Genomic DNA, 53,794 nt, shown 5'->3' on the forward strand with positions numbered 1-53,794 from the left:
CGGCGAAGGTGACACCGCCGACCGGCGGGCTCGGCGGCAACACGGCGATCGGCGACGGGTACGACATCGCGTGGAAGCCAAGGCCGCCTGCTTGAGGTTGCCCTTGACCTGCTCACCCCGGCCCTCGGCCTCCAGGTCGGGATCGTCGGTCGCACGACCGGCCGCTTCCTTCGCCTTGCCCTTGAGTTCGTCGGCCTTGGCGTCGAACTTGTCGTCGATACCCATGACACCCGGATACCCCCTCCAGGACCGCGGAAACCGGCCGACGATCGCGGATCATCGCGTGGGGGCGGGCTCGACGGTGTGAACCGCAGGCGCGCCACCAGTGGGGCCGGTCACGGTCAGGCGGCCGAACCTGACGCCGTCCCGGTCGCGGCCGGTGGCTGGGGCCTGGCTCCTCGTCCTGGGCGCGGCCTGTGGCGTGGGTAGGCGGGTGGTTGGTCGCGGGCCTCCTTGTTTTCAACCGACGTTTGAGCCCAATGATAACGGCGTATTATTTGAGACTCGCCGGCAAGACCACCCGATCGTGGAGCTGGTGATCAGCAAAGGTGCTGGTCAGGGCGTGAGGAAGAGTCGGTCAGCGGTGAGGCGTCGTCACCGGACCCCGGCGGGGTGGGTCCGGTGACGAGGCGGCGCGCGGCTATGGATGGGTGAGGTTTGCCCATCAGCGGGTCCACGAAGTGGTCGATGTCGGCGATCAGGCACGGAGGCTGGGCGTGCTTGCCCGTGCAGCCCTCCGCCCACCCGCTGCCGTCGCCGTCGTCGACGAACGTGTACGGGATGCCGGCGGCGACCTGTACATCGCGACACCCCTGCCGCGCAGTGAACCGACGTGCTGCGCGGGGCTCTCCCGGTTCCACCCGCCGTCCAGCGGCCAGATCGGCGGACCGAAGACGGACTCCACCGGAACGGTCGGCGTGCCGCCGCCCGGCAGATGCGTGGACGCGATGACGGCCACGCCCCGGCAGGCACGGGATCGTCACTCCGCGCCACCTGATCGACACGACCGGCTCGTCAAGTTACCCGGTGGTACCGTCACGCCGGGGAGCTTGATCGTCGAAGCGCGGATCCGCTGTCGCCGCAAGGCGTGCGCCGGTTCCGGCGGCTCGGCGGAGGTTCGCGCGCCAGGTGCGACGGGGGTCGGGATGAAGGCGTTCCAAGCGGTGCTGGTGGTGCTCGGGCTGTTCGTCGCGGGCACCGGATTGCTGGAGGTCGTGCTGGGGCCGACCGTGCTGCTGCCGGGCAGCCCGCGGCCGGAGCCGACGCTGGACAGCAACTACCGGTTCTTCTCCGCGATGTGGCTCGCGATCGGGGTCGCGATGCTGTCCGTCGTGCCGCGCGTCCGGGAGGCCACCGCGGTGCTGCGTTTCGTCAGCGCGGCCGTGTTCGTCGGCGGTCTGGCGCGGATCGTGTCGTGGCTGGCGGTCGGTCAGCCGCACGCGATGATGCTGGTCCTGCTGGCGATCGAGCTCATCGTGCCGCCGGTCCTGGTGCTGTGGCAGCGCCGTCTGGCCGCATGACCACCACGTCGGGCGCGACCTCCTGCTCGCAGCAGTCGCAGACCATCCGCGTGTGGACGAGGCCGGCGCAGCCCGCGTGCTCGGCCAGCGCGGGCGGTCCGGTCTCCTCGGGCATGTGGCGGTCGCCCCACGCCATGAGCGACAGGAGCACCGGCGTCAGCTCACGTCCCTTGGCGGTGAGCCGGTACTCGTGGCGCGGCGGCCGGTCCTGGTAGAGCACGCGTTCCAGCACGCCGTACTGGACCAGGCCGTTGAGGCGGTCGCTGAGCACGTTGCGCGCGATCGGCATGCGCTGCAGGAACCCGTCGAAGCGGGTGACCCCGGCCATCGCGTCCCGCACGATCAGCAGCGTCCAGCGCTCGCCGACGACCTCGAGGGCGCGCGCGATGGAGCAGACCTGGTCGTCGTATGTGCGTCGGAGCATCCGCGCATGATAGCCACGGCATTCGTCACGGATCCCGTTCGTCGGAGCGCCGGTCGGCGAAGACGGCCCGCCGGGGCATCGGGATGCCGCAGCGGGCCGCACGCGCTCACGGTCGTGGCGGCTCCACGTCCGGCACGCGGTCCGCTTCGTCCGGCCGGTCCGGGACGGCGGGCTGCGGCGCGGAACCCCGGTCGATGACCTCGCCCAGGTAACGCAGGACGACCGCCACGGCGGCCACGACCGGCACCGCGAGGAACGCGCCCGCGATGCCGTAGAGGGTGCTGCCCGCCGTCACGGCCAGCAGCACGACGGCGGCGTGCAGGCGCAGGCTCCGCGACTGGAGCACCGGCTGGAGCACGTTGCCCTCCACCTGCTGCACCACGACGACGATGACCAGCATGATCAGCGCGGTCGTCGGGCCGTTGCTGACCAACGCGACCAGGACGGCCAGCGCGCCCGCGATGAACGCGCCGACGATCGGCACGAAACCGCCGAGGAACGTCAACGCCGCCAACGGCACGGCCAGCGGCACGCCGAGCACCACCAGGCCGAGGCCGATCAGCACCGCGTCCACCAGGCTCACGACCGCCTGGGTGCGGATGAAGTCGCCCAACGTCGTCCAGACCCGCTCCAGCACGACGGTCACGTGCCCGCCGGCGCGCTCGCCGATCACGCCGCGCAGCCACGGCGTGAACCGCGGCCCGTCCTTGACGAACAGGAACGCCAGCAGCAGCGCGACGATGCCGGTGACCAGGCCGGAGGTCACCGTGCCGACCCCGGTGAGCAGGCTGTTCGCGATCGACCCGACGCTGGACCGCAACTGGTCGATGCCCTGCTGCAGCAGCTGGTCGAGCTGGCCCTCGCCGATGTTGAGCGGCGGACCCGCGGCCCAGTCGAGGGCCTGTTGCAGGGCCCGGGTCGCGCTGTCGGCGATCTCGGGCACGCCGGACGCGATCGACGTCGTGATCAACGCCACCACGCCGCCGAGCACGATCAGCCCGGCGAGCAGCACGATCGTCGCGGCCAACGCGGCGGGCACGCCGCGCGAGCGCAGCCACCGGGCGGGCGGCCACAGCACGGTCGTGATCAGCAGGCCGAGCAGGACCGGCATCACCACGACCCACAGCCTGCCGATCAGCGTCCACAGCAGCCAGAAGCCGATCGCGACCAGCGCCAGGCGGGCGCTCCACCGCGCCAGCCAGGTCACCCCGTGCCCGACGGCCTGACCGCGATCGGTCCAGCGGCGGTCTTCAGCGCTCACGTCTCCCCATCCCTCCACCGCGTCGCGCCCTGCGGCGCCTGTGCGGCAGCCTGCCAGAACCGGCCGCGCCGAGCGTGCCGCCCCACCCCGTGTCAAGACCCGCACCAGGACAAAACCTGTCCGGTCGATGACCTTGACCAGTCTCTCGCCGGGCGCTGACGATGGCGGTCCCAGTCATCCGGCGCGACCAGCATCGGGAGTTGACAACGATGTCATCGCTTCGCCACGTCATCACGGTGCGGCTCTTGGCCCTGTTCGCCGTCCTCGGTTCGGTCCTCGTGCCGGTCACGCCCGCGTCGGCGGCGCCCGCCGAGTGGCTGATCACCGCGCCCGGCTCCGCCGCCGTGGCCGCGCACGTGACCCTCGACCCCGCCACCGGCGGCCTGGCGTTCGCCGTCTCCCGGCAGGGCCGCACGGTGCTCGCGCCGTCGCCGATCGGGTTGCGCACCAGCGAAGCCGACCTGACCAGGGATCTGCGGGCGGTCGGCCGCGCGGACCGGCTCGTGACCGAGCGGTACTCCATGACCACCGGCAAGCGGCTGCAGCGGCAGGCCCGGATGACCGAAACCGTGCTGACGTTCGCGGGTCCCGCAGGGGCGCGGCTGGACCTGGTGGTGCGGGTCGCGCCGGACGGCGTGGCCTACCGGTACGTCGTGCCGGACGCCGTCACGGTGACCGGCGAGGCGTCGTCGTTCCGGCTGCCGGCGGACGCCCCGGCCTGGCTGCTGCCCTACAACGCCTGGTACGAGGCCAACCGCGTGCGCACGACGGCTGCGGGCGCGGCGGAGGGCGAGTACGGCTACCCCTCGCTGTTCCGGGTGGGCGACGACTACGCCCTGCTCACCGAGTCCGATGTGGACGGCCGGTACCCGGGCAGCAGGCTGCGGCACGCCGCCGGGTCGGCCGACTACCGGGTCGTGCTCGCGGACGAGCGGGTCGCGGACGTCTCGCGCACGCCCTGGCGCACCGCGATCGTGGGTTCCCTCGCCACCATCGGCGAGTCGACCCTGGTGGACGACCTCGCCTCGCCCTCCAGGATCACCGACACCTCGTGGGTCCGGCCGGGCAAGGTCGCGTGGTCGTGGCTGAGCGAGCACTCCAGCACCGGCGACTTCGAGCGGCAGAAGCGGTACGTGGACTTCGCCGCCCGCCACGGCTGGGAGTACGTGCTGGTGGACGAGGGGTGGCGCGACACGTGGGTGCCGGAGCTGGTCCGGTATGCCCGCGCCAAGGGCGTCGAGGTGCTGCTGTGGTTCCACTGGACCGCCCTGGACACGGAGGCCGAGCGCGACACCGTGCTGCCCAGGGTGCGTCAGTGGGGTGTGCGCGGCGTGAAGCTCGACTTCATGGAGTCCGACTCCCGGGCCCGCTACCAGTGGTACGACGCGGTGCTGGCGAAGACCGCCGAGCTGCGCCTGATGGTGAACTTCCACGGCTCGACCATCCCGCACGGCCTGGCCCGGACGTGGCCGCACGTGATGACGATGGAGGCCGTGCGCGGCGCGGAGAACTTCCCGCCGGCGGCTGCCAACCCGGTGCAGTTCTTCACCCGGAACGTGGTCGGGTCGATGGACTACACGCCGGTGTCGTTGGAGGTCGGCACGAAGGAGGCCTCGGTCGCGCACGAGGTCGCGCTGCCGGTGCTGTACGAGTCGGGGTGGACGCACTTCGCCGACAGGCCCGAGGCCTACGAGCGGTTCCCGGAGGCGTTGCGGTACCTGAGCCAGGTGCCGACGGTGTGGGACGAGACCCGCGTGCTGGGCGGCGACCCGTCCGATCACGCGGTGGTGGCGCGGCGGTCCGGCGACCGCTGGTTCGTCGGCGCGGTGGCGGCCGGTGATCCGCGCGCGCTGCGGGCGTCGCTGGGGTTCCTGGGCGGCGGGCAGTGGCTGGTCGAGGTGGTGCGGGACGGCGAGGGTCGCGGTGACGTGCGGCGGGACGCCCGGATCGCGCGGTCGTCGGCGGCGCTGGAGGTCGCGGTGCCGCGCAACGGCGGCTTCGCGGCGGTGATCTGCCCGTACCTGCCGGGGATGCTGACGTGCGACCGGCCGGTCGTGCCCGTGCCCGCCACCACGCTCGCGGTCACGCCTCCGGAGGTCGTGGACGCGGTGTCGGGGTCGACGTTCGAGGTCACGGGGAGCTTCACGGCCGAGGCCGCCATCGAGGACGTCGTGCTGACGGCGGCGGCGCCCGAGGGCTGGACGGTGACCGGCGCGCCGGTCGAGCGACGTGCCCTGCGGCCGGGCGAGGCGCTCACCGGTCGGTGGACCGTGCGGGTGGGTGACGACAGCCCGGTCGGCGCGGTGGACGTGCCGGTGTTCGCGGAGTTCCGCGCGCCGGGGCACCCGCGGGTGCACGTGGAGCGGGCGGTGCGCGTGTTCGTGCCGCCGCCCGCGCCGACCGGCGAGCCGTACGTGAGCGACCTGCCGTTCATGAGCGAGAGCAACGGCTGGGGCCCGGCGGAGCGGGACCGGTCCAACGGCGAGAACGCGGGCGGTGACGGCAGCCCGTTGACCATCGGGGGTGTCGTGTACGGGAAGGGCGTCGGCGTGCACGCGCCGTCCGAGCTGTCGGTCTACCTGGGCGGTGGGTGCCGGGCGTTGACCGCCGTGATCGGCTTGGACGACGAGACCACGTCGCCGGGCTCGGTGGTGTTCCAGGTCTACGGCGACGGCAGGCTGCTGCACGACAGCGGCGTGCTGCGCGGCGCCGACCCGGCCCGGCCGATCACGGTGGACACCACCGGCGTCCGGATGGTCGACCTCCGCGTGACCGACGGCGGCGACGGCCGCAACTTCGACCACGCCGACTGGGCCGACGCCCGGCTGGCCTGCGCGTGAGAGGGGTTCCGGGCATGCGGATCAACCGTCGCCAGTTGCTGCGGGCGGTGGGTGTCGGCGGCGCGTTGGCGCTGGCGCCCCGGCTCGCGTTCGCCGGGTCCCCGGTCGACGCGGACCCGGTGGCGCGGCTGTACCTCGAGGTGTTGTCGCGCCACACGAGGTGGGCCGAGCAGCAGTACGACCCGGTGGCGGGCCGGTACCGGCGGGCGGACTTCGGGTTCGCCGTCGTCCTCGGCAACGCGGTCCTGCTGACCAGGGGCGACTACGACGCCGAGCTCACCGGCGTGGCCAAGTCGGTGCTGCACGCGCACACCGTGGACACGATCCGGCACTTCGCCGCGAGCAACGTGCTGGCGGGCGGCGCGGAGTGGGGCAAGACGTTGTTCTGGGACACCACGTTCCAGTCGTACTTCGTGCTCGCCGCGCGCCTGCTGTGGGCCGACCTCGGCCCGGCGACGCGTGCCGCCGTCGACGTGATCGCCCGCGGTCAGGCCGCCTACACCGCCGCGCTCGGCACGGGGAACGACCCGCGTTCCGGCGGGTGGACGCCCAACGGGCTCACCGGCGGGTACCGCGGCGACACGAAGCTCGAGGAGATGGGCGTCTACACGCAGGCCCTCGCACCGGGGCTGGCGTGGGCGGCCGACGACCCGGACGCGCGCGCGTGGCGCGAGGCGTTCGGCCGGTGGAGCCGCAACGAGGCCGGGGTGCCGGCCGCCGACCTGGCCAACCCGTCGGTGGTGGACGGGGCGCCGGTCTCGGCCAACACCGCGGCGAACGCGCACGACACGTTCATCGTGGAGAACCACGGCTCGTACGGGCCGCACTACCAGGAAGAGCTGTGGCGCACGTCCGGCCGCAACGCGGTGCACTTCCTGCTGGCCGGCACGCCGTTGCCGGAGGTGCTGACCGCGCAGCCCAACGGCGAGCGGCTGTGGCGCACGATCCTGGCCACGATGAGCGACGCGGGCGAGCCGCTGATGCCGATGGTGGACGACCGGGAGCACCTCTACGGCCGTGACGTGATCCCGCTGGCGTTCCGCTCGCAGGTGTTGGGCGACCGGCTGGCGGCCCGCGCGGAGGCGGCGTTGGCGTCACGGCTGGCGGCGTACCAGGCCTACCCGCCGGTGCACCGGCTGGCGAAGTTCTCCGGTGAGGCGAAGTACGAGCCGGAGGCGCGGGCGGAACTCGCGATCAGCTACCTGCTGCACGAGTGGCGAGCCCGCACCGGGCCGGTGGTGGAGCCGGTGTCGGAGGAGGAGTTCTTCGCCGCGGCGGCCGGCGTCGCGGACCACGGCGTCGAGCCGGGGCTGGTGGCGCACCAGTCGGCCCGCGCGTGGGCGGGGACCGTGACCAAGGCGGGGTACGCGAAGTTCGCCTGGCAGCCGGGGCACGACGACTGGCTGTTCGTGGTCAGCGGCGACACGCCGATGCTCGTGCCGTCGACGTCGTTGGCCGTCCTCGGGCGTTCCGCCGCGGTGTACCAACGGGTTCGCGACGGGTTCGACGGCACGGCGACCCTGCTGGCGTTCGCCGGTGGTCACGTCGGCACGGCGACCCTGCCCACCGGCACGGTGGTCTACGCGACGTCGGGCCTGGCGGCCGGCGAAGGCCGCGTGGACGTGCACAACCTGACCATGCCGGGCGTGCCGGGTCTCGACGGTTCCCGCACGTACCGGGCGGCCGAGGGCGTCGTCACGGTGGCGTCCGCGGATTCGCTCGCGGCCGGTGTCGCGCGGGTGGACGACCTGGCGTTCGGCACGGTGACCGCACGGCACGTGCGCATGGTCGGCGTCTCGCCTCATCCGACTTACGGGTACTCGCTGTTCACGCTGGAGGTGCGGGCCGGGGAGGGGCCGGACCTGGCGCGCGGCCGGGCCACCACGGCGTCGTCCTGGGACACCGGTCGTGAGCCCGGGTCGGCCACGGACGGCAGTCACACCACGCGGTGGGCGGTGTCGCGGGCGGATCGGGGTCGGGCCGACAGCTGGCTCGCGGTGGACCTCGGCGGTCAGGTGGAGCTGGACCGGGTGCGGCTGTACTGGGAAGCGGCGGCCGGGCGGGCGTACCGGGTGCAGACGTCACCGGACGGCGTGACGTGGTCGACGGCGGTGGAGTACCCGAAGCCGGACCTGCGCAGCACGGGCGGCTGGCTGGACGTGGACGGGCGCGCGGGTTTCGTCGTGCACGGGTCGCCGAACCCGATCACGGTCACCGGTGACACCGTGGTGCTGTCCGACGGGCCGGCCGCCGGCATGGTGGTCGAGGGCTACGTCCGACCGCCCGACCTGCCCGGGTCGGCCGCGGCGGGCGCTCCGGTCTGCTCCCCCGCCACCGTTCGCGCCAGTGCGGCCGACGGCTACCTGAGCCTGTTCAACCTCTCCGGCGCACCGGCTGCCGGCACGGTGTCCCTCCGCCAGGACCGCGGCGCGCTCCGCCTCTACGCCGGTCACCAGGTCGTGACACCGACCGGCACCGACTACGACCTGCGACTGGATCCCGCGACCGCCCGCGTCGAACCGCCCCGGTTCACCCTGGAGGGCGACGTGCCGATCGGCGTGACCGCCGTCGTGCACCACGGCGCGCAGGTCACCCTGACCGGCTCCGGCCGGGTCGCCCGCCTGACCGTGGTGTCCGCCGACGGCCGCCGCGTCCCGGTCACCTTGCCACCGCGCGTGCGGCGTGACGTCACCATGCCGCACACCCGCCCGTACCCCCTCGCCGACCTGGCCCTGGGCCGGACCACCTACCCCACCTCTCCCCTGCCACCGGGCATGTCCGACCCGGCCGCCGCCGTGGACGACGACCCCGACACCGCCTGGACACCGGGACCGGCGGGCCGGATGGTGGTGGACCTCGGCGCTGCCCACCACATCGCCGGGATCGACCTGACGTGGACCGCCGGCCAGGTCCCCGCCTGCACCGTCACCACCAGCACCGACGGCCGGACCTACAGCCAACCGACCCCGGTCCCCCGCCGCCACCGCGCCCACCTGACCCTCGACACCGCGGCCCGGTACGTCGCCGTGGCGACCCCCGACTGGCACGCGGGCCAAGCCGCGCTCACCGCCCTCACGGTCCACCCCGCGTGAGAGGCCGGGAACGTGGTGGAGACGTAGGCTCGGGAAGGTGAGTGAGACTTCGGTTGCCGGCGGGAACCCCGAGCACCAGCGGGGTGGGACGTACTCCGTCAAGGGGAAGGAGTACACCCGCGACACGCGGTACATCACCACGCGGATCACCGCGGACGGGCGGGACGGGTTCCCGGTCGTCGGTGGGCGGTACCGGTTGGTGGCGGCGCGGGCATGTCCCTGGGCCAACCGGTCGATCATCGTGCGGCGGTTGTTGGGGTTGGAGGACGCGCTCTCGCTCGGGATGCCCGGACCCACGCACGACGAGCGGTCGTGGACGTTCGACCTCGATCCCGGTGGGCGGGACCCCGTGTTGGGGATCGAGCGGTTGCAGGAGGCCTACTTCAAGCGGGACCCCGAGTACCCCCGCGGGATCACGGTGCCGGCGATCGTCGACACGACGACCGGCGCGGTGGTGACCAACGACTTCGCGCAGATCACGCTCGACCTGTCCACCGAGTGGCGCGAGCACCACCGCGACGGTGCGCCCGACCTGCTGCCGCAGCGGCGCCGCGACGAGATCGAGGCGGTCGACGAGCGGGTCTTCGCCGACGTCAACAACGGCGTCTACCGGTGCGGTTTCGCGGGCACGCAGGAGGCCTACGACGAGGCCTGCACACGCCTGTGGAACGCCTTGGACTGGTTGGAGGACCGGCTGCGCGACCGGCGCTACCTCGTCGGCGACACGATCACCGAAGCCGACGTCCGCCTGTTCACCACGCTCGCGCGCTTCGACCCCGTCTACCACGGCCACTTCAAGTGCAACCGGAACAAGCTGGCCGAGATGCCGGCGCTGTGGGCCTACGCCCGCGACCTGTTCCAGACGCCCGGCTTCGGCGACACGATCGACTTCGCCCAGATCAAGCAGCACTACTACGTCGTGCACAAGGACATCAACCCGAGCGGGATCGTGCCCGCCGGGCCGGACCTCTCCGGCTGGGTCACGCCGCACGGCCGCGAGGCGCTCGGCGGGCGGCCGTTCGGCGACGGCACGCCGCCGGGACCCGTCCGCGACGGCGAACGGGTCGACCCGGCGCACACGCCACTGCGCTGACCGCTGCGACCACGGACGTCACGTACACGTTGGAGACCTCGCTGGTCGAGGTCTTCGCACCGGACTACGCCGCTCGCCTGGAGGCGGCCCGAGCGCGGCTGCCGAGTTCCCTCGGGCCGGCCGACGTCGGTGGTCGCGGACCAGCGGTCACCGTGCCCGGGGCGGGCAGGTGCTCTCCCGCACCACGAGTTCCGTGGCGAGGTCTATGCGCTCGTTCGGCGGACGCTCGCCGCGCGCCAGGCTGAACACCATCTGCGCGGCCGTGGTCGCCATCTCCCGCAGCGGCTGCCGCACGGTGGTCAGCGGAGGCCCTATCCACTCGGTCACGGAGAGGTCGTCGTAGCCGACGATCGACAGGTCGTCCGGCACGGACAGCCCGAGCTCCCGCGCCGCCCGCATCACGCCCAGCGCCTGGAAGTCCGAGCCCGCGAAGATCGCGGTCGGCGGGTCGGGCCTGCTGAGCAGCTCCATGCCGTGCCCGTACCCGCCCTGGACGTAGAAGTCGCCGTACCGCACGAAATCGTGGTCCACGACGACGTTCGCGTCCTCCAGCGCGCTGCGGTAGCCGTCGACGCGCGCTCGGCTGCACAGCATGGTCGTCGGCCCCGAGATGACCGCGATCCGGCGGTGGCCGAGCCCGAGCAGGTGCCGGGTCGCGGCCAGGCCGCCGGCCCAGTTCGCCGACCCCACCGTCGGCACGCCGGGCGGCGGCTCACCCGCGGTGTCCACGAAGACGAACGGGATGTTGCGCGTCGTGAGCTGGCGGCGCTGCTCGTCGTCCAACCCCGCCAGCACCAGGATCACGCCGAGCGGCCGGCGGGCCAGCAGGTCGTCGAACCACTCGCGGCGCGGCCGGTGCTCGCCGCCGAGCTCGGACAGCACCACGGCGGCGCGCTCGTTCGCCGCGGCCAGCTCCACGCCGCGGATGATCTCGGTCGACCACGCCGAGTGCATCTCGTGGAACACCAGGTCGATGAGCGCCGGCCGGGACGACTGGCGCGCTCGTCGTCGCCGGTACCGGTGCTGTTCGATGATGCTCTCCACGCGGGCGCGCGTGTCCGGCGCGACGTCGGGCCGTCCGTTGAGGACCTTCGAGACGGTCGGGATCGACACCCCCGCCTCGGCCGCGATGGACGAGATCGACGCCGCGCCCTTCACCGTCTTCTCCGGCACGACGCCGGCGGCGTCCCGCTCGGTCGACGAACTCATGCTGCCCCCTGTCCGCGTCGCGGTCCGCGCACCGCACCGGATCTAAAGTTTCGACGGCCGAGCGTAAAGGTTCGACCTTCCGATCACCAGCATGACAGCTATCGGCGTACTTTCTTGACGTGATCGGTCCAGTAAACCGGGCGGATCTCCGCACCGGTTCATACCTGTGAACTGCGAAGACACAGGAAGGACACGGACTGTTGACGTCTTGGGGAGATCCTCCTACGGTCTCCCCACCAGATCGGCGTGTCGGAAAGTACTTCGATAGTTTCGGTCTTCACGAGGACGTGAGCGGGGGTACCTGGTCGATGATGAACAGGACGACGGAAGTCGCGACGACGCCGGCAGGCGACGCCGTCCCGACTGCCGCCGACCGGCCGAGCGCGGCGTGGCGGGACACCTCCCGGCCCGTCGCCGAACGGGTGGACGCGCTCGTCGACGCGATGACGCTCGACGAGAAGCTGGCCCAGCTCGTCGGTGTCTGGGTCGGCGCGGACCCCTCCGGTGCCGGCGTCGCACCGCACCAGCACGACCTGACCAGCGACCCGGTGGTCTGGGCGGACGTCATCGCGCACGGCCTCGGCCAGCTCACCCGCCCGTTCGGCACCCGGCCGGTCGACCCGGTGGCGGGCGCCCGCTCGCTCGCCGCGTCGCAGCGGCAGGTGGCCGAGGCCAACCGGTTCGGCATCCCGGCGCTGGTGCACGAGGAGTGCCTCACCGGCTTCGCCGCGTGGCAGGCGACCGCCTACCCCGCGCCGCTCGCCTGGGGCGCGTCGTTCGACCCCGACCTGGTGGCCGAGATGTCCGGCCTGATCGGCGCCTCGATGCGCGCGGCCGGCGTGCACCAGGGGTTGGCGCCGGTCCTGGACGTCACCCGCGACTACCGCTGGGGCCGCACCGAAGAGACCATCGGCGAGGACCCGTACCTCGTGGGCACGGTTGCCACGGCGTACGTGCGCGGCCTGGAACAGTCGGGGATCGTGGCCACGCTCAAGCACTTCGCCGGCTACTCGGCCTCCCGCGCCGGGCGCAACCTCGCGCCGGTGGCCGTCGGCCCGCGCGAGTTCGCCGACGTGATCCTGCCGCCGTTCGAGATGGCGGTGCGCGACGGCGGCGTCCGGTCGGTCATGCAGTCCTACACCGAGATCGACGGCCTGCCGTCCGCGGCCGACGCCGGCCTGCTCACCACGCTGCTGCGCGACACCTGGGGCTTCGACGGCACGGTGGTCGCCGACTACTTCGCGGTCAAGTTCCTCCAGACCCTGCACGGCGTGGCCGAGGACGAGGCGCACGCCGCCGCGCTGGCCCTCGCCGCCGGTGTGGACGTCGAGCTGCCGACCGTGCGCTGCTACGGCACGCCGTTGCGCGACGCGGTCGAGCGCGGCGACGTGGACGAGGGCCTGGTGGACCGGGCGTTGCGCCGGGTGCTGCGCCAGAAGGTCGAGCTCGGCCTGCTCGACCCGGACTGGTCGGCGCTGCCGGCGAACGTCGACGACCTGCGGCTGGATTCACCGCAAGCCCAGGACGTCACGCTCCGCCTCGCCCGGGAATCCGTGGTGCTGCTGGCCAACGACGGCGTCCTGCCGCTGCGGCCGGACGTCCGGCTCGCGGTGGTCGGCCCGCTCGCCGACGACCCGATGGCGATGCTCGGCTGCTACTCGTTCCCCGCGCACATCGGCGTGCACCACCCGGACGCCGGGCTGGGCCTGGAGATCCCGACCGTGCTGTCCTCGCTGCGCGACGCGGTGGGCGGCGACATCGCCCACGCGAAGGGCTGCGAGGTCTCCGCCGAGCCCGACGCGGACGACATCGCCGCCGCGGTGGCGGCCGCCAGGGACGCGGACGTGTGCGTCGTCGCCGTCGGCGACCGGGCGGGCCTGTTCGGGCGCGGCACCTCGGGCGAGGGGTGCGACGCGACCGACCTGCGGCTGCCCGGCGCGCAGACCGACCTGGTCCGCGCCGTCCTCGCCACCGGCACGCCGGTCGTGCTGCTGCTGATCACCGGACGGCCCTACGCGATCGGCGACCTGGCCGACGGCGCGGCGGCGGTCGTGCAGGCCTTCTTCCCCGGACAGCTCGGCGGGCGTGCCCTCGCGGACGTCCTGACCGGCGTGGTCGCGCCGTCGGGCCGGCTGCCCGTCGGCATCCCGAACGACCCGTCCGGCCAGCCCGGCACCTACCTGTCCGCGCCGCTCGGCCGGCGCACCGAGGTGTCCAACGTCGACCCGACGCACGCCTTCCCGTTCGGCCACGGCCTCGGCTACGACACGTTCACCTGGTCGCCCGTGCGCCTGGTGTCCGGCGACGGGCCGTGGCCCACCGACGGCGAGGTCGAGGTCGAACTCGACGTGCGCAACCCCGGCACGCGCTCCGGCGCGGACGTGGTGCAGCTGTACCTGCACGACCCCGTCGCGCAGGTGACCCGCCCGGTCGTGCGGCTCATCGGCTACGCGCGGGTGGAGTTGGACGGTGGCGCGTCGGCACGCGTCACGTTCCGCGTGCCGGCCGACGTCACGTCGTTCACCGGCCGGGACGGCAAGCGCGTGGTGGAACCGGGCGCGGTGCAGCTGCGCGTGTCCCGGTCGAGCGCGGACGCGCACGAAGCGGTGGACCTGAGGCTCGTCGGCCCGCTGCGCGAAGTCGACCACACGCGGCGTTGGCTCACCGCCGTGTCGGTCACCCACGAGGAGGTGGAACGAGCATGACCACCCAGATCAGCGAACCGGCGGCCGAGGCGACGCCGGACCGGACCCGGAAACCGCCCCGGACACCCAAGACGCCCCGGTACAAGACCACCTGGCGCAAGGCTTGGAAGCGGGACTGGCAGCTCTACACGCTCGTCATCGTCCCGCTGCTGTTCTTCCTGATCTTCCGCTACGCGCCGATGCTCGGCAACGTCATCGCGTTCCGCAAGTTCGTGCCGGGCGGCAGCATCTACGGCGAGACGTGGGTCGGCCTGCGCTACGTCAAGATGTTCATCAACGACCCGAACTTCTGGGAAGTCTTCGGCAACACGATGGTGCTCGGCGCGCTGTCGCTGTTCTTCGCCTTCCCGCTGCCGATCGTGCTGGCGCTGCTGCTCAACGAGGTCCGCTCGCGGTACTTCAAGCGGTTCGTGCAGACGGTGTCCTACCTGCCGCACTTCCTGTCGATCGTGATCGTGGCCGGCATGGTCATGCAGCTGGTGTCGTTGGAGGGCACGGTCAACCAGGTCGTCCGCGCGTTCGGCGGCGAGGCGGTGTCCTACATCCAGGACCCGAGCTGGTTCCGCACGATCTACGTCTCCTCGGAGGTCTGGCAGACCGTCGGCTGGGGCACGATCCTCTACCTGGCCGCGCTGACAACGATCGACTCGCAGCTCTACGAGGCGGCCCGGATCGACGGCGCGAACCGCTGGCAGCAGACGTGGCACGTGACGCTGCCCGGCATCCGCCCGACGATGATCACGCTGCTGATCCTCAACATCGGCACGTTCATGGCGGTCGGGTTCGAGAAGGTCCTGCTGCTGTACAACCCGCTGACCTATCCCACCGCGGACGTCGTGTCGACCTACCTCTACCGCGTCGGCCTGGTGTCCAACAACTTCAGCTACGCCGCCGCGATCGGCCTGTTCGAGTCGATCATCGGTCTGACGCTGATCCTGTCCGCCAACGCGATCTCGCGACGAGCAGTGGGGACGAGCCTGTGGTGACCACCGACCCGACGCGCCTCGCGGACCGGCTGGACAAGCCCGCCGGGCCCCGCCGCACCTCGCTGGACGACTCGCGCGGCTACCGGATCTTCCGCGTCGTCAACGTCGTGCTGCTGCTCGGCGTGGTCGCGGTGACGCTGTACCCGTTCGTCAACATCGTGGCGCAGTCGTTCAGCAGCGAGGTCTACATCCGCACCGGCCAGGTCAACCTGGTGCCGCGCGGTTTCAACCTCGACACCTACAAGCTCGTCGCGTCCGACCCGGCGTTCTGGAACAGCTACCTGAACACCGTCGTCTACACCGTGACGGCCACCGCGATCTCGATCGTGCTCACCACGATCTACGCGTACGTGCTGTCGAAGCACCGGCTCAAGGGCCGGGGCCTGCTGGTCGGCGTCGCGGTGTTCACCATGTTCTTCAACGGCGGCCTGATCCCGAACTACGTGCTGGTCAACGGGCTCGGGATGACCAACACGATCTGGGCGATCGTGCTGCCGAACGCGATCAGCGTGTTCAACCTGCTGGTGATGAAGGCGTTCTTCGAGAGCCTGCCGACGGAACTGGAGGAGGCCGCCGCGATCGACGGCCTGAACACCTACGGCATCCTGCTGCGGATCGTGCTGCCGCTGTCGAAGGCCGTGCTCGCCACGATGATCCTGTTCTACGCGGTGGCGAACTGGAACTCGTGGTTCCAGGCCTTCCTCTACCTCGACCGCTCGGACCTGTTCCCGGTCACCGTGTACCTGCGGAACATGATCGCCGGCGCCACCTCGGCGACGTCGGTCGGCGCGGTCGAGACCAACGCGGTGGCCATCTCCGCGAACATCAAGGCCGTGACGATGGTGCTGACCGTGCTGCCCATCGTCGCCGTGTACCCGTTCATCCAGCGCTATTTCGTGTCGGGCGTGATGCTCGGCGCGGTCAAGCAGTAGCGCATCCGCTCCAGTTGACGACGGCGTCAATCACCTGAGGAGACAGCACGATGCGAACCAAATGGAAGCGAACGCTTCTGACTGCCGTCGCCGGCAGCCTCGTGGTCAGCCTGGCCGCGTGCAGCGAGGAAGGCGCGGACGCGGGAGGCGGCGTCAACCTCGACGGCAAGAAGACCGCGTCGATGGCCGACTACAAGGCGGGCGCGCAGTTCAAGGCCACCGAGCCGGTCGACGTGAGCCTGCTCTACCTCGACCAGTCGCACTACCCGATCAAGGACGACTGGCTGCTGTGGAAGGAGATCACCCAGCGGACCAACGTCACGATCAAGCCGACGGTCGTGCCCTACAGCGACTACGACCAGAAGCGCGGTCTGCTGATCAGCTCGGGTGACGCCCCGACGATCATCTCCAAGACCTACCCGGGTCAGGAGGAGCAGTTCGTGTCCTCCGGCGCGATCCTCCCCGTGAGCGACTACATCGACCTGATGCCGCACTTCAAGGACAAGGTCGAGAGGTGGAAGCTCCAGCCGGAGCTGAACACGCTGCGCCAGGAGGACGGCAAGTTCTACGTGCTGCCCGGCATGCACGAGAAGGTGTGGCAGGACTACACGCTGGCGTTCCGCACCGACGAGCTCAAGCGCCTGAACCTGCAGGCCCCGAAGAACTGGGACGAGGTCTACACCGTCCTCAAGGCGATCAAGGCCGCGAACCCGGACAGCTACCCGCTGTCGGACCGCTTCGAGGCCAAGTCGATCCTCAACTACGCGGGCCAGACCTTCGGCACCCAGGCCGGGTGGGGCTACGTCAAGAACACGATCTGGAACGAGTCCGCGCAGAAGTACGAGCTCACCGGCGCGACCCCGGAGTACAAGCAGCTGATCGAGTACTTCCACAAGCTCGTCGCCGAAGGTCTGATGGACCCGGAGAGCTTCACGCAGAAGGACGACGCGGCGATCCAGAAGTTCGCGAGCGGCAAGTCGTTCGCGATCAGCAGCAACGCGCAGAACATCGTCAACGACTACCGGCCGAACGTCTCCAAGATCCCCGGCGCGACCGTGGCGAAGATCCCGCTGCCCGCCGGGCCCAAGGGCAACGTCATCCGCGGCACGCGCCTGGAGAGCGGCCTGATGGTGTCGGCGAAGGCGGTCGAGAGCGACAAGTTCGTGGCGACGATGCAGTTCATCGACTGGCTCTGGTACTCCGACGAGGCGCAGGAGTTCACCAAGTGGGGCGTCAAGGGCACGACCTACGACAAGGACGCCTCGGGTAAGCGGACGCTCAAGCCCGAGGTGGCGTTCGGCGGCATGAACGTCGGCGCGCCGAAGAACCTCCAGCGCGACTTCGGCTTCCAGGGCGGTGTCTTCTACTACGGCGGCGCCACCGAGCTGCTGCAGTCGATGTTCACCGAGGAGGAGATCGCCTTCCAGAAGACGATGGCCGACAAGAAGGTCGAGCCGCTGGCCCCGCCCGCGCCGCTGAACGAGGACGAGCGCGAGCGCGCCGCGCTGCTGGAGAGCCCGCTCAAGGACTTCGTCACGCAGTCGACGTTGCAGTTCATCCTCGGCCAGCGCGACCTCTCCACGTGGGACGCCTACGTCAAGGAGTTGGAGGCCAAGGGCTCGAACGACCTCGTCGAGCTCGTCAACGGCGCCTACAAGCGCTACAAGGAGAAGAACGGGTGAGTGCTCGCGGTCCGGTCGCGGTGTCGCGCCGTGACCGGACCGCGTCGGTGTTCGACCGCCGTCGCACCGCGAGCGGCGGGCCGTTCGGTTGTGGAGGGGTTTTGAACCGCGTTACCGTCCCCGGCGAGCCGATCGGCCGCCTGTCCGAGTCGTGGCGCCACTGCGTCGGCACCGGCCGGCTCAACCTCGCGCTGCGCGCCGACTACCAGGAGTCCCTGGCCCGGGTGCAACGCGACATCGGTTTCCGCCACATCCGCGGCCACGGCCTGCTGTCCGACGACATGGGCGTGCACCGCCGGTCCGGCGACGGGGTGACCCGGTACTCGTTCACGTACGTCGACCAGGTCTTCGACCGGTTCCTGGAGCTGGGCATCCGGCCGTTCGTCGAGCTGGGGTTCATGCCGACCGCGCTCGCCTCCGGCGACGACACGGTGTTCTGGTGGAAGGGCAACATCACCCCGCCGAACGACTGGGACGAGTGGGCGGCGCTGGTCCGCGCCGTAGTCCGGCACCTGGTCGACCGCTACGGCCTGGCCGAGGTGCGCACCTGGCCGATCGAGGTGTGGAACGAGCCGAACCTGGTCAACTTCTGGAAGGGCGCCGACCAGGCCGCCTACTTCCGCCTCTACGAGCTCACCGCCCGGACCGTCAAGGACGTCGACGCCGGGCTCCAAGTGGGCGGCCCGGCGATCTCGCCCGGCTCGGACGAGTGGTGGGAGCCGTTCGCCGAGTTCGTCACCCGCCGCGACGTGCCCATCGACTTCGTCAGCAGGCACGCCTACACCTCCGGCCCGGCGCAGCACGTCCCGTTCGGCACGTACCAGACGCTCGCCGCGCCCGGCACGCTGCTGGACCAGTTCGACGCGCCGCGCAAGCACCTGGCGGGCACGGCGCTGGCCGGGCTGCCGGTGCACATCACCGAGTTCAACAGCTCCTACCGGCCGGACAACCCGATCCACGACACGGCCTACCACGCCGCGTACCTGGCCCCGGTGCTCGCCGGCGGCACGGACCTGGTGGACTCGTACTCCTACTGGACGTTCTGCGACGTCTTCGAGGAGGAGAACGTGCCGACCTCGTTGTTCCACGGCGGTTTCGGCCTGCTCACGCACCGGCAGGTGCCGAAGCCGACCTACCACCTCTACACGTTCATGGCCCGGATGGGCTCCCACGTGCTGGCGCGCGGCGCGGACCACCTGGTGTGCGCGACCGACGACGGCCGGATCACCGTGCTGGCCTGGCAGCCGGTCGGCGGCACCGACGGTCCGGACGCGCCCGCCCGGCACGAGGTGCGGCTGTCGGTCCCGCTGACGGGTCCGCGCGCGTTCGTCCGCCGGGAGCGGGTCAACGAGCACGACGGCAACGCGTTCGGCGCGTGGCGCGAGCTGGGGCGTCCGCGCTCGCCCGACCTCCGCACGCTCGACGTGCTGCGCGACTGCGCACGTCCCGCCCTGGAGCACCGGTCGGCCGCGGTCGTGGGCGGGCGGGTCGAGCTCGACCTCGCGCTGGCACGGCACGAGGTCACGTTCGTCGAACTCACGCCCGTGCGCGCCGAGGAGCACGAAGGACTGGACGACCGGCGGCTGCTCGGCGCCTCCGACGACCGGCTCGTGGCGCCGCACGAGAGGCCGTGACCGTGGCGGCCGAACGACGGGGTGATCCCGCCGCCGAGATCGGTGCGGGCATCCTGTCGCGCATCGCGTCCGTCGTGTACTGGTTCGTCGTCATCGAGGCCATGCTGGCGCTGACGACGGCGCCGGGTTTCCTCGCGCTGCTGTTCCTGGACCGCAGCGCGGGCAACGCGCCGCTGATCGGGCTGTGCTTCTCCCCCGTGGGCCCGGCGCTGTCGGCCGCCGTCTACGCCTGGCGGGTGTTCCTCGACGACCGAGACCTCTCCCCCGCCCGGCACTTCCGCCGCGGCTACCGGCTCAACTGGCTCGACGTGCTGCGCTGGTGGCTGCCCGCGCTGGCGGTGCTCACCGTGATCGGCTTCAGCCTGGCGAACCTGGAGCTGGCCGGTGTGCCGCCCGGGTACGGCCTGGTGCTGATCGTGGTCGCGGTGGCCGTGCTGGTGTGGTCGACCCAAGCGCTGGTGCTGTCGTCCACGCTGTCGCTGCGCACCCGTGACACGGCGCGCCTGGCGTCCTACTACCTGGCCGCACGGCCCGCGAGCGCGCTCGGCGCGTTGTCGCTGCTCGTCGCGGCCGGCGGGCTCGTCGTGCTCACCTCCGACTGGGTGCTCGCGCTGCTCGCTTCCCCGTTCACCCTGCTGCTGCTGCGCAACGCCGAGCCGGTGCTGCGCGACGCCACCGAGAGGTTCACCGCGTGACCCCGCAGAGCGTGCCCCGGAGGATCGGCTACGGCGGCGATTACAACCCCGAGCAGTGGCCCCGCGAGGTCTGGGACGACGACTACGCGGCGTTCAAGCTCGCCGGCATCAACACGGTCACCGTGGGCGTGTTCGCGTGGGCCCACCTCGAGCCCACCGAGTTCGGCTACGACTTCTCTACGTTGGACGCGATCGTGGACCGCGCGACCGCCGAGGGCATGCGGATCGTGCTGGCGACGCCCAGCGGCGCGATGCCGCCGTGGCTGGCGCGGAAGTACCCGGAGGCGTGTCGGGTCGACTTCGAGGGGCGGCAGCACGTGTACGGGCAGCGGCACAACGCCTGCCCGTCGTCGTCCGACTTCCGCCGGGCGGCCGTGGCGCTGGCCAAGCGGCTGGCCCGCCGGTACGGGGCCAACCCGGCGATCGTGGCCTGGCACATCGGCAACGAGTACGGCGGCGCGTGCTTCTGCCACAACTGCGGTGACGCGTTCCGCAAGTGGCTGCGCCGGCGCTACGGCAGCCTCGACCGGCTCAACGCCGCGTGGAACACCACGTTCTGGTCGCACACGTTCACCAAGTGGGCGCAGATCGAGCCGCCGAACGCGCTGTCGGAGCACTGGCGCGGGCCCGACCACACCGCGTTCCAAGGCATCACGCTCGACTACAAGCGGTTCATGTCCGACGCGCTGCTGGACGGGTTCCTGGCGGAGAAGGCCGCCACCCGGAAGTACTCGCCGGACACGCCCGTGACGACGAACATGATGGGCCTGTACCAGCCGATCGACTACCACCGGTGGGCGCCGCACCTGGACTTCGCGTCGTGGGACAACTACCCGCCGGAGGACCGGTCGTCCACCCGCACGGCCGCGCGGATGGCGTTGGCGCACCGGTTGATGCGCGGGCTGCGCGACGGCGAGCCGTTCTGGGTCATGGAGCAGACCCCGTCGGTGACCGCCTCGCGGGACGTGAACCCGGTCAAGCGGCCCGGTGTGCTGCGGCTGTGGTCGTGGCAGTCGGTCGCCAACGGCGCGGACGCGGTGCTGTACTTCCAGTTGCGGCAGTCGCGGGGCGCGTGCGAGAAGTACCACGGCGCGGTGCTCGACCACGCGGGCCGGACGGACACGCGGGTGTTCCGGGAGGTCGCCGAGCTGGGCGACGAGTTCGCCCGCGTCGGTGACGCGCTGCTGGGTGGCCGCACGCCCGCGCGCGCCGCGCTGCTCGTCGACTGGGACAGCTGGTGGGCGGTCGAGATATCCGACGGCCCCAACCGCAACGTGCGCTACCTGGACGTGCTGACCGCCTACCACCGGGCGTTGTGGCAGGCGAACGTCCCGCTGGACGTCGTGCCGGTGACGGCCGACCTCTCCGGTTACGACGTGGTCGTCGCGCCGTTGCTGCACATGGTGAAGGGCGATCTCGCGGAGCGGGTGACGGCGCTGGTCGAGCGCGGCGGCACGTTCGTGACGACGGCGCTGTCGGGTCGGGTGGACGAGGACGACAACGCGTTCCTGGCCGACGTTCCGGGGCCGTTCGCGTCGCTGCTCGGGATGCGGGTCGACGAGACCGACGCCCAGCAGCCCGACGTGGTGAACCCGGTGACGCTGTTCGGCGTCGAGTACGAAGCCCGGCACGTGTTCGAGGTGGTCGTGCCGGACGACGCGGAGGTGCTCGGCGCCTACGGCGCGGACTTCTACGCCGGCACGCCCGCCGTGACCCGTGCGGCACGGGGGCGCGGCCACGCCTGGTACGTGGCGACGTTGCTGGACGACGCCGGCGTGGCCGCCGTCGTGCGCACGGCGTTGGCGGAGCACGGGTTGGTCGGGCCGCTCGGCGACGTGCCGGACGTCGAGGTCACCGAGCGCGTCGTGCCGGACGGCACGCGGTACCTGTTCGTGCTCAACCACGGTGAGGCCCGGACCGTGCCCGCGCCGGTGGCCGGCACGGACCTGTTGAGCGGGCATGAGCTCCGGGTCGGCGACGAGCTGGAACTCGCACCGACCGCGGTCCTGGTGCTCCGCTGCGAGTAGCGGGCCGACGACGGCCGCCGGGTCCGCGGACCCGGCGGCCGTTCCGCGTTCAGCGGATCGTGCGGCCGTGCGCGTCGGGCACGCCCGACTTGCGCCAGAAGTACGTGTTCACCTGGTCACGCCACTCCTTCACGGACCGCAGCTGCTCCGCCATCAGCCCGGTGACGCGGTCGAACACCTCCGCCGGCACGCGGCCCTCCAACGACGCCCACGTGGCGGCCATCCGCCGCACTTCCTCGTGACCGGCGAAGTGCGTGTCGTAGATGTGCTGGATCACGGTCGTCCCCGAGTGCAGGACGTGGTCGTAGGGCACGTGGTGGAAGAACAGCAGCAGCTCGTCCGGGCACGTCCCGACCGACTCGTACCGGTCGCGCCACGGCGGCGGGTACTGGCCGGCGAAGCCCGTGCCCGTGGCGCACGTGCGGTCCACGCCGACGCCGTCCCGGTCGGCGAAGTGGTACGTGCCCCAAGAGGAGTACTCGTAGCCGTCCACGTTCGGCCCGTAGTGCAGGCCCGGCTGCACCATGAAGCCGACGCCCAACGGCGCCGTGTACCGCTCGTAGGTCAACCACGACCCGTCCATCACCTCGTGCAACGCCTCGCGCACGGTCGGGGGATCGGGGAACGTGAGGCCGATCCACTCGTCCAGCACCGCCTCCGGCGCGAGCCGCTCGTCCCACGCGAGCCGGCCGAAGCCGAACAGGTTGGCCTGCGCCAACGGGTGCCCGGTCCAGAACGGGTCCTCGCCCACGTTCGACACCGCCACCACGCCACCGGCCGGTGCCGCGGCCCGGCCCGCGGCGACGTCCGCGACCGTCTGCCCGCCCTCGCCCCACAGCTGGAAGCCGAGCATCTCGCGCCACTGCGGCACGAGGTGGCACACGTGCTTCTGGTGCCCGGTGTACTCCTGGGTCACCTGGAACTCGACCGCGAGCCGGGTGCGCGGCATGGCCGCGATCACCGGGGACACCGGCTCGCGCACCTGGAAGTCCATCGGACCGGCCTTCACCTGCACCACGACGTTCGCGTCGAACGCGCCGTCCAGCGGGGCGAAGTTGTCGTAGGCGGCCCGGGCGCGGTCGGTCGAGCGGTCGCGCCAGTCCTGGCGGTGGTTGTAGACGAACGCTCGCCAGAACACCGTGCCGCCGAACGGCGCGAGGGCGCGGGCCAGCGCGTTCGCGCCGTCGGCGTGGTCGCGGCCGTAGGCGAACGGGCCGGGCTGGCCCTCGGAGTCGGCCTTGACCACGTACCCGCCGAAGTCGGGGATCGCCGCGTACACCTCGGCCGTCGTGCGCGCCCACCAGTCGCGCACGGCCGGGTCGAGCGGGTCGGCGGTCGGCAGGCCGCCGAGGGTGATCGGCGCGGCGAAGCTCACCGACAGGTGCACCTTGATCCCGTGCGGGCGGAACACGTCCGCCAGCCGCACCACGTCCGGCAGCAGGTCGGTGAGCAGGCGGGCCTCGGTGCGGCCCACGTTGACGTTGTTGAGGCCGACCCGGTTGACGCCGATCGAGCCGAGCAGCCGCGCGTACGCGCGTGCCCGGGAGAGGTCGGCGCGGACCGCGCCGTCGGCGTAGAAGATCGAGCCGCCCGAGTACCCGCGTTCGACCTGGCCCATCACCGGGTGCACGTCGACGTTGTCCCAGTGGTCGAGCATGCGGACCGGCTGCCGCGGCGCGTGCCGCTCCGGCCGCGCCTCGCCCGTGAAGGCCGCTTCGCCCTGCCGCACCACGTGGTGGAAGCCGTAGAGCAGGCCGACGCCGTCGATCGCGCGGACCACCGTGGTGGTGCCGGCGCGACCCACCGCGAACGCCTCGGGATCCGTCTCGCCGTCGTCCGGTGCGCACACCAGCTCCAGGTCCGCGGGACCGTCGTCGACCAGCGCGCCGCCGTGCTCGGCCGCTGCCGCCTCGACCTCGGAGCGGACCGTGGCGACGACCGGGCCGTCCCCGATGACGCGGACCCGCCGTGAGCCGATCGGCCGGAACGCGGAGGCCGGTAGCCACGCGGGGTGCACGCCGATCATGTGGAAGTTCCTCCCGGACGGGGATTGGTGACATCGCCAAACTATGTCGCCTTTGCTTCCCCGGCAAGGAAAACCAGCCGTCCACTGTCGACTTTCACGAGTGTGAACGACCACGAAACTTTTGCGCGGCAACGGTTCCTGCGCGGCCGTCTCAACTGGACCGGCGGACCCGCGGTCGCGACTCGAACAGCTCCAGCGGCACGGCGTCCGCGAGCGCCTGGTAGCCGGCCGGTGTCATGTGCAGGTGGTCGCCGTCGTCGTAGGCCGCGAGCAGGCGCCGGTGGTCGTGCGGGTCTCGCGCCGCCGCGTCGAAGTCGAGCACCTCGTCGAACGCACCGCTGGTGCGGATCCACTCGTTGACCGCCTGACGTGCCGCCTCGCGGTGGCCATCCGGGTCGTCGTACGCCTCGTTGCCGCCCAGCGGCGCCAGCGTCGCCCCGCACACCGTGATGCCGTGCGCGTGGGCGCGCACCACGATCTGCTCGTAGGCCGCGCAGAGGTCGTCCGCGACCTGCTTCTGCGCGACGGCGGCGGCGCCGGTCGTGCAGATGTCGTTGATGCCCTCGAACACCACGAGCCACGCCACGCCGGTCTGCGCCAGCACGTCGCGGTCCAGGCGGGCCAGCGCGCTCGGGCCGATCCCGTCGCTGAGCACCCGGTTCCCGCCGGTGCCCTGGTTGAGCACGGCGACGTCCGCCGTCGCGGGCCGTGACCGCAGCCGGGCCGACAGGCGGTCGGGCCAGCGGTCGTTGCCGTTGGTGGTGGAGCCCCGGCCGTCGGTCAGGGAGTCGCCCAGCGTGACGACGGCCGAGGCGGCGCGCTCCGACCACACCTCGATGCCGCTGAGGAAGTACCAGTGGTCGGTGGTCGTCGCACCCGGCAGGTCGTCGGCCGCGACGTGGTCGCCCGCCAGCAGGTGGGAGGTCGTTCGGGAGGCGGGGTGCGAGGTGACCAGGTCGGACGCCTGCCCGTCGGCAAGGAACACCGTCACGGTCAGGTTCGCCTCCGGCTCGACCGGGAAGTCCAGCGGGTCCGACACGACCTGCGCGCCGACCGGCACGACGACGCCCGGCCGACCGTGGAACGTGACCGGGCGGACCGAGCCCGGCACGACCGAGCCCACACCGGCCCGGCCGCCGAGGGGCCGGGCCACGGTCACCGCCGTGATCGGCAGCACCGCGCCGCCGAACGCGTTCGAGAACCGCAACCTCAGCCGGTCGCCGCCGATCGTGACGCGCGCGGTCTGCCTCAACGTGGCGTCGGCGAGCACCAGCCCGTCCCCGGTGAACGGCGCGGGCGGCAGGTTGTCCGGTTGGGTCAGTTGAGGCGCCGACACCCACGTGTGCGCCCAACGACCGGACGGACGGGGGGCGTCGGGCGACACGCTGTGACTCATGCGCCCGATTCTGGTGCAGCGGGCCCGCCGCGGTCAGCCCATGGTCTCAACTGGGGACGCGACCGAGGCGTGCCGAAGGCATCCGGCGCGCGATCGTAGCGAAACCCCCGGTCGTCGACGATCTCCCGGGCGGTAGGTCCGCACAACGCCCGAAGGAGGGCACATGCCCCGCTCATCCCGGTTGTGGGTGGCGATCGCCGCCGCGACCCTGGTCCTGTCCGGCACGGCTCACGCGCAGGAGGACCGCAGGGTGGTCATCGGCACCCCGACCACCCACGCCGCGGCCGAGGTCGGCGTCCCGATCCTGGTCACCGGACTGTCGATCGCTCCGACCACGGTCGCGATCACCGCCACCGAGCTGACGTTCGACGGCGGGGCCACCTGGGTGACCGCCGAAGTCCTGCGCGATCACGACCCGTCCCGGGTCGACTGGCGGTACGTCCACACGCCCACCGCGGCCGGTGACGTCGAGGTCGCCGGTCGCGTCGTCACCGCCTCCGGCGCCGGCCCGACCGGCGCGCCCGTCGTCGTCCACGTCGGCGGGGCGGCCGTGACTCAGCCGGTGAACTGCGCGACCCGGTGCGAGCTCGGCACCTATTACAAGGACGCGGTCGACGATCCCGACCGGGAGCCGGTCGAGGTCGGCACGCGGTTCCAGGTCGACCGACCCGGGCAGCTGCTGGGCGCTTCCCTCGGACGTGGCGCCTACCGGGGGCCGATCAGCCTGCGGCTGTGGTCGGAGACGGGCGTGCTGCTCGCCGAGCAGCCCTGGGACCACCCCGGCTTGATGGCCCAGATCGACTTCCCGACGCCCGTCCCGGTCGAGCCGGGGCACGACTACGTGATCTCGTACTACACGCCGCAAGGCGGCTACGCGACCTCGGAGGACTTCTTCACCGGCACGCTGGTGCGGGCGCCGTTCATCGCGCCGCCGGGCGCGGGCGTCTACCACTACGGCGTGGGCGGCGGGTTCCCGACCGAGAGCTGGCACGACAGCACCTACTGGGTGCTGCCGGAGTTCCGCGGCTGACCGCTTGCGCCAATCAGGCGACCCGCGTGTGGACAGGGGGCCGGGCGGGAACCGTCCCGGTGACGTCGTCGGTGACGTCCGGCCCAGGGAGGCGACATGCGCGGGCTCCTGCTCACCGCGGTGCTGGTTGTTCCCGCGCTCGTGGCCGCCGGGTGCGGCGGTCTGGGGTCGGACCGCTCCGACGCGCTGATCACCATGGGGTTCGGCCTCCCGGACGAGCACGCGACGGCGCGCGTGGCGGTGTTCCGGGAGGCCAACCCCGGCGTCGACCTGCGGATCAGCGAGGGCGCGTTCGACGAGCAGCAGTTCCTGTCCGCCGTCGCCGCGGGCGACCCGCCCGACCTGGTCTACGCCGAGCGGCGCAAGCTCGGCGGTTACGCGGCGCGTGGCGCGGTGCAGAGCCTGGACGCCTGCGTGCGGGAGCACGGCGTCGACCTGGGCGTGTTCCGGGAGGCGGCCCTGCGCCAGGTCACCTACGAGGGTGAGGTGCACGGGCTGCCGGAGTTCTCCAGCGTCCGGCTGATGATCGTGAACAACCCGGTGGTGCGGGCCGCGGGCCTGGACCCGGCGGCGCTGTCCACGGCGGACTGGGCCGGGATGGGCGAGCTGGCCGACCGGCTGGCGCGGGTCGGCGACGGACGCGTGGAGCGCATCGGCTTCGACCCGAAGGTGCCCGAGTTCCTGCCGCTGTGGGCCAGGGCGAACGGGGCCGAGCTGATCGGGCCCGACGCCCGGCTGGACGATCCGCGCGTGGTCGAGGCGGTCCGCCACACCACCGACCTGGTCGCCAGGCAGGGCGGCTGGGCGTCGTTCAAGGCGTTCCGCGACGCGTTCGACCAGTTCGGCGCGAACAACCAGTACGTGACCGGGCAGCTCGCCGCGATGCCGATGGACTCCTGGTACATCAACACGCTCGCGACCAACTCCCCCGACGCCGACGTGACGATCGCGCCGTTCACGGACCGGAACGGGCAGGTGCTCACCGAGTCCGGCGGGCAGGCGTGGGCGATCCCGAAGGGCGCCCGGCACCCCGAGGCGGCGTGCCGCTTCCTGGTCACGATGACCGACACGCAGACCTGGGTCACGGCTGCCATGGCGCGGCGGGACGCGCTGGCCAAGGCCGGGCGGCCCTACGGCGGCACGTTCACCGGCAACCGGGCCGCCGACGAGCGGATCTTCCGCGAGGTGTTCGCGCCGTCGGGCAACGCGATCCTGGAGCAGGGGGTGCCGGTGGTGCTGTCGTTGCAGGACAAGGCGTTCGCGCTGCCGCCGAGCCCGGCCGCGAGCGAGCTCGTGCGCGCCTGGGAGGGCGCGGTGAACCGGGTGCTGGTCGGGCAGCAGGACCCCGAGGAGGCGATGGCCCAGGCGCAGCGCGAAGCGGAACGGGCGCTGAAGCGGGTGGGCGGGAGGTAGGGCCATGACGGTGAGCGGACGCGAGTCGCGGGCGGGGTTGCTGTTCCTGCTGCCGTGGGTGATCGGGTTCCTGGCGTTCACCGCCGGGCCCATGCTGTTCAGCCTCTGGCTGTCGCTGACGCACTACGACATGCTCAAGCCGCCCGCGTTCGTGGGCCTGGAGAACTACCGCGAGGCGTTGGGCGACGAGCGCGTCGGCACGGCGTTGTGGAACACGGTGTTCTTCACCGCCCTGCACGTGCCCTCGCAAATCGTGCTGGCGCTGGGCCTGGCGAGCCTGCTGCGCCGGGCCGGGCGTGGGAGCGGCTTCTTCCGCACGATCCTGTACCTGCCGGTGATGACACCGCCGGTGGCGTTGGCGGCGATGTTCCTGTTGCTGCTCAACGGGCAGCACGGTGCGGTGAACGGGTTCCTGGGCTGGTTCGGGTTCCAGGGCCCGAACTGGACCACCGACCCGGCCTGGATCAAACCGGGGCTGGTGGTGATGAGCCTGTGGACGGTCGGCAGCACGGCGGTGCTGTACCTGGCCGCGCTGACCCGCGTGCCGGTGGAGCGGTACGAGGCGGCCCGGCTGGACGGCGCGAGCCCGTGGCGGCAGTTCTGGCACGTCACGCTGCCGGGCATCAGCGGGACGGTGTACTTCACCGTGGTGGTCAACACGATCGCGTCGTTGCAGGTGTTCACCGAGGCGTACGCGATGTTCTTCGGCGCGCGGGCCAAGCAGTCCGCCGATGGCGACGCGGCACTGTTCTACGTGATCCACCTGTTCCAGGAGGCGTTCGGGTCGCTGAGGATGGGGTACGCGTCGGCGTTGGCGTGGGGCCTGTTCGCGGTCATCGCCGTCATCACGGCCGTGCAGGTGCGGTTGTCGCGCCGGTACGTGCACTACGAGGGTGAGCGGTCGTGAAGCGCTTCGGGGTGTGGGCGGCGCTGCTGGTCGTCACGCTGGCGTTCGGCTACCCGTTCTGGTGGCTGGTCAGCGCGTCGTTGAAGGACCGGCCGCACGTGTTCGACAACGCGCTGCTGCCCCGGCCGTTCTCGCCGGGCAACTACGTCGAGGTGTGGCAGGCCGTGCCGCTGCTGACGTGGATCGGCAACAGCGTCGCGGTGGGGTTGGCGGCAGCGGCGGCGGCCACGGTGACGAGCGCGCTGGTGGCGTTCGGGTTCGCGATGTTCGGCTTCCCCGGCCGCGACCTGCTGTTCGGGGTGGTGCTCGCGACCATGATGCTGCCCGCCGCGGTGACCATGGTGCCGGTGTACCTGGAGTGGCACGCGCTGGGCCTGGCCACCACGCAGATCCCGCTGTGGGCGCAGAACCTGTTCGGCTCGGCGTTCTACATCTTCCTGCTGCGCCAGTTCTTCCTCGGCCTGCCGCGCGAGGTGTTCGACGCGGCGAAGGTCGACGGCGCGAGCGCGTGGCGGCTGTTCACCTCGATGGCGCTGCCGCTGGCGAAACCCGGTCTGATCGTGGTGTTCGTGTTCGAGCTGAAGGCGGCGTGGACGGACCTGGTCAAGCCGTTGATCTACCTCCGCGAGCCGCAGCTCTACACGTTGCCGCGCGGGTTGAAGGCGGTGCTCGACCGGTTCGGCGAGGGCGGCGAGGAGCAGTGGGAGCTGGTGCTTGCCGCGAGCGTCGTCGCGACGGTGCCGATGGTCCTGCTGTTCCTGGTGGCGCAGCGGCACTTCGTGCGCGGCACCGTCACTCAGCACGTCGAGTGACGGGCGAGCCTGTCGATCACCGGGTTGTCCGACAGTGCGGGAATCTCATCCACCAGGCGAGCATGGGCAGTGCGGACGAACGTCCCCAGCTCCGCCAGGAGTTCGGCCCGAGCCGCGACGGCGGACTGCGGATCCTTCGAGGAGGTGACCGTGACGGTCTCCCCGTCGAGGTGGAATCCGATGACCTCCTCGCGCTCGGTGAAGCCGAAGGACGCGTTCTCACCCCGTGAGAGGCGTTCGGCAACCCCGCAGAGGGACAGCGCCAAGTCGACGAGCGTCACGAACCCCTTCTTCGAGATGATCTGCACGCCGCCCGCGACCAGTTCGACGTTGACGCCGAAGTACTTGTACCGCAGGTCGATCTCCGGGATCGCCGAGGGATCTCCCCGTCCTGCCGCCTGCCAGGTCCGCCGCCACGGTGACGACGGCGCCGGGAGGTCGAACGACAAACTGACCATCTCCGCCTCTCCGGTCGGCTTCCCGCCGGGCGGGGAAGGCGGTGTCGGGCGTTGCCCCCGTCGACGTCCCGAACAGCTGTCACGTTTCCGCCGCCGCCATTGTGCGGCCAGGGCGCGCGATCACCAACTCGTCACTCGGCACGTCGAGTGACGAACGGGTTCAGCGCGAGGCCGAGCACGTTCGCCGCGGTGGCACTGGACAGGGCGATGCCCCAACCGACCGGGCCGAGCGGCGTGCAGCCGAAGAACTGGCTGACGCCGGGTGTCTGGATCACCGCGCCGAGGGCGGCGGCCGAGCCGAGGCTCGCGGCGAGCACCGAACGGTCCAGCCCGCCCGTCACCAGGGTCTGACCGAGCTGGGTGCCGACCAGGGCGGCCAGCGCCACGGTGCTCGCCCGGCGGGAGCGGCCGGTGAGGCGCGCGGCCGTCCACGCCGCCGTGGCGCCGACCGTGGTGGTGATCGCGCGGGCGGTGATGTCCCTGTTCAACGCCTGGCCCAGCGACGACGTCGGTCCTTCGCGCAGCAGGTCGGGCACGGACTCGCGGGCGGGCCTGCTCAACGCGATGGCCAGCGCGGGCGCGAGGTCGGTCAGCAGGTTCACCAGCAGCAGCTGCCGCGCCGTCAACGGCGACCGGCCCGTCAGCGCCGAGCCCAGCACGCTGAACGCGATCTCGCCGAGGTTGCCGCCGAGCAGGATCGCCAGCGCCTCGCGCACCGACGCCCACATCGCTCGGCCCTCCACCAGCGCCGCGATGATCGTCTCCAGCCGGTCGTCGGTGACCACCAGGTCGGCGGCGGCACGGGCCGCCGGCGTGCCGCGCCTGCCCAACGCGATGCCGACGTCGGCGAGCCGGATCGCGGGCGCGTCGTTCGCGCCGTCGCCGGTCATCGCGACCACCCGGCCGAGCCGCTGGTAGGCCTCGATGATCCGCACCTTCTGCGCCGGCGTGCAGCGGGCGATCACGTCGACGGTCGGCAGCAGGGCGTCCAGCTCGTCGTCGTCCAGCTCGTCGAGCCGCGATCCGGTCACCACGGTCATGTCGTCGTCGCCGCTGACCTCGCTGGCGATGGCCTCGCCGGTGGCCGGGTGGTCGCCGGTGATCATCACGATCCGCACACCGGCCTCGCGCAGCTTCGCGGCGGCCGGCGGCGCGCCGTCGCGCACCGGGTCCGACAGCGCGACGAAACCCAGCAGGGTCAGGCCCTGGACGTCGTCGTCGGTCACCGTGTCGTGGTCGACGCCGGTGCGCTCGGCGACGGCCAGCACCCGGTGTCCGCGACCGGCGAGCCGTTCCACCCGCTCCCCCATGCGGCGCAGCTCGCCCGGGTCGGCGTCGCAGCGCGGCAGCACCGTTTCCGGCGCGCCCTTCACGCTCAGCACCAGCCGCTTCCCGACCCGACCCACCGTCGCGTGGTAGCCGCGGGACGGCTCGAACGGCAGCGCCTCGACCAGCTGCCAGCCGCGGGCCCCGGTGGTGGGGCCGACGCGGGCCTGCCGCGCACCGGCCAGCACCGCCCGGTCGGTCTGGTGCGCGAGGTCGTCCGGGTCGTCGGCCTCCGGCGTGGCGCGGACCGCGGCGGCCATGATCCGGCGCAGCTCGTCGTTGAGCTGGTCCGGTTCGGCGCCGCGGCGGCCGTTGTCCACGCGGCTGACGGTCAGCTTGCCCTCGGTCAGCGTGCCGGTCTTGTCGAAGCACAGCACGTCGACGCGGCCCAGCGCCTCGATGGTGCGCGGGTTGCGCACGAGCGCGCCGTGCTCGGCCAGCCGCCGCGCCGCGGCCAGTTGGGCGGCGTTGACCAGGAACGGCAGGCCTTCGGGCACCGAGGCGACGGCGAGGTTCACCGCCGCGCCCATGCTCTGCCGCAGCGGCACGCCCCGCAGCAGGCCCGCGCCGGTGACGGCCGCCGCCGAGCCGAGCGCGACGGGCAGCGTCTTGCGGGTCAGCTCGGCCAGCCGCGCCTCGACGCCGGTGGTCGGCGCGTTGCGGCGGGCCGCCGCCATGCTGCGGCCGACCTCCGTGGCGTCACCGGTCGCGACGACCACGCCCAGCGCCTCGCCGGCGGCGATCGTGGTGCCCTCGTAGAGCATGGACGACCGGTCGGCCAGGTCCGCGGCCACCACCGGGGCCGGGTCCTTGGTCACCGGCAGGGACTCGCCGGTGACCGACGACTCGTCGACCTCCAGCCCCTCGCCGTCGAGCAGGCGGCAGTCGGCGGGCACCACGTCGCCGGCGGCCAACCGGACCATGTCGCCGGGCACCAGCTCGTTCGCCGTCACCTCGCGGTCCCGGCCGTCGCGGACCACGGTGGCGCGCACCGCCGACCGGCCGAGCAGGGTGGCCAGCGCCCGGTCCGTGACGACCTGCTGCACGCTGCCGATCAGCGCCGACACGCCGACGACGCCGGCCACCAGCGCCGCGTCGACCGGCGAACCCACCGCCGCCGAGACCGCCGCGCCACCCGCGAGCACCGGGGTCAGGGGGTTGGCCAGCTCGCTCAGGAACGCGCTGCCCAGGCTCGTGCCGACCGCCTGCCGCCCGGCGGACGTGCGCTGCCTGTCCTGCGCCACGCGTTCGGACAGGCCGTCACGGCCCGAGCCGAGCCGGTCCAGCGCGGTCGCCGCCGGCATCAGGTGCCACGGCTGCGAGGTGGCCGGCGCGAGGGCCGCACGGCTGCCGGGCAGCCGCTTCGCCCGCCACACGCCGTCCACGAACGCGGCGGCCGACGCGCCGTCGACCGCCCGTGCCGCGTTCCGCGCGGGCGCGGGCCCGCGTGTGCTCAACGCGCTGACCGCGCCGATGCCGCTCGCCGCCTGGGCCAGCATGATCGCGTCCCGGGTGACCCGGCGTGCGGCCGGCACCGCCTCCACCAGCAGCACGGCCGCGTCCAGGTCCCGGACGACGACGTGCGCGCCCCACGGTGGCGGGCCGCCTTCCCGCAGTACGCCGACGCCGCAGTCCGCCGAGCCGAGCGCCCGGCGGTGGTCGGACACGAGCAGCACCACGTGCCCGTCGCCTTGGAGTTCGCGCACCGCGCCGACCAGGCCATTCCCGGACGGGACGACGCGGTCGGCGAACCGGACCGGTGCGTGGTCGCGGTCGGTGGCGACGACCACCCGCAACCCGGCCTCCCGTGCCGCCGACGCGATCGCGTCCACCGCCGGCGGGATCTCGACGTCGACCGCGAGCACGGCTTGCAACTGGCGGCCCCGCGTCAGGCCGAGCACCGCCGCGTGACCGGCCAGCCGGCGTTGTTCTCGCACGCCCTTGCGCCCCTGCGGTTCGAGGCGGTCGATCGGGCCGATCGCCCAGTCGCCGTCCCGGCGCACGGCGGTCGGGTCCTCGGGGTCGAACAGGGCGAACGCGCGCTCGGCCGCCTCGGCCGGCCCGGAGTTCACCGGGCCGGAGTTCGCGGGCCCCGTGTCCGGCAGCGGCACGAGGTCGCTGAGCACCGACCGGCCTGAGCCGAGCGCGGTCTCGTCGAGCACCAGCACGTCCACCGCGTCCAGGCGCCGCAGCACCGAGCGTTCCATCACCAGCGCGTTCCGGGTGGCCAGCACGCGGCCGAGTTGCGCGGCGAACGCGGACTGGCCGACCGACGGCGCCTTGGGCAGGCTCGCGACGCCCAGCGCGGCGGCCCGGCGCAACCCGGTGAACGGGATCGCGCCCACGGTCGCCGCCGCACCCGCCGCCAACGCCCGCCGCGCGTAGCGGTCGGCCGGTCCCTCGGGGAACGGGCGTGGGCGCTCGACCACGATCGGCTCGGCCTCGGCGGCGTCCGGGCCGTCGATCAGGTCGCCCTCGGCGGCGCACCACGCCTTCTCGTGCGCCTTGACCTCACGCCACTGCTGCACGCGTTGGGCGATGTCCAGCAACGTGCCTTCGCTGCGCGAGGCCAGGCCGTGCACGAGGGCCGCGACCACTGACGTGGCGGTGTCCGCGCGTTCCCGGCCCTGCAACCGCCCGGCGGCCAGTTCGCGCAGCCTGGGGTGCAGGTCGACGGCGGCGATCAGCGCGCCGAGCTCACCGGGGACGGGCGCCCACGGCGCGATCTTCGTGATGGCGGCCAACGCCAGGCCCGCGGCGTCCGCGGCGAGCGTCGGCAGCAGCCGGGTGCCCTTGAGCCCGTCCGCCGGGTGGTGCAGCTCGTCCTCGACCAGGCGCTCGTCCTCGGTGGCGGGTTCGGCCTCGGCCCGGCGCACCAGCGCGACCAGGTCGTCCGTCGGCGGCGCGGGGTCGTCGACGGCGACGATCACCCGGGCGGACGGCGCGTTGACCCTGGCCCAGCGCACGTCGGGGTGACTCTCGAGGGCGCGTTCGATCCGCCCGGCCACCTGCTTGCCACGCGGCCCGTGCACGCCGTGCGCCTCGATGTGCAGGCGTCCCGGGCACGACCAGACCTTGCGCCGGTCGCGACGCGGCACGGCGGTCTGCTCCAACGGGGCCAGGGCGAGTCCGACCAGGCCCTTGGCGAGGCCGCCGGCGACGCGCACGGGGTCGATGCCGAGGAGTTCCACCGTGCCTGTTTTCCCGATCGAGTGGCGGCCTAAGCGTCACGATCGGGCGGTAGGCCGGCGCGGCCAGGCCCCTAGAAGACCAGTTCGACCCACACCGTGGTGAACGTGGCCTGCGTCAGCACGCCCCACCGCGTGGACAGCCCGTCGACCAGGAGCAATCCCGCCCCGGTCGGCCACGACGCGGTCCGGGCGACGGCGCGGTCGCGCACGCTGACCACCAGGGCCTCGCGCCACCGGTCGAGCACGAGTTCCAGCACGTAGGGCGGCGAACCGTGCCGCCGGGCGTTGTCGTACAGCTCGCCGACCACGAGTCCGATCAGCAGCACGTCGAACCCGGACCAGCCCGCCAGGTGCTCGCGCAGCCACCGGGCGACCTCGTCGGGCGAGGTCGTGTCCTCGTCCTGGACGACCAGGACAACCGTGTCGTGGCCGGCCGTCACGTCGTCGAGCGTGCCACCCGGACCGCCGGACCGCACCTGACGACTGCCTTGCGATCGCCGAGCGGTTTGCCCCGGCGGACGTCGGGTAGGCCGACGGGGCGGAGGGAGTCATGAACCGTTACGGGGACGAGGTCGCGGCGATGGCCGTGCCGTTGCGCGACGCGGGTGACTTCGACGTGCTGCTGGACCGCGTGGGCGACGCGCGGGTCGTGATGCTGGGCGAGGCCAGTCACGGCACGCACGAGTTCTACCGGTGGCGCGCGGCGCTGACCAGCCGGTTGATCACCGAGAAGGGCTTCTCGTTCGTGGCCGTGGAGGGCGACTGGCCCGCGTGCGACCGGGTCGACCGGTCCGTGCGCCGCCTGCCCGACGCGCCGGAGGACCCGCGTGCCGCGCTGGCCGCGTTCGACCGGTGGCCGACGTGGATGTGGGCGAACGAGGAGGTCGTGGACTTCTGCCGGTGGCTGCGCGCCCACAACGCGGTGCTCGCCGAGGAGGAGCGGGTGGCGTTCCACGGCCTCGACGTCTACTCGCTGTGGGAGTCGCTGCGCGAGGTCCTGACCCACCTGCGCGAGCACGACCCGCAGGAGGTGCCGACGGCGCTGGCCGCCTACCGGTGCTTCGAACCGCACGGCGAGGACCCGCAGGAGTACGCGATCTCGACCCGGTTCGTGCCCGCGGGCTGCGAGGACGAGGTGGTCGACCTGCTGGTGCGGCTGCGCCGGCAGGCCGCGGGCGACGGCGCGGGACGGTTCGCCGCCCGGCAGAACGCCGAGGTCGTCGCCGGCGCCGAGCGCTACTACCGGGCCATGGTCGGCGGGCAGTCGTCGTGGAACGTCCGCGACCGGCACATGGACGACACCCTCGACCGGCTGCTCGACCACCACGGGCCCGGGTCGAAGGCGGTTGTGTGGGCGCACAACACCCACGTCGGCGACGCCCGTGCCACCGGCATGGCCGACTCCGGGCTGGTCACCATCGGCCAACTGGCCCGGGAGCGCTTCGGTCAGGAGCAGGTGGTGCTGGTCGGCTTCGGCTCCCACCGTGGCACGGTCATCGCGGGTGAGGCGTGGGGCGCGAGCACGCGCGCGATGCCGGTGCCGCCGGCCCGTCCCGGTTCGCTGGAGGACGTGCTGCACCGCGATGCGCCCGGAGAGGCCCTGTTCGTCTTCCCGCACCACGACCAGCCGGACCTGCTCACCGCGACGCTCCCCCACCGCGCCATCGGCGTGGTCTACCACCCGGAGCGCGAGCGGTGGGGAAACTACGCGTCGACGGTCCTCGGCCGGCGGTACGACGCGTTCCTCTGGTTCGACGAGACCGCGGCGCTGCGACCGCTGCACGCGCGGCGGGTCGACGTCTTCGAACCCGAGACGTATCCGAGCGGTGTCTGAACGTCACCAGGTGCCCCAGGTCTGACCTCGAAAAACGAGAGCTTGATAACATCGTGTCACGGCCACCGCGAGCCGTCCGCTCGACAAGGATGGCACCGTGACCAAGGCACAGAGAATCGCAGCGGCGTGGGCGAACCTGCCCGCGCCCGAGTTGACCGACCAGGTCCGCCTCCTGGTCAAGGCCCGTGACGCCGGCGCCCGCGCCGTCTGGTCGGCCGTGCGCGAGGACAACGTGATCGCCGCGCGCGTGCGCGGCGCGTTGGCGGGTTTGAAGGCCGAGTACCGCGGTCACCGCGACGAGGCCATGTGGCTGATGTGGATCGGCCAGGTCCAGCAGCAGCTCGCCGTGCAGGCCGCCGCTCCGGTCGTGGAGACCGCGGTCGAGGACGTCACGCCCGAGCTGGAGCCGGTCGTCATGGAGGAGTGGACGCACCGGCCGGAGCCGACCGCGCCGCGTCCGGCCAACGACGCGCCGCCCGTGCTGTTCCAGGAGCCGGCCTCGTCCTCGAAGTAGGCGTCAGCCCTCCGAGCGTCGCGGCCGGTGCCGGAAGTGACGTGGCGCACACACCGGTACGGGCCTCGCGGACGGTCGGTTCGGGCGCGATGATGCGATTGGAGCCGGACGGGCGAGCCGGCGGAAGCGAGGGCGGGCGGTGGTGTCGACCGGCTCCCGGCGGGTGGTGAGCCAGGACCAGGTGGTGCGCGGCGCCTGCCGGTTCTTCCGGCGGCACGGCCGGGTCGACATGGACGCGTTGGCGACGAGCCTCGCCATCAGCCGAGCCACGCTCTACCGGGTCGTGCGCAGCCGGGACGGCCTGCTGGCCGACGTGCTGTGGGTGTTGGCCGACCGACTGCTGGCCCGTGCCCGGCAGGAGCGCACGAACGGCGGCGTGGAGGGCGTCCTGGAGGTCACGCGGCGGTTCGTCGCGGAACTGCGGGCGGACGAGCCGTTCCGGGCGTTCCTGCGCGGTGAGCCCGAGACGGCGGCGCGGGTGCTGTTCAACGCGTCCGGCGGCGTGCACCGGCGGGCGGTGTCGGCGCAGAAGGAGATCCTGCTCGAAGTCGACGACGGGCCGTGGTCGACAGCCGCCCTGGACCAGGTGGCGTTCCTCTACGTGCGCATCGTGGAGTCCACGCTCTACGCCGAACTGCTCACCGGCGCGCCGCTGGACCCCGACCTGGCCGAAACGGCGGCCCGCACGATCCTGCTGCGACACCGCTGATCCGACGACTTCCCACTGCTGCGACAGCGGTCTCACGATGGTCCCGCGTCCTGGTGCGCGGCGTGCGCGGCCGGCTACGGTCGGCGATGATCCCCATCCCCCATCGCTGTGGGAGCCGGTATGTCACCTTCCCCTTGGCGCCGCCTCGGCCTGGCCGCCGCCGTGCTCGGTCTGCTCCTCCCGATGTCCGTCCCCGCCTCCGCCGCGCCCGGTCCCCTGCCGCGCGTCGTCGGCCCGCTGCCGGGGACCGTGCCGGGTGACCGGCTGGCCGACCGGATCGAGGACACCTACCCGTTCTTCTCCACGCCCGACGACCTCGCCGCCGCCGGTTACGTCGAAGAGGAGTTCCACCTCTCCGGCACGGCCGACGGCTGGGCGGTCGACGGCACGAAGGTCGCCACCGGCGTGCCGTACACGACCCGGGTCATCGTGCGGCGGCCCGCGCACGCGTGGAAGTTCACCGGCACGACGCTGGTCGAGTGGCAGAACGTCACCGCCGGGTACGACCTGGACGCCTTGTGGAACGCCGAGTCCGTCGTCCGCGCGGGTCACGCGTGGGTCGGCGTGTCCGCCCAACGCGTCGGCGTCGACCAGCTCAAGACCTGGAGCCCGGCCCGGTACGGCACGCTGGACGTGACGGGCGGCGGCCGGTTCACCGTCGACGAGCTGTCCTACGACGTGTTCACCCAGGCGGGCCGCGCGATCGACTCGGGCGCGGTCATGGGCGGCCTGCGGACGAAGACGTTGCTGGCCATCGGCGCCTCGCAGTCGGCCGGCCGGATGACCGTGCTGTACGACCGGGTCCTGCCGCAGCAGCAGCCCGTGTTCGACGGCTACGGCTTCATCGTCGGCCCGGCCCCGACCCGGGCCGGCGCGGAGCCGGTCTTCCAGGTGCTGTCGGAGACCGACGTGCGGACGGCGCAACGCCCGGCCGACACCGGTCGCTTCCGCCGCTGGGAGGTCGCAGGCGCGGCGCACTCCGGCTACGAGGGCCAGGCCTACCGCGCGCCGATCTCCGAACGCGACCTCGGCGGCGCGCCGCAGTACGACTGCGACCGGCCGGCGTTCAGCCGGATCCCGATGCACCACGTCACCGCCGCTTCCCACGACCACCTGCGCCGCTGGGTCGAACGCGGCACACCGCCGCCGACGGCCCGGCCGCTGGAGTTCGAGGCGGACGGCGTCACCAAGAAGCGCGACGCGCTCGGCCTCGCCCTCGGCGGCATCCGGTTGTCGCAGCTGGCCGCGCCCAGGGCGGTGAACACCGGCGACAACTCCGGCGAGACGTTCTGCCGCCTGTTCGGCACGCACGTGCCGTTCGACGCGGCCACGTTGGCCCGGCTCTACCCCGAACGCGGCGACTACGTGCGGCAGGTCGTGACCGCCGACGCCGCGAACGTGCACGCCGGCTACCTCCAGCCCGCCGACGCGCGTCAGAACCTGGCGGACGCCGTGGGAGGCACGCGATGAGGATCCCGCTGGTGGCGCTCGTCGTCGCGCTGGTGTCGACCGTCGCGGCGGCGCCCGCCCAGGCCGACGCGCTCACCCCGATCGTGTTCGTCCACGGGCAGCAGGGCTCGGCGCAGCAGTGGCAGTCCAACGCCAAGCGGTTCTCCGGCAACGGCTACCCGGACGCGCTGCTGCACGCCTACGAGTACGACACGAGCATCCCGACCAACGACCACGCCATCGCCGGGCTGGAAGCCTTCGTCGCGGGCGTCCGGGCCCGGACCGGCGCGGCGCAGGTGGACGTGATCGCGCACTCGCGCGGCACGACGGTCATGCACACCTACCTGTCCGCGCCCGAACGGGCCGCGGCGGTGCGGAAGTACGTCAACGTGGACGGGCGGTCCAGCGCCGCGCCACCGGGCGGCGTGCCGACGCTGGCGCTGTGGGGAAGCCTGCAGCCCAACGGCTCCATCGGCGGCGCGACGAACGTCCACCTGACCACCCTGGGCCACACCGAGACCACCACGTCGGCCGACGGTTTCGCCCACATGCACCGGTTCCTGCGCGGCAGGCCCGCCTTCACCACCCGGGTCCTGCCCGAACTGCCCTCTCTGGTCCGGATCGCGGGCCGGGCCACCTACTACCCGCAGAACGCGGGCGTCGCGGGCGTGGTGCAGGTCTGGGAACTGGACAGCCGCACCGGCACGCGGGTCGGCGCGCCCCGGCACACCGTCCGGACCGGCGCGGACGGCTCGTTCGGTCCCCTGCCCGTCAACGGCCGCGAGCACTACGAGCTGGTGGTGCTGCGCGACGGTCAGATGCCCCACCACAACTACTTCGAGCCGTTCGAGCGCAGCGACCGGTTCCTGCGGCTCCAGGTGTCACGCCCCGGCGGCATCACCGACAACATCGACCGGTGCCCGACGCACAGCGCCCTCACCGTCATCCGCAACCGCGAGTGGTGGTCCGACCAGCCCGACAGCGACCGGCTCGAGATCGACGGCGTCAACGTCCTCGAACCGGCCGTCTCGCCCCGGCTGCGGCAGGTCCTCGCCGCGTTCGCGTTCGACGACAACTGCGACCGGGCGTCCACGCCGGGTGTCGCGCTGCCGCCGTTCGCCACGCTGCCGTTCCTGACGGGTGTCGACGCGTACCTGCCCGCGCAGGCCGACGGCGGCGGCGCGATCCGCGTCACCCAGGTTGCGCGCGGCGGCGGGACGCGCACGATCGCGGTGCCGAACTGGCCCTCGGACGCGCACGCCGTCACCGTGCAGTTCAAGGATTACCTCGACAGCGGAACCGGAGGCGTCCGCAGAACGTCCCCCTGATCGGCGAAGGGGGTTCGATGGTCGGGCGCACGTCGTGGTGGTGGTCGCCGTGGTGGACCGTGATCGCGTCCCTGGTGCCGGTGACGCTGGTGTTCTGGGCGATCATCCCGCCCGGCGGCTCCCTCTCGACGTTGCTGTTGGCGTACCTGGCGGCGCTCGCGGTCGGCACGGCGTGGCTGACGATGGCGGGTGTCGCGGTGATCGTGCTGCCCCGGCCACGACTGCGGCACGCCGTGCGGCTGTGGCCGTTCCTGCTGGTGCCGGCGCTGCTCGTGGGTGGCTACGCGGTGGCCGGCACCGACGTGGTGCCGCGCGCCGTGTTCGACGCGCACCGGTCGGGCCTCGAAGCCCTGGTCGCGGAGGCGACACCGGGCAGGCGGATCGACGACCGCGAAGTCGGGTTGTTCACCGTGGACGTCAGCGGGGACAGGCCGGACGGGTGCACGTTGATCACCGTGGGGGGCGCGACCTCGGGATGGGCCCACTGCCCGGACCGCGTGCCGGTCAGCGCCAAGGGGGACGGGTACAGGTTCGAGCAGTTCGAAGATCCCTGGTACCGGTTCAGGTTCGAGTTCTGATCGTCAGAGCCCGGACAAGGCGGGGGTCAGGCGGCGTCCATGGTGGAGCTGCCGGGTGGGCAGGTGGTGGTTCGGCGTCGCGAGGGTGCGCGCGTACTCGCGCAGCAGCCCCGCAACGGTGTAGCGGTCGCCTGACAGCCGCACCGCCAGGTGCGCGTCGGTCAGTCGGCGCAACGACGCTCGTGCCGCCCCGACCGCCAGCTCCGCCGCCACGGCCACCGCCGACGCGGTCAGGCCGGCCGCCGCGCCGGCCAGCAGGCGGAACAGGCGCTGCTCGGCGTCGCCGAGCGCGTCGTAGGAGTACCCGAACGAGACGTCCAACCGGGCCCGCGGATCGTCGTGCACGCCCAGCGCGGCCAACCCGCCGTCCGCGCGCATCTCGGTGACGAGGTCCGCGATCGGCGTCCGCGCGTCCCGGTCGAGGGCGCTGGCCGCTATCCGCAGCGCCAGCGGCAGGTCGTCGCACAGGTCGGCCAGCACCCGCGCGGCCGTCAGCTCCTCCGCCACCAACCGCTCCCCCGCCGACTGCGCCAACAGCCGCACCGCGTCCCCTCGGTCGAGGGCGCCGACGTCGACCACCTGCGCGCCGTCGTGCACGGTCAACCCCGCCAGCCTGTCCCGGCTCGTCACCACCGTGCACGACCCCCGTCCGCCCGGTCTCAGCAGGCGCACGTGGTCGGCCGACGCGGCGTCGTCGAGCACCAGCACGACCTGCCGGTCCGCCACCACCGAGCGGAACAGCGCGGCGGCCTGCTCGTCACCCGTCGGCACGGCGCCCGCCGGCACGCCGAGCCCCACCAGCAGGTGCGCCAGCGCCGCGCCCGCGCTCAACGGCCCACCCGGACCGTGGCCGCGCAGGTCGACGTACAGCTGACCGTCCGGGAACCGGCTCGCGGACCGGTGGCCCCAGTGCACCGCCAAGGCGGTCTTCCCCGCACCGGGCCCACCGGTGACCACGACCAGCCCGCGCTCCGGGCCGCTGGTGGCCGCGTCCAGCTCGACCAACTCCCGGCACCGGCCGACCAGTCCCGCGACACCGGGTGGCAGCTGGCGCGGCGGCACCGGCAGGCACGGCCCGGTCGCCGCGACGCCGCCCGCCTCCGGGTCGGGCATGGTGATGCGGGCCCGTGCCGCCAACCACGCGGCCACCTCCGCGTCGTCGCCGCCGCACGCCCGGACGTAGGTCGTGACCAGCTCGACCCCCGGCAGGGTGGCCCGCCGCAACATGGTCGCCACCGTGCTCGGCGGCAACGCCTCACCGCACCGGCGCGCCCGCCGGTCCAGCTGTCTGTAGGACAGCCCGGCGACCTCCCTGCGGTGTCTGAGCAGCAACACGTAATCGGTGCTGCTCCGGGCACTGACCGGATCCACTGCCATCACGATCGCTTCCCCCCGTTCGCACCGCCCCGCCGTGAAACCTGACGGGACCTCGACCGACGCGACACAGGAGAAGACGACGTCCAGACAAGACGCTGAACGCCCGCTGAACACCCGCGGGCCAGGGCCTCAGCCCGGCCACGACAGGGCGGCGAGCGCGGCGTGGACCATGGTTCGCACGCCGACCGGCAGGGCGCGTTCGTCCGGGTGGAAACTCGGCTGGTGCAGGTCGCCCTGCGGGCCCTCGCCCGGCCAGGTGCCCAGCCGCGCGTACGAGCCGGGCACGTGCTCCAGGTACCAGCCGAAGTCCTCGCCGCCGGTGGACTGGGCGGTCGACACGACGGCCTGCGGGCCGAGCGCGGTGGTGATCGCCTGCTGCAAGACCGCGGTGCTCTCCGGGTCGTTGTCGACCACGGGCACGGCACGGACGTGGTCGAGCGCGAACCGCACGCCCGTCGGCTTCAGCAACGCGCCGACGATCTCCTCCACCAACACGGGCAACCGCTCGTTGACCGCCGGGTCGCCGGTGCGCAGCGTGCCGCGCAGCAAGCCTTCGCGCGGCGTGCCGTCCGGCGTTTCCGGCGCGTCCATGAGGCCCCACGCCAGCACCGTCCCGGACCGGGGGTCGACGCGGCGCGCCAGCATCGCGGGCAGCCCGGTCGCCACCACGCCGAGCGCGTGCACCACGTCGCAGTCCAGTTCGTTGCGCCTGCCCGCCCCGCACGCGCCCACCCGCAGTTCGAGCATGTCGCACGCGGACGTGACCGGTCCGACCCTGATCCCGACCCGGCCGACGGGCACCTTCGGGTCGCAGTGCAGGCCGAAGATCCGCTCGACGCCCTCGACCCCGCCCGCCTCGATCACGTCGCGCGCCCCGCCCGGCTCCTCCTCCGCCGGCTGGAACAGCAACCGCACCCTGCCCGGCAACCCCGGCGCGGACGCCAACGCCGCCGCCGCGCCGAGCAGGATCGCGGTGTGCACGTCGTGGCCGCACGCGTGCGAGACGCCCGGCACGCTCGACGCCCACGAGGCGCCGGTGGTCTCCGGCACGGCCAGCGCGTCGATGTCGGCGCGCAGGGCGACGCACCGCGGCCCGCTGCCGACCTCGCAGATCACGCCGGTCCCGACCGGCAGCACCCGCGGTTCGAGGCCGAGCGAGCGCAGGACCTCCACGATCGTCGCCGTGATGCGGAACTCCTTGCGCCTCAGCTCGGGGTTCGCGTGCAGGGTGCGCCGCCACGACACCACCTGCGCCGGGTTCGCGTCGAGCCACTCGTCCAACCACCGCGGACCGCGCCGGCGCCGAGGTCGGCCACCGGCGCCCGTTCCCCGGCCGTCGGGCCGAACGGGACGACGCCGGCCGGCGTCGGCCGCGGGGTGCTGGCAACAGAAGTCATGGTGGCTCGCCGTTCGTGCCAGGGCGTCAGGCCGCCGCGGGTGCGACACGTCGCTCGTGTCGGGGCACATCCTCGCCCACTCCGCGTGCAAGATCCACTGCACCGAGTCGCAATCGCCCGTTCGGATGGCCGGTGCCACTGCCGCGCGCCGCCCGTCCACAACCGCGGGCCTGTCCGACGACCTGCTGCCCAGCCTGACGCCCGTGCCCGGCAAGCCGCGTGCTCGACGGCGGCGAGTTCGCGCCGTTCCTCGATGGCACCGAGGACCCGACGCACGTCTACTTCCGCCGCCGCGAGCCGCGCATGGCGTTCGGCGGGCGTGATTCGGGCGCCGACGACACGCGGAAGGTGGTGGGCACGGCCGAGGTGGCGGGCCCCGGCTGCGCGGGGCCGCGAACCTCGCGCAGCCGGCTCCGTCAGCGGCGGTTGAGCCGGTCGAACGACGCCGGTTCGCGCGTCGTCGGCACGCCCGCGATCACGGGCTTGCCCGCGCTGAACACCCACGTGCGGAACAGGGCGTCCAGATCGCGCCCCGCGACCTCCTCCGCGAACGCGGCGAACTCGGCCGACGTGGCGTTGCCGTGCGCCTTGCGCTCGGCCCACGTCCGCAGCGTCCGGTAGAACACCTCGTCACCGACCTCCGTCCGCAACGCGTGCAACGCCAGCGCCCCGCGCTCGTGCACCGCCGCGCCGTACAGGTACCGCGGCGTCGGGTCGGCCACCGCCACGTCCCAGATCTCGTGGTCGGCCGCGTAGTAGCGGTAGGTCCAGTCCGCGATCTCCCGCGCGGTGCCCTCGCCGTTGGCCTCCGACCACAGCCACTCCGCGTAGGTGGCGAACCCCTCGCTCAGCCAGATGTCGCTCCACCGGCTGATCGACACCGAGTTGCCGAACCACTGGTGCGCCATCTCGTGCGCCACGACGTACGTGTCCGGCCCGTTGCGGAACGCGCCCGCCGGGTACGCCGGCCGGGTCTGCGTCTCCATCGGCAACGACCGGTACGGCGTGACCAGACCGCCCATCTCCCCCATCGGGTACGGGCCGAACCTGTCCTCCAGGAACCGCACCACCTCCGGCGTGCGCTCCACGCTCTCCCGGGCCGCCGTGCCGGTCAACGCGGTCGAGTAGGCGTTCACGACCGGCCTGCCGTCGGCCGTGGTGGACCGCCGCACGTCGAACTGGCCCATCGCCAGGAACGTCACGTGCGGCGCCTGCGGCCGGTCGCCGACCCAGTGCCACGTGGTCCGGCCGTCGGCCCCCGGTTCGGCGCCGACCAGCGCGCCGTTGGAGATGGCCTCCATCCCGGTCGGCACGGAGATCGAGACGTCGTAGGTGGCCTTGTCGCTCGGGTGGTCGTTGACCGGGTACCACCACGGGGACATCGTCGGCGCGGCGATCGCCAGCGCGCCGTCCGCCGTCTGCCGCCACTTCGTGATCGGCGACTCCGCGTGCGTCCACGACGGTGACGCCGAGTACCCCACCTCCACCGTGACGGACGTGCCCGCGGGCACGTCGCGGCCCGCGCTCACCAGCATCTGGCCCGCGTGCTGCGCGGCGCCGACGTCCCGCCCGTCCACCTTGGCCCACCGCCCGGGCAGCCAGAAGTCGAAGTAGAACCCCGACATCTCCCGCGTGGTGGTCAGCCGGATGGTCGCGGCGCCCGTCAGCACGTCCGTGGTCGGCTCGTAGGACAGCCGCAGGTCGTAGTGCTGGACGTCGTAGCCCTCGTTGCCGGCGCGGGGGAAGTACGGGTCGCCCAGCCCCGGGCCGGGGTCGCTCGCGTGCGCGGGCGCGGCCGATAACACCAGCGCCGCGACGACCAGCCCGGACAACTTCGCTCTCACGTGTGATCCTCCTTCGTCGAGGGCGGTTGCGCCCTTCGTCACGAAGACGTCACGAGAGGTGATCATGTTGCGCTGGGGAGTTCTTCGCCACGACGTGCAACGGATCGGCCGGGTTCCCCGTTGAGGGGCGTGATCACAAGCCAAGTGCCCGATCGGGAGAGCGCCGATGGAGTTCGGTGAGTACGTGGTCGGGCGGCGTCCGGCGCTGATGCGGTTCGCCACGGTGCTGACCTGCCAGACCTGGCTGGCCGAGGACATCGTCAGCGACGTGCTCGGCCGCGCCTTCGAGCGGTGGGACCGGATCTCGGTGATGGCCGAGCCGCACGCCTACGTGCGGCGGATGGTCGTCAACGAGTACCTGTCCTGGCGACGGCGGCTGGCCCGCACCTCGCCGAGGGCCGAGGTCGACCCGGAGACGCCGTTCGGCGACGGCGCCGACGAACGGGCGCAGCGCGACGCGATGGTCCGCCGACTGGCCCGCCTGCCCCGGCGGCAACGCGCGGCGGTCGTGCTGCGCTACTACGCCGGCCTGACCGACGCCGAGATCGCCGCCGAGCTGGGCTGCCGGGTGTCGACGGTGCGCAGCCAGATCTCCCGGGCGCTCGCGACCCTCCGCGTCGACCTGACCGCCAACCCCCACGCCTACCAGGAGACGAGATGACCGACCTGCGCGCGCTCCACGACGCCTTCGAGGAACTGGAACGACGGGCCGACGCCGCGACCGCCCGCATGTCGCTCGACCTCCCGCCGCGCACGCGCACCGCTGCCCGGTCGGGCGTCCGGTTGGCGCCGATCGCCCTCGCGGCGGCCGTGGTGGCCGGTGTGGCGACCGGCGCGGCGCTGCTCGTGCCGAACAACGACCCCGTCACGGAGGCCGCCCCGCCCGGCACGTCCTCGACCGCGCCGCCCGTCACCACCACGTCCACCCCGCCGCCTCCCGCCCACGAGACGCCCGAGGTGCTGGCCGAGCGGTTCCGGGCCGTGCTCGGCGACCTGGCGACGTTCGTGGTGACCGAGACCGGGCCCGGCGCGTCGACGTGGACCCTGCCCGAGGGCCCGCCCACCGGTGCGCCGACCAACCTCGACCCCAAGCCGACCAAGCAGATCGGTTCGTCGATCGGCGGCACGCTCACCGCGACCGGCGTGACCGGGGGCTTCGACCTGCTGATGTACCCGGGCAACGCAGGCGACAAGGCACAGTGCAGCCTGCCGGACGAGCCGAGCTGCACCGTGCGCGAGCTGCCCGACGGCTCGTCGCTCGCCACCAGCCAGTTCGGGCTGGAGACCTCGGGTCTGACCAACGAGGTCAAGCTCACCCGCCCCGACGGCCTCGTGTTCGTCATGCACATCAGCAACCGGGAGTCGCCGAAGGGGCGCGGTCCCGTGCTGGGCCCGCACCCACCGCTGACCGTCGAGCAGTTGGTGGAGATCGCCACCTCCGACCGCTGGTGACGGCACGACCCGGGCCTGCGCACCGGGTGGTGGGGATCGCGGGACCGTGCCGCGATCCCCACCACCGTGATCAAGCCCTGAGGCGATAGGCCCGCAGGACGGTCTGGTCGACGGTGTTGCCGTCCGTGTCGGAAGCGACGACCCGCAGCGAGACGTGCCCGCCCGGCTGCCCGCCCGCCGGCACCATCGACCTCATCGGCTTCCAGGTCGCGCCGTCGTCGAACGACGCGAACGCCTTGACCTCGCGCACGGTCGCCTTGCCCGCACCCGCCTGCCGCGACACGGTGAACCGCACCGGCAGCGGCAGCCCGGCCCGGGCGCTGTTGCGGAGGTCGAGCGGGATCTCGTAGTCCACCTGCAACAGCGGCAGCTTGCCTTCCGCCGTGGCCGCGCTGGTGAAGCCCCACGTCGAGTGCACGTTCGTGGACAGCTCCAGCTGCGGCGCGCCGCGCGCCGCGTCGACGGAGAGCTCGTAGCGGCCGGGCTCGGCGGGCACCTCCCACCGGCCCTGCCGCGGGTCGCCGGTGAACCCGAGCGACACGCCGTCCCGCTTGAGGTCCATGCTGCCGTAGCCGGTGCCCGACCAGGACTCGACCGCGCGGTCGGTGGCGAACGGCGAGATCTTCGCCTCGATGCCGTTCCCGGTGCGGGTCACGCCGCCGCCCGCCGCCCACTGCACGACCGACGTCCCGCCGAGCCGGGGCGCGGCGACCGCCGCGTTCCAGTCACGCCGGTACTGCCTGCCCGGCTCGAACACGGCCGGTTCGAGGTCGGACCAGATGCCGACCAGCGGGTCACGGGCGTCCGCGCCGAACATGCGGCCGATGAAACCCTCCTGGTACCAGCCGATGTCGTGGCCCGCGCTGTAGAACTCGGTGCGCGCGACCGGTGCGACCAGCGCCTCGTCCAGCAACACGCCCAGGCTGTTCACGGTGGCGCCGCGCACCATCGGGTACAGGCGCTGGCGGACCAGGCCGTCACCGCCCGACGACCGGTAGCGGGCCTTGACCTCGGCCAGCTCGCCGCGCTGCACCCGGTACGCCTTGCCGGCCGGCAGCACGCCCCGTTCCGGGAAGAACAGGTTGTAGCTGACCGGCGACGAGTCGATCGCGCGGAGCTCGACCTCGCGCCCGATCGGCAGCTGCGCCGCGCCGTGGTCGGACGCCGACAGCACCGGCAACGCGGTCTGCGCCGCGCTCGGGAACGGCAGCGGCCCGACCAGCAGCACGGCCGCCGCGCCCGCGTCCTTCAGCTGCTGCGCCACGGCGTAGAGGTCCTCGTCGCCACTGTCGACCAGCACGAGCGCGCCCTTGACGTCACCGTCACGCCGGGCCGTGCGGAACTTGTGCGTGCCGGGTGTGAAGTACGGGCTCGCGTCGGCGTAGCGCACCGGCAGGCCGAGCCCGCGCAACGCGATCCGGGGCTGCGCCGCCTTGAGCGTGGTCGAGTAGGACAGCTGCGGCAACGGGTCGCCGAACGACAGCCCGTACACCGGCGTGGAGCCCTCGACCGGGCCGCTGACGCCGGAGTTCTTGCCCGGCTCCATCGGCACGCTCAGGTCGACCTCCCGGTGCAGCGGTCGCACGTCGCCATCCTTGAGGTCGACCGTGATCGGCTCACCCCGCGCGGCGTCGAGCCGGAGGTCCACGTCGGCGGCCAGCGACACCTTCCCCGCGACCTCGGTGACCGAGATCGGCGTGTACCAGCTCGCGAGCGCGGAGTGCTGCTCGACGCGGCCGAGCACGGCGTAGTCGGAGACCGGCAGCTTGGTCGTGCCGCGGCCCTCGGCGTCCAGCAGGAGGGTGCTCGACTTCCCGGTCTTCAGGTCGACGAGCAGCAGGAACTCGTTCACCGGCGCCTTGCCGTCGCGCCCGGTCAGCTCGACGGTGAGCGCGTGGCGTTCCTCCTGCACGTACGCGCCGACCGACGTGGTGAGGCTGATGCCGTCGGCGGTCGCCTTCACGTGCCCGAAGAACGTGCCGAGGCCCTTGCGCGGGTCCAGTTGCACGACCACCGGCGCGGCCCCGTGCGCGGGCACCGTGACGGTCGACGGCACGCTGAAGTCGGCGCCGAGGTCGTGCCGGAGTTCCAGCGCGACGGGCTGGTCGCCGTCGTTGTGGTAGGTGATCGTCTTCTCGTGCACCTCGGTGTGCGGCCACTCCACCAGCCCGAACGAGAGGCTGCCGACGTCCGCGCGCACCCGCTGCTCGACCGCGCGCCGCACGTCCAGCAATCCCGTGCCGACGTGGTCGGGCGAGTCCGCGACCGGCTTGACCGACGCCATCAGGTGGGCCTTGAGCTGCGGCGCGGTCCACGTGGGATGGCGCTGCGCCAGGATCGCGGCGGCGCCCGCCACGTGCGGCGCGGCCATCGACGTGCCGGTCAGCCGCGCGTGCAGGTCGCCGACCGCCTCGTCCGGCAGCGTGCCGTTCGCCCGTGCCGCCACGATGTCCGTGCCGGGCGCGGCGATGTCCGGCTTGACCGCGTAGTCGCCGAACCGCGGCCCGCGCGAGGACGACTCGTTGAGCCGCCCCTGCTTGGTCAGGTTCGCGACCGCCAGCGCCCCGTCGGCCGCGGCGGGCGCCGAGACCTTGCGGTAGGTGTAGTCGTTGCCCGCCGCGACCACGAACAACGTGCCCGTCTCGGCGGTGAGCCGGTCGACGGCCTGCGACAGCGGGTCGGAGCCGTCGGACTGGTTGCCGCCGAGGCTCATGTTGACGACCTTGGCCTTCACCTCGCGAGCGGCCCACTCCATGCCCGCGATGATCGCGCTCTCCGGGCAGCCCCACACGCCGCAGACCCGTCCGACGGCGAGCTTCGCGCCCTTGGCGACCCCGCTGTACCTGCCGCCGCGCCCGGCGACGGTGGCCGCGACGTGCGTGCCGTGGCCGACGTCGTCCTGGATGCCCTCGCCGGTGAAGTCCTCGGCGGCCACCACGACGTCCTTCAGCTCCGGGTGCTGCTGGTCGTAGCCGGTGTCCAGGACCGCGACGGTCACCCCGCCGCCGTCGAACCCGGCCTGCCACGCGCCCGGCGCGTCCACCATCGGCACGCTCTGGTCGAGCGTGATCCTCGCCTTGCCGTCCAGCCAGAGCTTGCCCGCGCTCGCGATGCCCACCCGGCGGTCGGCCCACCTCCGCGCGGCCTCGGACTTCACGACCGCGGCCGCCGCCCGGAACCCATCCGTGAGCAGCGGGATCCGGTCGGTCCTCGCGTCGTCGTAGCCGAAGTCGAGCAGTGCCGTGATGTCGAAGAACCTCTTGTCGACGCGGTCCTGCGCCAGCTCCGCGAGCGCGTCCTCCGGCACGACGAACTGGTGGTCCTCTTCGACGTACCGGGCGAACCGCGCCCCCGGCCGCCCCTCGACGCGGACGAGCGCCCCCTGCTCGTCGACGACCACCTTGTCACCGGTGATCAACGTGATGGCGCGGGGCTGTGCCCCGACCACCGGCGCCGCCTGTGCCGCCACCGGGCTCACCAGCCCGGCCGCCAGCAAGGCGACCACCAACCAGCGTGCTTGACGCACCTGACCTCCCCAGTCGTGAACGCGCTATGCCGGTGGAGACTCTCCGACGTGCTCACAGGTTGCTCGGACGGTGAAACCGGTCGTTCACGGTCCGGCGGACAAGAGTGATCACCTGCCTGTCCTGAAGAACCACGCGACTTCTGTCAGGGTGGGAACGGTGGAACGGACGATGACCGCCGCGGTGCTCACCCGTCACGGAGGGCTCGACGCGCTCCTGGTGCGCGACGACTGGCCAGTGCCCGTCCCCGGTGAGGGCGAGGTGCTGGTCCGGGTGACGGCGGCGGCCGTGAACAACACCGACATCTGGACGAGGGAAGGCGCGTACGGCCTGCCCGGACAACCGGACGCCCTGGCCGGGTGGCGTGGCCCGCTGCGGTTCCCGCGCGTGCAGGGCGGTGACATCGCGGGCGTGGTCGACGCGGTCGGGCCCGGTGCGGCGCGCGAGCTGGTGGGCAGGCGGGTCCTCGTCGACCCGGCGATCTACCGCGACGGCGGCCCGCACGCACCGCCGGTCGGGCTGCTCGGCAGCGAGGCCGACGGAGGGTTCGCCGAGCACGTCGCCGTCCCGGCCGACCAGGCGCACGACGTCACGGCGTCACCGTTGACCGACGACCAGCTCGACTGCCTGCCCGTGGCCTACGGCACCGCGATGGGCATGCTCGAGCGCGCCGGTCTCCGGGCCGGTGAGACGGTGCTCGTCACCGGCGCGTCCGGTGGCGTCGGCTTGGCGCTCGTGCAGCTCGCAGCCGCACGCGGCGCGCACGTCGTCGCCGTCACCAGCTCCGCCAAGGCCGACGCGGTCGCCGAGGCCGGTGCGAGCCGGGTCGTCACCCGGGACGTCGGCGACGTCGCCGAGCAGGTGCGCTCGGTCGTGCCGTCCGGGTTGGACGCGGTCGCCGACGTCGCCGGTGGTCCTGAGCTGGCCGCCCTGTTGCCGCTGGTGCGCGACGACGGGCGGTGGGTGATCGCCGGCGCGGTCGCGGGGCCCGTGGTGTCGTTCGACCTGCGCCGGCTCTACCTGCACAACATCGCCCTGATCGGCTCGTCCATGCACACGCGGGAACACTTCGCCGAGCTCGTCGAGACCGCTCGCGCCGGTGCGATCAGCCCTCGCGTCGCCGGGCGGCACCGCCTCGTCGCCGTCCACGAGGCGCAGCGGCGGTTCCGCGAGGGCCGGCACGTCGGCAAGATCGTCGTCCTGCCCTGACCGACGTGCCGGCCTCGCTCAGATCGCGGAGCAGTCGGCCTTGTCGGTCCAGTCCGTGCCGCACCGGTAGAGCGCGAAGGGCGTGGTGTAGCCGTAACGGGCGCCGAGGGTGTTGTACTCGCCGACGTCGACCCGCTGTGCCACGTAGTGGTCCGTCGCGGTGGCGGTGATCGTGTCGGTGTACGGCGGGCGGCTGGTCGTCGTGGTGGGGTTCGTCGGTGCGGTGCCGCCGCCGTCGATGCCCCAGAAGCGGGCCAGGTGGTAGGCGGCGCAGACGTTGACGTCGAGCACGTACGCGGCGGTGGCGCCGCACTGGGTCGCGCCCGTGCCGGGGTCGACGGGCTGGCCGTGGTTCATGCCGGTGATCGAGTAGTGCTCGACCGTGCCGCCGTAGACGCGGTGCGGGTAGCCGGCCACGGTGTCGCTGACGTCCGGGGTCTGGTCGGTGCCGTTGACGTTGGTCCACTGCTCGACCAGTTCGGTCCCGTTGAGCGGGCGCACGGTCGTGTCCGCCGTGCCGTGCCAGATGGACACCTTCGGCCGCGGGCCGGAGTGCGAGAACGCCGCGCGGACCTTGTCGCCCCACTGGGCGGGGCTGAGGTTCGTGCCCGGGTTCATGCAGCCGAACGCGGACGCCACCGAGGTCGCGCAGTGGTAGGGCAGGCCGGCCACGATGCCGCCGCCGGAGAACACGTCCGGGTAGGTGGCGAGCATGACCGCGGTCATCGCGCCGCCCGCGGACAGCCCGCTGACGTACGCGGACGTGGCGCCGTTGTCCTGCTTGGCCTTGTCCACCATCTGCTTGATCGACAGCGCCTCGCCGGAGCCGCGGCGGGTGTCGCCCGCCTCGAACCAGTTGAAGCAGGAGTTGGCGTTGTTCTGGGACTTCTGCTGCGGCACCACGACGGTGAACTTCCAGCGGTCGGCCAACTGCGGCCAACCGGTGGCCGTGCCGTAGCCCGTGGCGTTCTGCGTGCAGCCGTGCAGGGCGACGACGACCGGGCGGCCCGCGGGCAGCCCGGCGGGCACGTAGCGGAACATCTGCAGGTTCCCCGGGTTCGTCCCGAAACCCGTGACCTCCTGCAGGGTCGCGGCGGCGGCGGGTCGTGGCGACGAGACCAGGGAGACCGCGGTGGCCAGTACCACCGCGAGCACCGCGAGGAGAGTCGCGGCGGGACCGCGAACGGCCGGGACGGGGCGACGACGATCCGACATGCGCATCCTCCACGTTGAGTGATGGCGGTCACTGGTGATACGCCGACGCTAGGAGTCCCGCGGGCCGTCCGTCGCTGGTGGACCGCGCCACTGTTCATCGCGCGCCGATGTGTGCAGCCGCCACAGCCGTGGCGCGTCACGAGCGCCCGACCGCCCGCGCCGCGCCGCTCGCGTCCGAGAACCTCGTGGCCATCCCTGATCGGCCACGTCTTCACGGGGCCACGGCGCGACCCACCCAGTGCAATCTCCGATACTTTCGTAAGCCACAGAAGGTAGTGCGATCGTCAGGATCTCCGGCTCTACCTGCGGTCTTGCGTCTCTATAGGCGACCTCAATCCTTGACTCCAACGATCACCGGCTTTAGTTTTCGAAAGCATCAACGCCCACTATCGCAACTTTCGGTCCGATGTCCGGAGCGATACCGGCCGGTCGACCCCCTTGGAGGAAGTGATGTCCAGAACTGCTGTCACCGTTGCCGGCAGGCCGGTGGCACGAGGAGGGCCGCGACGCGTCGCGGCGCTGGCCGGCGCGGTCGGGCTGATCGGCGCGTTGGCCGTCGTCCTGCCGAGCGTGGCCAGCGCCGGCACCACGTTGGGCGCGTCCGCCGCGGAGAGCGGGCGGTACTTCGGCACCGCGGTGGCCGCCAACAAGCTGGGCGACTCGACCTACGTCGGGATCCTCAACCGCGAGTTCGACATGGTGACG

The 53,794-nt window shown here is 72.6% G+C and carries 38 protein-coding genes and 2 pseudogenes; 26 read left to right on the forward strand and 14 right to left on the reverse strand.

Going from position 1 to position 53,794, the window contains the following annotated elements; all coding sequences use genetic code 11:
- Window positions 1-8: 8 nt before the first annotated feature.
- Entirely contained in the window at window positions 9-95 is an 87-nt protein-coding gene (locus AB0H12_RS41955) for an FAD-dependent monooxygenase (RefSeq protein ID WP_499631398.1), read from the forward strand.
- Here the strand turns inward: AB0H12_RS41955 and AB0H12_RS41960 are convergent.
- Window positions 94-225, reverse strand: a pseudogene (locus AB0H12_RS41960) (CsbD family protein); the annotation flags it as partial. The gene AB0H12_RS41955 and the pseudogene AB0H12_RS41960 overlap by 2 nt on opposite strands.
- Window positions 226-650: 425 nt before the next feature.
- Here AB0H12_RS41960 and AB0H12_RS41965 point away from each other — a divergent pair.
- Window positions 651-1,520, forward strand: a complete 870-nt coding sequence (locus AB0H12_RS41965) for a DUF4345 domain-containing protein (protein ID WP_499631296.1) — start codon at window positions 651-653, stop codon at window positions 1,518-1,520.
- Here the strand turns inward: AB0H12_RS41965 and AB0H12_RS41970 are convergent.
- Entirely contained in the window at window positions 1,471-1,944 is a 474-nt protein-coding gene (locus AB0H12_RS41970) for a winged helix-turn-helix transcriptional regulator (protein WP_499631299.1), read from the reverse strand. The two genes, AB0H12_RS41965 and AB0H12_RS41970, sit on opposite strands and share 50 nt — an antisense overlap.
- A 106-nt stretch (window positions 1,945-2,050) precedes the next feature.
- The gene (locus AB0H12_RS41975) at window positions 2,051-3,205 is read right to left on the reverse strand and encodes an AI-2E family transporter (RefSeq protein WP_499631302.1); all 1,155 of its coding nucleotides are present in this window, start codon (window positions 3,203-3,205) and stop codon (window positions 2,051-2,053) included.
- Between the two features lie 209 nt (window positions 3,206-3,414).
- Between AB0H12_RS41975 and AB0H12_RS41980 the strand changes: the two genes are divergently transcribed.
- From AB0H12_RS41980 to AB0H12_RS41990, 3 genes are all read left to right on the forward strand, one after another.
- Window positions 3,415-6,045, forward strand: a complete 2,631-nt coding sequence (locus AB0H12_RS41980) for an NPCBM/NEW2 domain-containing protein (protein ID WP_499631305.1) — start codon at window positions 3,415-3,417, stop codon at window positions 6,043-6,045.
- A gap of 14 nt (window positions 6,046-6,059) precedes the next feature.
- On the forward strand, window positions 6,060-9,137 hold the full coding sequence (locus AB0H12_RS41985; RefSeq protein ID WP_499631309.1) for a discoidin domain-containing protein: 3,078 nt from the start codon (window positions 6,060-6,062) through the stop codon (window positions 9,135-9,137).
- Window positions 9,138-9,270: 133 nt separating this feature from the next.
- Window positions 9,271-10,230, forward strand: a complete 960-nt coding sequence (locus AB0H12_RS41990) for a glutathione S-transferase family protein (protein WP_499631400.1) — start codon at window positions 9,271-9,273, stop codon at window positions 10,228-10,230.
- 147 nt (window positions 10,231-10,377) lie between these two features.
- Here the strand turns inward: AB0H12_RS41990 and AB0H12_RS41995 are convergent, their stop codons facing one another.
- Window positions 10,378-11,439, reverse strand: coding sequence for a LacI family DNA-binding transcriptional regulator (locus AB0H12_RS41995; RefSeq protein WP_499631312.1), 1,062 nt, complete (start codon window positions 11,437-11,439; stop codon window positions 10,378-10,380).
- Between the two features lie 311 nt (window positions 11,440-11,750).
- Here AB0H12_RS41995 and AB0H12_RS42000 point away from each other — a divergent pair, with 311 nt between their 5' ends.
- From AB0H12_RS42000 to AB0H12_RS42030, 7 genes are all read left to right on the forward strand, one after another.
- Complete coding sequence (locus tag AB0H12_RS42000; RefSeq protein ID WP_499631315.1) at window positions 11,751-14,144, forward strand: beta-xylosidase/alpha-l-arabinosidase; 2,394 nt, start codon at window positions 11,751-11,753, stop codon at window positions 14,142-14,144.
- Window positions 14,141-15,130 (forward strand): ABC transporter permease, encoded by a 990-nt coding sequence (locus tag AB0H12_RS42005; RefSeq protein ID WP_499631318.1) that lies wholly within the window; start codon window positions 14,141-14,143, stop codon window positions 15,128-15,130. Before AB0H12_RS42000 ends, AB0H12_RS42005 begins: the two co-directional genes overlap by 4 nt.
- A complete protein-coding gene (locus AB0H12_RS42010; protein WP_499631321.1) occupies window positions 15,127-16,062 on the forward strand; it encodes a carbohydrate ABC transporter permease in 936 nt (311 codons plus the stop codon). Before AB0H12_RS42005 ends, AB0H12_RS42010 begins: the two co-directional genes overlap by 4 nt.
- 50 nt (window positions 16,063-16,112) lie before the next feature.
- Entirely contained in the window at window positions 16,113-17,744 is a 1,632-nt protein-coding gene (locus AB0H12_RS42015) for an ABC transporter substrate-binding protein (protein WP_499631323.1), read from the forward strand.
- A 101-nt stretch (window positions 17,745-17,845) separates the two neighbouring features.
- A complete protein-coding gene (locus AB0H12_RS42020; RefSeq protein WP_499631326.1) occupies window positions 17,846-19,378 on the forward strand; it encodes a GH39 family glycosyl hydrolase in 1,533 nt (510 codons plus the stop codon).
- Complete coding sequence (locus AB0H12_RS42025; RefSeq protein ID WP_499631328.1) at window positions 19,375-20,073, forward strand: DUF624 domain-containing protein; 699 nt, start codon at window positions 19,375-19,377, stop codon at window positions 20,071-20,073. Before AB0H12_RS42020 ends, AB0H12_RS42025 begins: the two co-directional genes overlap by 4 nt.
- The gene (locus AB0H12_RS42030; RefSeq protein WP_499631331.1) at window positions 20,070-22,100 is read left to right on the forward strand and encodes a beta-galactosidase; all 2,031 of its coding nucleotides are present in this window, start codon (window positions 20,070-20,072) and stop codon (window positions 22,098-22,100) included. The genes AB0H12_RS42025 and AB0H12_RS42030 overlap by 4 nt, the downstream gene beginning before the upstream one ends.
- A gap of 49 nt (window positions 22,101-22,149) precedes the next feature.
- Here AB0H12_RS42030 and AB0H12_RS42035 read toward each other — a convergent pair whose 3' ends face one another.
- Together AB0H12_RS42035 and AB0H12_RS42040 are read right to left on the reverse strand one after the other, a co-directional pair.
- Window positions 22,150-24,126, reverse strand: a complete 1,977-nt coding sequence (locus AB0H12_RS42035) for an alpha-glucuronidase (RefSeq protein ID WP_499631334.1) — start codon at window positions 24,124-24,126, stop codon at window positions 22,150-22,152.
- A 151-nt stretch (window positions 24,127-24,277) separates the two neighbouring features.
- Complete coding sequence (locus tag AB0H12_RS42040; RefSeq protein WP_499631336.1) at window positions 24,278-25,522, reverse strand: SGNH/GDSL hydrolase family protein; 1,245 nt, start codon at window positions 25,520-25,522, stop codon at window positions 24,278-24,280.
- A 163-nt stretch (window positions 25,523-25,685) separates the two neighbouring features.
- On the opposite strand from AB0H12_RS42040, the gene AB0H12_RS42045 reads away from it, so the two are divergent.
- From AB0H12_RS42045 to AB0H12_RS42060, 4 genes are all read left to right on the forward strand, one after another.
- Entirely contained in the window at window positions 25,686-26,552 is an 867-nt protein-coding gene (locus AB0H12_RS42045) for a DUF4082 domain-containing protein (protein ID WP_499631339.1), read from the forward strand.
- Between the two features lie 96 nt (window positions 26,553-26,648).
- Window positions 26,649-27,965, forward strand: a complete 1,317-nt coding sequence (locus AB0H12_RS42050; protein ID WP_499631342.1) for an ABC transporter substrate-binding protein — start codon at window positions 26,649-26,651, stop codon at window positions 27,963-27,965.
- Window positions 27,966-27,969: 4 nt separating this feature from the next.
- Window positions 27,970-28,872: a carbohydrate ABC transporter permease gene (locus AB0H12_RS42055; RefSeq protein ID WP_499631344.1), complete on the forward strand. Its 903-nt coding sequence runs from the start codon at window positions 27,970-27,972 to the stop codon at window positions 28,870-28,872.
- Entirely contained in the window at window positions 28,869-29,684 is an 816-nt protein-coding gene (locus AB0H12_RS42060; protein WP_499631346.1) for a carbohydrate ABC transporter permease, read from the forward strand. The genes AB0H12_RS42055 and AB0H12_RS42060 overlap by 4 nt, the downstream gene beginning before the upstream one ends.
- Here the strand turns inward: AB0H12_RS42060 and AB0H12_RS42065 are convergent.
- From AB0H12_RS42065 to AB0H12_RS42075, 3 genes are all read right to left on the reverse strand, one after another.
- Window positions 29,669-30,142 (reverse strand): hypothetical protein, encoded by a 474-nt coding sequence (locus AB0H12_RS42065; RefSeq protein ID WP_499631349.1) that lies wholly within the window; start codon window positions 30,140-30,142, stop codon window positions 29,669-29,671. The two genes, AB0H12_RS42060 and AB0H12_RS42065, sit on opposite strands and share 16 nt — an antisense overlap.
- Before the next feature lie 131 nt (window positions 30,143-30,273).
- Window positions 30,274-34,659, reverse strand: coding sequence for a cation-translocating P-type ATPase (locus AB0H12_RS42070; RefSeq protein ID WP_499631352.1), 4,386 nt, complete (start codon window positions 34,657-34,659; stop codon window positions 30,274-30,276).
- A gap of 71 nt (window positions 34,660-34,730) precedes the next feature.
- Entirely contained in the window at window positions 34,731-35,099 is a 369-nt protein-coding gene (locus tag AB0H12_RS42075) for an ATP-binding protein (protein ID WP_499631354.1), read from the reverse strand.
- Window positions 35,100-35,209: 110 nt separating this feature from the next.
- Between AB0H12_RS42075 and AB0H12_RS42080 the strand changes: the two genes are divergently transcribed.
- The 6 genes from AB0H12_RS42080 (at window position 35,210) to AB0H12_RS42105 (ending at window position 41,071) form a co-directional block, all read left to right on the forward strand.
- Complete coding sequence (locus tag AB0H12_RS42080) at window positions 35,210-36,493, forward strand: erythromycin esterase family protein (RefSeq protein ID WP_499631357.1); 1,284 nt, start codon at window positions 35,210-35,212, stop codon at window positions 36,491-36,493.
- A 97-nt stretch (window positions 36,494-36,590) separates the two neighbouring features.
- Window positions 36,591-37,007, forward strand: coding sequence for a hypothetical protein (locus tag AB0H12_RS42085; protein ID WP_499631360.1), 417 nt, complete (start codon window positions 36,591-36,593; stop codon window positions 37,005-37,007).
- A 142-nt stretch (window positions 37,008-37,149) separates the two neighbouring features.
- A complete protein-coding gene (locus AB0H12_RS42090) occupies window positions 37,150-37,716 on the forward strand; it encodes a QsdR family transcriptional regulator (RefSeq protein ID WP_499631362.1) in 567 nt (188 codons plus the stop codon).
- A 120-nt stretch (window positions 37,717-37,836) separates the two neighbouring features.
- Window positions 37,837-39,186, forward strand: a complete 1,350-nt coding sequence (locus AB0H12_RS42095) for an alpha/beta hydrolase domain-containing protein (protein WP_499631365.1) — start codon at window positions 37,837-37,839, stop codon at window positions 39,184-39,186.
- Window positions 39,183-40,493, forward strand: a complete 1,311-nt coding sequence (locus AB0H12_RS42100) for a hypothetical protein (protein ID WP_499631369.1) — start codon at window positions 39,183-39,185, stop codon at window positions 40,491-40,493. The genes AB0H12_RS42095 and AB0H12_RS42100 overlap by 4 nt, the downstream gene beginning before the upstream one ends.
- A 17-nt stretch (window positions 40,494-40,510) precedes the next feature.
- Complete coding sequence (locus AB0H12_RS42105; protein ID WP_499631371.1) at window positions 40,511-41,071, forward strand: hypothetical protein; 561 nt, start codon at window positions 40,511-40,513, stop codon at window positions 41,069-41,071.
- Between the two features lie 3 nt (window positions 41,072-41,074).
- On the opposite strand, the gene AB0H12_RS42110 is transcribed toward AB0H12_RS42105, so the two are convergent.
- The 3 genes from AB0H12_RS42110 to AB0H12_RS42120 all read right to left on the reverse strand — a co-directional run bounded on the left by AB0H12_RS42110 (window position 41,075) and on the right by AB0H12_RS42120 (window position 45,689).
- Window positions 41,075-42,406: a hypothetical protein gene (locus tag AB0H12_RS42110; RefSeq protein ID WP_499631374.1), complete on the reverse strand. Its 1,332-nt coding sequence runs from the start codon at window positions 42,404-42,406 to the stop codon at window positions 41,075-41,077.
- 171 nt (window positions 42,407-42,577) lie between these two features.
- Window positions 42,578-43,729 (reverse strand): amidohydrolase, encoded by a 1,152-nt coding sequence (locus AB0H12_RS42115; RefSeq protein ID WP_499631377.1) that lies wholly within the window; start codon window positions 43,727-43,729, stop codon window positions 42,578-42,580.
- Window positions 43,730-44,261: 532 nt separating this feature from the next.
- Complete coding sequence (locus AB0H12_RS42120) at window positions 44,262-45,689, reverse strand: M1 family metallopeptidase (RefSeq protein ID WP_499631380.1); 1,428 nt, start codon at window positions 45,687-45,689, stop codon at window positions 44,262-44,264.
- Between the two features lie 166 nt (window positions 45,690-45,855).
- On the opposite strand from AB0H12_RS42120, the gene AB0H12_RS42125 reads away from it, so the two are divergent.
- Window positions 45,856-46,350, forward strand: coding sequence for a SigE family RNA polymerase sigma factor (locus AB0H12_RS42125; protein ID WP_499631383.1), 495 nt, complete (start codon window positions 45,856-45,858; stop codon window positions 46,348-46,350).
- A complete protein-coding gene (locus tag AB0H12_RS42130; protein WP_499631386.1) occupies window positions 46,347-47,141 on the forward strand; it encodes a hypothetical protein in 795 nt (264 codons plus the stop codon). The genes AB0H12_RS42125 and AB0H12_RS42130 overlap by 4 nt, the downstream gene beginning before the upstream one ends.
- Before the next feature lie 70 nt (window positions 47,142-47,211).
- Here the strand turns inward: AB0H12_RS42130 and AB0H12_RS42135 are convergent, their stop codons facing one another.
- The gene (locus AB0H12_RS42135) at window positions 47,212-50,667 is read right to left on the reverse strand and encodes a S8 family serine peptidase (protein WP_499631389.1); all 3,456 of its coding nucleotides are present in this window, start codon (window positions 50,665-50,667) and stop codon (window positions 47,212-47,214) included.
- Window positions 50,668-50,824: 157 nt separating this feature from the next.
- On the opposite strand from AB0H12_RS42135, the gene AB0H12_RS42140 reads away from it, so the two are divergent.
- On the forward strand, window positions 50,825-51,874 hold the full coding sequence (locus AB0H12_RS42140; protein ID WP_499631391.1) for a zinc-binding dehydrogenase: 1,050 nt from the start codon (window positions 50,825-50,827) through the stop codon (window positions 51,872-51,874).
- 18 nt (window positions 51,875-51,892) lie between these two features.
- Here AB0H12_RS42140 and AB0H12_RS42145 read toward each other — a convergent pair whose 3' ends face one another.
- Window positions 51,893-53,029, reverse strand: coding sequence for an extracellular catalytic domain type 1 short-chain-length polyhydroxyalkanoate depolymerase (locus AB0H12_RS42145; protein ID WP_499631395.1), 1,137 nt, complete (start codon window positions 53,027-53,029; stop codon window positions 51,893-51,895).
- A gap of 510 nt (window positions 53,030-53,539) precedes the next feature.
- Between AB0H12_RS42145 and AB0H12_RS42150 the strand changes: the two are divergent.
- Window positions 53,540-53,794, forward strand: a pseudogene (locus AB0H12_RS42150) (hypothetical protein); the annotation flags it as partial.

Origin of the sequence: Actinosynnema sp. NPDC023794 (assembly GCF_040639675.1) — a bacterium.
Taxonomy (GTDB): Bacteria; Actinomycetota; Actinomycetes; order Mycobacteriales; family Pseudonocardiaceae; genus Actinosynnema; species Actinosynnema luteola.

What these genes read in the sequence shown, in the direction of transcription:
- AB0H12_RS42040 (WP_499631336.1), bottom strand. Translation starts at nt 25,522, where the DNA reads ATGAGTCACAGCGTGTCGCCCGACGCCCCCCGTCCGTCCGGTCGTTGG.
- AB0H12_RS42130 (WP_499631386.1), top strand. Translation starts at nt 46,347, where the DNA reads ATGACCGACCTGCGCGCGCTCCACGACGCCTTCGAGGAACTGGAACGA.
- AB0H12_RS42105 (WP_499631371.1), top strand. Translation starts at nt 40,511, where the DNA reads ATGGTCGGGCGCACGTCGTGGTGGTGGTCGCCGTGGTGGACCGTGATC.
- AB0H12_RS41995 (WP_499631312.1), bottom strand. Translation starts at nt 11,439, where the DNA reads ATGAGTTCGTCGACCGAGCGGGACGCCGCCGGCGTCGTGCCGGAGAAG.
- AB0H12_RS42000 (WP_499631315.1), top strand. Translation starts at nt 11,751, where the DNA reads ATGAACAGGACGACGGAAGTCGCGACGACGCCGGCAGGCGACGCCGTC.
- AB0H12_RS42035 (WP_499631334.1), bottom strand. Translation starts at nt 24,126, where the DNA reads ATGATCGGCGTGCACCCCGCGTGGCTACCGGCCTCCGCGTTCCGGCCG.
- AB0H12_RS41970 (WP_499631299.1), bottom strand. Translation starts at nt 1,944, where the DNA reads ATGCTCCGACGCACATACGACGACCAGGTCTGCTCCATCGCGCGCGCC.
- AB0H12_RS42045 (WP_499631339.1), top strand. Translation starts at nt 25,686, where the DNA reads ATGCCCCGCTCATCCCGGTTGTGGGTGGCGATCGCCGCCGCGACCCTG.
- AB0H12_RS42080 (WP_499631357.1), top strand. Translation starts at nt 35,210, where the DNA reads ATGAACCGTTACGGGGACGAGGTCGCGGCGATGGCCGTGCCGTTGCGC.
- AB0H12_RS42095 (WP_499631365.1), top strand. Translation starts at nt 37,837, where the DNA reads ATGTCACCTTCCCCTTGGCGCCGCCTCGGCCTGGCCGCCGCCGTGCTC.
- AB0H12_RS42015 (WP_499631323.1), top strand. Translation starts at nt 16,113, where the DNA reads ATGCGAACCAAATGGAAGCGAACGCTTCTGACTGCCGTCGCCGGCAGC.
- AB0H12_RS42125 (WP_499631383.1), top strand. Translation starts at nt 45,856, where the DNA reads ATGGAGTTCGGTGAGTACGTGGTCGGGCGGCGTCCGGCGCTGATGCGG.
- AB0H12_RS41985 (WP_499631309.1), top strand. Translation starts at nt 6,060, where the DNA reads ATGCGGATCAACCGTCGCCAGTTGCTGCGGGCGGTGGGTGTCGGCGGC.
- AB0H12_RS42050 (WP_499631342.1), top strand. Translation starts at nt 26,649, where the DNA reads ATGCGCGGGCTCCTGCTCACCGCGGTGCTGGTTGTTCCCGCGCTCGTG.
- AB0H12_RS41980 (WP_499631305.1), top strand. Translation starts at nt 3,415, where the DNA reads ATGTCATCGCTTCGCCACGTCATCACGGTGCGGCTCTTGGCCCTGTTC.
- AB0H12_RS42055 (WP_499631344.1), top strand. Translation starts at nt 27,970, where the DNA reads ATGACGGTGAGCGGACGCGAGTCGCGGGCGGGGTTGCTGTTCCTGCTG.
- AB0H12_RS42005 (WP_499631318.1), top strand. Translation starts at nt 14,141, where the DNA reads ATGACCACCCAGATCAGCGAACCGGCGGCCGAGGCGACGCCGGACCGG.
- AB0H12_RS42065 (WP_499631349.1), bottom strand. Translation starts at nt 30,142, where the DNA reads ATGGTCAGTTTGTCGTTCGACCTCCCGGCGCCGTCGTCACCGTGGCGG.
- AB0H12_RS42100 (WP_499631369.1), top strand. Translation starts at nt 39,183, where the DNA reads ATGAGGATCCCGCTGGTGGCGCTCGTCGTCGCGCTGGTGTCGACCGTC.